Here is a 57,671-nt window from a genome sequence, read left to right as displayed (position 1 = left end):
ACCTGGTAGTATTTATGCCGCATTCGGTAGCAAAGCCGATTTGTTTCATCAAACATTAATTCATTATGCTCAAACATCAACAGATGTACTTAATGAGCAATTAGCCCAACATGACCACGCTTGGGATGGGTTAAAGCAGTATCTTCGCGGCTTAATTGTGCCGTGTAGTGCACAAGTACCCAGTGAATTATGCATGGTGATGCGCACGCTTGCAGAACTTGATGAATCGCATCAAGAAACGCTCGATATCGCAAAAAACCTACTCACTCAGGTTGAAAACCGTTTTGCGAATATTGTTGAGCAAGCGCAACAGCAAGGTGATTTGTCGGCAGAATTTGATAAACAAAAAATTGCTAAAAAACTCCAGGTTCACATTATTGGCTTACGTTCGTATTTAAAAGCCACTGGCGATACCGACACGGTCAGCCAACAACTTGAAGAGTTTTTTACTCAATTAGAAACACAATAAAAAAAGCGCCTCAGGCGCTTTTTTTTCATCTATAACCACGCCTACAGCCTAAAATGCATTTATAAAGCTGACGCTAAATTGGTCAATGTTTTTATATTCAATACTGACTTCTGTCGCCATCGGCACGTTAACCACTCCGCAATAGGAACCGGTAATAATCGCCTGCCCTGCACTGAGTTTTACGCCCTTTTGTGCTAAGTAGTTAATCATCCAATACACAGGTAATTGCGGCAATTCACACGGATGCTTACCGTTAAAAGACTGCTGTTGATTATTTGCAGTTACCACAACATCAACATGGCTTGCTTGATAAGCGACCGATTTAGGAATTTGTGGGCCAATATACACACCCTGGTTACTTAAACCGTCAGCCAATTTTTGCAAATAGCTTGGTTGACTGTCGCGGCTAAAACGATTTTGAATTAACTCTAATGCCATATGCGTCGCATTGATAGCACTGTCAATCTCTTGATGACTATAGTGTCGATAAGGCTCAATATCCTCGCCTAAGATGAAAGCAATTTCTGGCTCAATAAGTGCTAAAGCCTGCTCATCTTTTATCGTTGGGATAATGCTACACTGTTGACCCCGCTCAGCGGCTTGTAAAATCGGTGCCACAATAAGTTGATCGTTTGCTTGCGGAACAAGGCATTTCCAGCCGGAAATATGACCATTTAACTCAGCCATTTTTTGTTGAACAGTGATGGCCTGGTCAATATTTTGTGCAGTAAAAGCGCCAAAATGGGCGTTTGGGTTGACGTTATTTCGTTGTGCAAATAAGTGTTTAGCAAGTTCAGTAAGGTGTGTGTTGTCGGTCACGGCAGCATCATCATAAAATAAAAAACCTACATTAACGGGTTTGATTAACTTTTTCTAGCGGCAAATAAAAACCGTTGGCGGTAAGCCAACGGTTCTGTATTCATTTTAATATTATTAATCTGAATTGAGGTTAAGTTACTTGCGGGTTGCGCGTAACATCCATGCGGTTTTTTCATGGATAACCATACGATCAGACACAAGTGATGCAGTTGACTCATCATCAGCAGCTTGGGCTAACTTAAGTACTTCGCGTGACGTTCTTACCACTTGCTCATGGCCTTTTATCAGTAACTCAACCATCTCTCCAGAAGAAGGTACACCTTCAACCTCTTTAATTGAACTCAAACGAGCAAACTCTTTATAAGTCCCAGGCGCAGCAACATCTAGAGTACGAATGCGTTCGGCAATATCATCTACTGCGGTCGCAAGCTCAGTGTAATGCTCTTCAAACATCAGGTGTAATTCGCGGAACTGTACACCGGTAACGTTCCAATGGAAGTTATGAGTTTGCAAATAAAGTGTGTATGAATCGGCCAATAAACTTTTTAGGCCTTCTGCGATTTTAAGACGGTCATCTTTTTTGATACCAATATCGATCTCTGTCATGTTAACTCCTTATTTTGATGAATTAATCAACAAGACAATACAACGCATACTGCAAGCGAAATAGTGATCTCTGTCGCCTTTAGCGCAATATTGTCTAAATCTGCTTATTTATACTTCACTGTGTCGATAATAGATCATCTAAAAATCAAAAAAACGGTTAAATTTACAATTTTTAATCTATTTTTGTGAGATCGTGCGGATTAATGTGTTTGTCGATAATAACTCGACTTGTTTGAGTTCATCGGCAGTTAATGCGCCATAATCTCTTGGATAAGGCCAGCCATAGCCCCACCTAAATTGAGTAGGCAAGTACGGTGTACCGCCCACCCTCACCCCAGCTAACATCAATAAGGCAATTTGTGGCTGGCCGACTTTAGCAACACATACTCGCAACGCTTTATCTGAAGCCAGTCGCTCATCAAACGTGCCGCCTTTCCAGTAATCAAAGTCGTGTTTTTGACAGCAACCAAGCCATAATTCACCCTGTTCAAAGGTGCCATCAGGAAATACACTGCAACCGTCGCTGGTAAACGGCGCTAAAGTGTTAGCGCGCGCAAAGTGAATTGGGAACATCAAGACGAACATAGAAAGTAACAATACACTTAGACGATAATGCATTACGCTTGGCACCCTACAGAAATGAATAACCCCTTGATGATGCCACAGTAACCATGACTCTCATATAAAACTATCCATTATTTGTCGTCGATAACGACCTAACTACGATGCGTTTAGTTAATGCCTAAGGTTTTACCAAACCAGCGCTGGTAAGGTTGATAAATATCGTAGGCCCAATTAAACACACCGGTATAAATAAAGAAAAACAATAACACGCCACCTTCCAGCATCAAGGTATCGATAAGGTTTAAACTTAAATACCAGGATACCAATGGCAGGGTTACCACTAACAAGCCGCCTTCAAAACCCGTAGCATGAACGATACGAGTTGATAAATTACGCGTCACTCTGTCACTGCCAAATAATTTGTCGAACCAGATGTTGTAGACATAGTTCCACATAACAGCAAGAAGTGACAAACCAATACTGACCACCAACATATCTGTAGTGCTCTTCTCCATTAATACTGCACTCACAGGGACAATGATGGCTGCAGCCAATACTTCAAAAGACACTGCGTGAAATATTCTCTCTTTTGTTTGCATACTGAACTCCATTATTGATGACGTTTGAGCTATTCTCATCCAATATAAGGATACTTAATAGTTAGATACTATCTGGAAAAGCGATATGTATAGCATTGATCAACTTGAGGCGTTTGAAGCGACAGCAAAAACTGGCTCGTTTTCAGCGGCGGCGCGTTCACTTAATAAAGCGCAATCTGTGGTGAGCCAACATGTCATCAACCTTGAAATAGACTGCAATGCTGCGTTATTTGACCGCAGCGGCCGTTACCCGCTATTAACACAGGCAGGTGAAAAGCTTTTATCTCATGCGCAAGTGTTATTAGCGCAACATCAACGCTTACGTTCTTGCGCCCAACATCTTGATAAACCGTTTATTTCTGAGCTCACCATTGGTTTAGATGAAGGCATTCCCTTTCATAAACTCTCCAGTATGGTTAATCAACTAGAAATCGACTTTCCCAATACCACACTGGAATTTTTTACCGCATCGAGTATTGATATTGTCGACTTGATTGACACAGATAGAGCCGTAACAGGAATTATTTTTAGTGAGTTGTCACTGCCTTCTCACATTGATTATGAATCCATTGGTTCGATTAAGTTTGATATTTATGTTGCGAGCGCTCACCCGCTAGCTCAACAACAAGTCAATAATCTGGCCAACCTTAAGCTGCATAGGCAATTGCTAATGCGCTCGCGTAATAACAAATCGAGTGACTTTCAACTCGCCTTAAGCCCAGACATTTGGTACGCAGACAACTATTATGTGTTACTTGAACTGACATTACAGGGCAATGGTTGGTGTTTACTGCCCAATCATATTGCCAATGAATATGTTAACAATGGCCAACTGGTATTATTGCCCAGCGAGTTTAACGATATGGGCTGGCATGCCAATGTTGATGTGATTCAGCATCATCGCTATAGCCTGGAGCCAATGTTTAAGCAATTTAGGCATTCGTTAAGGCAATTATTGACGCCATAAACAATGCGCATAAAAAAACACAGGCAGCTAAAAACGGTCTGTGTTTTATAAAATGCAGTACACAACTCATTGGCGATTAAAAACCAAATTTACCGTTACTGTTTTTCCAGTCCGTTTGAGCCGGAATGGTTTCAATGGTGTCCCAATGTTCCACAATCATGTTATTTTCAACACGGAACAAATCATAAAATGCCACATGTTGCTGCATGAATGTGCCTTCGCTAATCGACAACACAAAGTTACCTTCGCCAAGTATTTTATGGTTGTTTTTTACTACCATTGGCATGTCCATTTTAGTGAGCTCGCCTAAGGCTTTGCCTAGGCCACTTAAGCCGTCGCCAATATTCGGGTTATGCTGAATATAATCGGTATCTTCGCTACCAATAAATTGACCTATTTTGGCCATATCACCTTTGATCAAAATGGTGTTTACAAAATCGGCCACTAAGGTTTTATTTTGCTCGGTTTTGTCCAAATCCGTCACTGCTGTTGCACCGTCAAACTGGCTATGACCACTTGGATTTGCAGCGGCGATGGTTTGTAGGTTATCCCAATGTTCAACAATTTTACCGTCTTCAAAGCGGAAAATATCAAAGCCTGCTTTTGGGCCAAAAAAGTTATATTCGGTGTGCGTAACCACAAAGTTACCGTCTTGGAATGCACGCTTAACCTGAGCTTTTGCGCTGCCTTTAGGTAACTGCTGTATTACCGCACCAAACCCAGCTAAGCCATCAGCAACCCCTAAGTTATGCTGAATGTATTTGCTAGGGTTGATATAACCAATCGGCGCTGGGTCGCCCGTTTCAATACTGCTGACTAACTCTACCACTTGTTGCTTATAGCTTATTTCAGCTTGTGATTTTTCGGTTGCGGCAACGCTGTTGCCAGACACTAAAGCTCCACCCAATAGTACACTCGTAACAAGTGCACTGATAATAGATTTACGCGCTGCTGAAATGCTGTTAACTGCGATGATTTTGTTAGTAATGGTATTCATGGATAAGTCCTCTGGTTTCAATGAGGACAGTTTATAAGGCTCACCAGTTTGTCAGTAGAGTGTAAATGAGCCTTAAAATGGTCAAAGTCGAACCTTTTAAGACAAATGGTGTTTTATAAATTGGCTTGGGGTCAGTTCGGTTTGATTTTTAAAGTATTTAACAAAGTTACTGCTGTCTTCAAAGCCAAAATCATTGGCTAATTGTTGAGTCGTGTTTTTGCTCACCACAAGGCGACGCTTTATTTCAACAATGGTGTAGGCATCTATCATCTGTTTGGCGGTTAAGCCTGTAGCCAGTTTGCAGATTTGATTGAGGGTTTTATAGGTTGTATGGATTTTGCCTGCATACCAATTAGCATCGCGCACTTGTTGTACATGCTGCTGCATTAAACTGAAAAAACGTGCCAACTTGCTACTTTGTTCAGCCGATAAATTGTCGTGGCTTAATGCCGGACGTAAACGATGCAATAACAAGGCTAAAGCCGAAAATAAATACATGACAATAAGCGGTTCTGAGGCCGGTGTGTTTATTTCAGTTTGAATTTGATCAATTAAAATATGACTGCGTGCATGGTGAGTGCTGTCTAACTGCAATATAGGGTTATGCTGCTGATTTAAATGTGTAGGCGTGTAGTTAGGTAAGCGCATATTGGCATGCACTTTATCTAAGAAAGCCTGGGTAAACAGTATTACCTTACCTTGAGGTTGCCCCGAAAAATCAAAGCTATGCACTTGTTCGCGCTGCACAAAAATCAATGAACCCGGCCCAAAGCGATAATGGTTAAAATCGACCATATGTTCGCCCTCACCAAGTTCAATATAAACCAGCATAAAAAATGACACGCGATGCGGGACTTGAGGATCATGTCCTATCATAGAGCGAGTATACAAATTAGACAGTTCAATGATCTCAAGTTCTGCCTGATTAGTTTTATGGTGATTAAAACCAATATTAGGAATGGCCATACAACACTCAACATTTCAATTAAACGACGTTTAGTTGGGTTATTTTACGCTTTATCCATTCTCGAAAACAATCATTAACACTGACAATAAACATAAACCGGTATTTATTATGGACATTTAAATCCATAATCATTGGTTCTAATGACTCTGTTTGTCCCCCGCTAAATTTGGATAATGGTGCCATCAACGGCGATAAGCACAACCTGTTGCCTTTAATTTTTTCATCAGTAAGAGAGTCCATTATGAAAGCCATTGCATATCAACAAAACTTACCGGTTAACGATCCATTATCGCTTCAAGATATTCAATTAGACACTCCTGTAGCAACAGGTCACGACATTTTAGTTGAGGTGAAAGCAATATCCGTAAACCCTGCCGACTTTAAAATTCGCCAAGGTATGCCAGCACCAGAAGGTGAATGGAAAATATTAGGCTTTGACGCAACTGGTATTGTTAAGTCTGTTGGTGACAATGTGAGTTTATTCAAGCCTGGTGACAAAGTGTGGTATGCCGGCGATATTAGCCGTGCAGGCAGCAATGCAGAATTTCAGTTAGTGGATGAGCGCATTGTGGGCCATATGCCGAAAACATTGTCTTTTGACGAAGCCGCTGCTTTGCCATTGACTGCTATTACCGCATGGGAGTTATTGTTTGACCGCCTTAACGTGGATAAAGACAATGCCAACAAAAATATTTTAGTGATTGGTGCTGCCGGTGGCGTTGGCTCTATTATGGTTCAGCTACTTAAAAAGCTGACCAAGCTGAACATTATTGCCACGGCATCACGCCCAGAAACCGTGTCATGGTTACAAGACTTAGGCGCTGATCATATTATTAATCATCGTTATAAATTGAGTGAACAGTTTGTCGAAAAACAGTTGCCATTAGTCAACTATGTGGTGAGTTTAAATAACACCTCTGAGCACATTGAAGAAATTGAAAAAGTGCTTAAGCCTCAAGGTCAATTTGCGTTAATTGATGACCCAGAAACCTTAAACGTAGTGCCATTTAAAATGAAGAGCATTTCTATACACTGGGAGCTCATGTTCACTCGCTCTTTGTTTAAGACCGATGACATGCAAGCACAATATCAACTGCTAAACGATGTTGCGACATTAATCGATAACGGCCAAATCAAAACCACGGTTGGCGAACATTATGGTGTGATTAATGCCGACAATTTACGTCGAGCCCACCAACGTCTAGAGACCCAGCAAGCTAAAGGTAAAATTGTTTTAGCGGGTTTTTAATGATGACGAACGGGTTTATCTGAAAAAATAATCGGAGTCTGACTCCTTTGAAGCACTCTTTATCATCGTTACGATCTCTAAAGTGCTTATCGATATCAACACTAGATTCAGCAACTATATTATAAATTTGGAGCATTGCATGTTAACGCAAATAATTAAATTTACCGTAAAGCCACAATATCAACAGCGCTTTAAAGATGCATTAATCACCAACAAGAATGGCACCCGTAAAGAAAAGGGTAATACTGATATGGCTATTTTTGTTGATAACACCAACCCGAATATTTTCTTTGCTTATGAACGTTGGCAAGATGCGACCGCATTTGAGTTTCATAAAAACCAACCTTATACCCAAGATTTTATTACGTTATTAGGTGACACATTAGACACTGCCCCACAAGTGTATAAAGTAAACGACACCAAGCCTTACCCGGTTGCGATGACACCAGCCAATCCTGAAGATGATATATTTTCAATTTTCTTTATTTTCCCAATTCATTCTGAATTTCGCCAACCTCTCATGACACAGTTTGAAGACCATATTCAGCACACTCGTCAAGAAAATGGTAATTTATTATTTGACCTTTACACCGTTCAAGATGATGACAACACCTTAGTAGTTTATGAGCATTGGCGTAAAGAGTCTGATGTATGGGATATTCATTTCAATCAACCTTACGCCAAAATTACTGGGGCAATAATGGAACAAGCCGTTGTAGGTGATATGCAACAATATATGAATTTTGTCAGTGAAATAACCGAATAATAGGAGATCTTTAATGAGTGCATTTTTTATCATTAATTATGATGTTGTAGATCAGAACTTGTACGCAAAATACAATCCAGGTTCAAATGCAATTACAGCAAGTACTGTTGCCAAACATGGTGGTACCATTCTTGCTGCAAGCGACTCTGGAATTGATATTATCGGTCAACAAGGCCAAATAAAAGTGATCATCCAATTTCCAAATTCTCAAGCGGCAAAGGTGTGGTTAGACGACCCTGAATACGCCCCCGCTAAAGCTATTCGTTTAGCCGCTACTGATAATATTAATCAATATATTGTCGACGGTTTAGCGCAGTAATTGTAATATTTATCCATTACTTGAACCTTTGTAAAGCTGCTGATAATCAGGTATGTGCGATAACCAAAAAGGTGGCGTGCCAATATAGTTTTGCACCGCCTTTATAAACTCACTGACCAATAACGTTTGTTTACGATGTGGATACACAGCATAAATGCCGGTATCCATTGTCGACAAACTATAGTCAGTTAACAACGGCATTAAATTGAATTCCGCAATCGGCTTTTCTAAGTTAAATAAATCAATCAAGGTATAGCCCAAACCATCTGCCACCGCGGCAATCATCGAACTGACATCACTGACTTTTAAATTACCTTGCATCTTATAGTTTTTAAACTGCTCACCATGAGGTTGCATACTTAATCGCATCACATCTATGGACGATTCACCATTGCTATAAATAACCGCTGGCAGGGTTATCAGCTGTTCTGGCGTGGTTGGCATACCATAACGCTCAATAAAATCTTTGGAGGCCACTATTGCAAAGTGAGTTTTGGCGATTTTTTTGGCAATTAAATTCGACTCCGCTAAGTGTCCCATCCTAAAAGCCACATCAAAATGATCTGAAATAATATCGGCTTTACGGTCATCTAAAGACAGCGTCACTTTGACATGAGGATAACGTTTCATAAACTGACTAATCACCGGCTGCAAATAATGTTGACCAAAAAAGATGGACGAGGTTATTCGAATAATCCCTTTAGGTTCAGACTGGTACGAGTCAGCAATGTTTTGAATATCATCTAAGGTATTTTGTAAAATATGCGCTTGGGTGAGAATTTCTTCTCCCGCTGAGGTTAACGCAAATGAACGTGTAGAGCGATTAAGCAGCTGCACACCGAGTGTCGACTCGAGTTTTTTAATTTGTTTCGACAATGCCGAATTATCCATGTCGTGCAACAATGCCGCCTTGGCAAACGATCCCTGTTGTACAACATCAACAAATAACCCAAGCTGATTAGTCAAAGACATAATAAATTCCTTAAAAATAAAAGCTGTTAACGCCGATTTTACACTTGGTCCCAGGATGGCGGCGTTGAGTAATATTGGCTAACAAACTCAATAAAACAGGCCACTTTAGGCACTAAATATTGCCGATTTGCATACATCATATACAAACAGACAGGCTTAGGTTAATAACCTTGTAAAATACGGACTAATTTACCTTCGGCTAACGCTTTACCTGCAATAAACGTTGGTTGAATGACAATACCGCCGCCTAATATCCGTATTGACCAGCAACCAACCATTATTGGCAATTAAATTGTCATTAAAATCAACAGCATGATGCATGTTGTCAAACCCTAAAAATAGCATTGCATCATCAGAAAATACATACTTCATATAGTGATGATGCTGTAATTCAGTCGGGGCTTTAGGTAGGCCACGTGCAACAAGATAATCTAGTGAAGCCATAATCGCGATATTGATTGGCGCCACTTTTTTACAAATGTATGACGAGTCAGCCAATTGCTCAATACTCAAGCTAACAAAATACACCACGACGTTGAGTATGAATTGCTAACACTTGATGCTTATTCATTTTCTTAAGCGATTAGGAATATATTAATTCAAAAGCACCTGAATATTAAGAGACCTTAGTATCATTAAACAACTGTATTAATAATACTAATTGGATTTTATGAACAAAAAACACACAATCAAATTACAATTATTCAAAGCTGATGGATCTCTTGCATAAATCAGCATAAACTCAAAAAATGTTGCTCAATACTACTGTCCTACATCACTAAATCATGCTTTTTGAGTTTTGTTTAAAAGCTCACGTAACCTCGTAAAATTTCGCTTATATTACTTTATCAAATGAGTTATCTTGTAACATAGCGTACACATATAGAGACAAAGTCATTGATATATTTGATGTTGATTAATAGCCTCAAGGAACCGATCTATGCTGATTGAACATGACATTACTGACGTACAAGTTGGGATGTATGTGGTCGAGATCACCGAGCCTAAAGATACATTTACACTGACTAAGCCAGGCGTGCTTAAAAGTGAACGTGTTATTGAGGCATTAAAACGTAAATCGGTTACTAAATTATTAATTGATACGAGTAAAGCTGTAATCATTGACGAACAAACTCAGCCAGAAGTCAGCCGACCAACGGTTAAGCAACCTCAACAAGTATCACCCGCACGCCCAATAACCAAACCTAATTTCTTTAATCAAGAAATCGTTAGAGCGCGCCAGGTATTTAACGAATCAAAAGATATTCAAAAAAAGCTGTTTCATAATGCGCAACATGGTTTGCCATTAGACATGGATCCGGTACAAAAAATTACCACTGAATCAACCGACCTGATTTTTAACAACCCCAACGCCCTGTCGTGCGTGATTAACATCCGCAATAAAGACGAATATTTATTGGAGCATTCGGTATCAGTATCAGTATTGATGACCATGTTTGCGGTGTATAAAAAAATCGACAAGGACATTGTTAATCAATTAGCGGTTGGCGCATTTTTGCATGATGTGGGTAAAATCATGATCCCTGACCGGATTTTAAATAAACCCGATAGACTGACTGAAGATGAGTTCCATATTATGAAGACTCATGCCAGTTATTCGATTGAGATCATGAAAAGCACACCGGGGATCAGTCCATTAAGTCTAGAAGTCGCTAGCTTACATCATGAAAAACTCAACGGTGAAGGCTATCCTTTTGGCGTCCCTGCTGAAAAAATTACCATATATGGCAGAATGATCAGTATTTGCGACATTTTCGATGCGCTGACATCACACCGTTGCTATAAAGAAGGTTATGCTCAGGTTAAAGCCTTTAGCATATTGCGAGCCTTGGCAGACAAAAATGAACTCGACAAAGATTTAGTCGACGAATTTATCCGCTGTATGGGGGTTTACCCTGTCGGCGCAGTGGTGCAGTTAGAATCCAACAGATTGGCCATTGTACAAGGTCACAACACTAAAGATCCTATCCGCCCATTAGTCAAACCCTTTTATCATTTAAAGCCGGATCACTTTGAAGTTGGCCAGAAAATTGACCTGGCGACTGTCACCGACGATTTAATTGTCAAGTGCGTTCGAGCTGACGATTACAATCTCAATATGGAACAAATTATTGAGTTTCTGGCCCACGAGGGTTAAGTTTTTTTAGGCCAAATAAATAGCGCATCAGGTTAAAAGGTTTTATGACCCAATAACACAGTGCTACACAAATAATAAAGGCGCTAACAAGTAAACTGAGCGATTTAATCATTATTCCCGCCTGCCACTGCACGATATAAAACGCCAACATCACAATGACAGTTTGATGCAAAATATAAAATGGGTAAATGAGTTCATTGGTTTGCTGTAGCCAGGTTGGTGTTCTGTTAATGTACGCACTGGCAAACCCTACCATGGTTAATAAACCCGACCATGACACCATGGTGCACACCCACCACCAAATTTGCCACCGAGCCGTTAATGACAAATACGGGCTTAAGTCTGGCGAATAATAATATGCATAAAAGAGTAACGTGCTAATGAGTAGACTGATTAAGTAGGTGCGACGATGCAAAGCTAATGTTTGCCAAACCTGTCCGCTGTATATAAAGCTCATGCCTGCTAAAAAGAAAAACAGATAAAATAAACTCAATGATAGGTTTTCAATATGATGGCTGTCATCAGGCATTAAGTATTTTGCCAACCCTCTCACTATGACCAACACCAGCCCTAACGATAATAATCCATAAGGCGACTGACTCAGGCGTTCAAGCCATTTAAGCCACACAGTCCCCGTTGCGCCATCTAAAAAGCATTTAAACGGTATAGCCAGTAACATAAATATCAGCAGAAATTCGATAAACCATAAATGATTGTTATCAAACGACCACATAAGTTGGCTATAAGCCGATAACAATGACTCATAATCGGCGATATTTTCGAAATAGTTTTGCGGCGGTACAATCAATATCATCCCCACCAATAATGGTATAAATAACCGATGAAATTTACTGATCATAAATGACTTTGCAGACATTTTTTGCAGTAATAATAAACTACCTGCCCCTGCAATAAAAAATAACGCTTGCAGCCTAAGCTGTTCAAAATAAACCATAATATCGTCAAGCACTGTGCTGGACTCATTATTCATAACATGCCAGCCATCACCATTGAATGGCATAAAGACATGATGCAAAAAAACAGCGAAAATTAATATCACCCGTAACCAATCAAGCTCAGAATAACGTCTAATTTGGGGTAAAACCTTGTCCATAATCAATGCCTTCCTCTGGCTTATTCGTGTAATTATTGCCGTGATAGTATGCCGATAACCATCGGCAATAAGGCTATTTTAGGGCATAAGTAGCATACAGCAACATCACCCCAGTTTTTATTAGGCCATACTTTTTGCAATGCTTGGTTGATTAGCGATGACTAGCGCCACAAAGGCATCGACCGTGGCGCTGTGATTGGTTGACTTGACATGCAACTGCGTCGCAATGGATTTGTGCGCATCAGTAAGCGTTAAAAAATGGCAACCTTGGCTGTATAATTTACTAATACAATACGGCGCGATGGCGACGCCTAAGCCTGCGGCCACCTCGGTTAATAAGGTTTGCATATGCCGAGGCTGACTCACGATATTGGCTGAAAACCCTGCTTGTTTACACAACATAATAGTGTCATCAAACAAGCCGACGGCTTCATCTCGATGGAATACAATTAATTTTTGTTGCTGTAACTGGCTCAATGCGATTTGAGTGTATCGTGCTAAAGGATGATGTGCTCCCACAACGGCCACAAGCTTGTCGATATAGATATCTTTACTGCTAAACTCATCTTGAATACCTGCAGGTAATGGCCGAGAAAAACCCACATCAATACTATTTTGTTTAAATGCTTCTATTTGTTCTGTCGCGGTCATCTCAAATAAGCTGACATGCACATCTGGGTATAACTGCGAGTAACTGCGAATAAGATCCGCCATAAAACTTAAGCAGGCAGAACTTAAATAGGCAATGTTTAATTCACCCACCTGCCCTTGCTCTGCTCGCTTTACCTGGCTTTTTGCTTTTTCTGCCAAGGCAATAATCTGTTTGGCATCATGCAGTAACTGCTCGCCTGCTGTCGTTATCATCACTTCACGCGAGTTACGAATAAACAACAATACTCCAAGTTCATCTTCCAGCATCGCAATATGCCGGCTAATGGCGGGTTGCACAGTATTGAGCTCGCGCGCCGCGCCAGAAAAACTTTGATGTGCTGCCACGCTGATAAAGCTATTAAGCAATTTAATATCCACACCACACCCCTATGCGTTTTTACTATAGATTCCATCAAATAATAACATTTTTGTTATGGCTTATTTGTGATTATTCTACAACCAATAAGATTACAAGCGTTAAGAGGAAAATACGATGCAAAGCTTACAACAGCAAACAGAAGCAAAAGTCGCAGAAGGAAGACAAAAGAACCCTGCCTTTATGCAAAAGGTTGACGAGATAATTGCCCAGTCAAAATCGTTTCAACAAGGTAGCGACGCCTTAAAACTGGGGCAAAACGCACCTACGTTTTCACTTCCCAATGCAAATGGCCAAGCCGTTTCACTGGCCAATTTATTGCAAAAAGGCCCGGTTGTAGTGACATTTTATCGAGGCAGTTGGTGCCCTTATTGCAATTTACAACTGCGCGCATTGCAAGCACGCTTGAGTGATATTAATGCCCTCGGTGCCCAGCTTGTTGCTATTAGCCCTCAAATCCCTGACGGGTCAATGACCCAAGATGAAATCAGCAATATGGATTTTGAGGTGTTGTCAGATCAAGACGCAAAAGTTGCGGCGCAATTTGGCGTTGCGTGGCAAGTCCCAGCGTTTCTGAGTGAGCATATGCGCGTGGATCGCAAACTCGATTTAGAAACTATCAATAATGGTAACAGCAGTATATTGCCCATTCCGGCAACATTTGTCATTGACCATGAGGGTAAGATTGCTTGGCGTTTTGTCGATGTTGATTACCGTACCCGCTCAGAGCCAGACGACATTATCAACGCACTAAAAGCATTATCTTAACGCCCAGTCTTAATCAAACGACCTAGCACAAGACATTCATTCGCAAGGTCGTTTCTATCTAACCATTGATTGAATGGACCATTGTTCGACTATTTCACAGGTAATACCCATGTCTCATTTATCTAAATTGGGCAGTTATACGCTGCTGTGTATCGCTAGCCTCACCATTATGGTTGGCGCCCTTGTTGCGCCCGGATTAATCAGTATATCCAATGCCTTGGGCATCAATGAATATGCGGTATGGTTGGTGACATTTCCGGCATTAGGCGCGGTAATATTTGCCCCACTCGCAGGTAAATCAATTGATAAATTTGGCGCTTATCGCTCACTTATCATCGGTTTGATACTGTATGGCGCCTTAGGCTTTGCCGTATATTGGCTACAAGGCCCCTGGTTTGTATTGTCTAACCGTATTTTATTAGGCGGCATTACGGCCGTGGTGATGGCAAGCAGTACGGTATTGATCTCGCAGTGGTATGTAGGTAATGAACGCCTGAGCATGATTGCCAAGCAAGGCATGGCGATTGAACTTGGCGGGGTTTTATTTTTGTTTTTGGGCGGCAAACTGGCCAGCTTATATTGGGCTTATCCGTTAAGTCTATACTTAGTTGCTTGGTTATTTTTACTGATGCTGTTGCTATTTGTGCCACGAAAATCCCCCTCTCTCAGCGATGAAACACAAGGCAATGCCCCGCAGGCTCAACAAGGCTTGTCACTTAAGCAAGTGTATCTATTTGCCACATTGGCAATGGTGGTATTTTTTACCGCCATTGTTCAATTGCCAAATAGCATGGCACAACAAGGCTTTAACGAGGCAGTTGTAGGCAATGTATTAGCATTTATCTCATTGGTTGCCGTTGTTGCAGCGCATTTTATGCCAAAAGTGGTCAAATACATGAGCACAACGTATTTACTCGCGGTTGCATTTGCAGCTTATGCCCTAGCCCATATTGTTTTTGCCAATGCCGATGGCATGCCATTGTTATTGGTGGGAGCAGTATTTGCGGGAGTTGGCTTTGGTTTTAGCATTCCTTTACTTAACCATATGACAGTAGAGAAAAGTGCAGCCAATGTTAGAGGTAAAAATTTATCCTATTTTACCATGGCAGTGTTTGGCGGGCAGTTTATTACCTCTTTTGTTGAGTTTATTCCTGGTGGAGTCGCGACGAGTTTTTATAGCAGCATGTTATTAGCCAGCCTAGTCACGCTGGCATTAGTTATCATGCAATACAGCAACAATAAACGCATTAATCAGTTCACAACGGGCAATACATAAACAATGTGCGGCAGCCGTTTTGCTTGTAATCATCTTAAATTAGCGCTTTGACGCGTGCCAGTTGCGACTGAAACAACACGCTATCTTGATGCGACACGATATCGCTTTGGGCTACCCCTAAAGCGACTAATCGACAGGCTTCATCGGCTTCAAAGTGATAACCCAACGAATGGCGATTATCGGCATATGAGTCAACTAAATCATCGAGATGATATAAATGACACTCTGATGCTCTAAATGCATCTGGAATAACGATGTAGCCTTTATCGCCAATTAAATAGGCATTATTACTTAATCGACATTGAAATGAACTTGCGAGACTTACCGCAACATGTTCACTTTTACCGATAATAATCACATCATCTTCAACACCCGTTTCACATAGCTGGGCTTGCACATATAAATCATCGATATCGGCGGCTAAAAAGTAGTCAGCAATAGCTAACGGGTAAATGCCCATATCAAGTAAACAACCACCAGCCAATTGTGGATTATATTCACGGCCATTTGGGCTGAAAGGAATGGGATAACCAAAGTCGACTTTGACATGTTTAAGCTGGCCGATTTTACCGTCATCGAGCCACTGCTTGGCTTGCTTCATTGCCGGTAAAAAATAGGTCCATAAGGCTTCCATTAACAGTAACCCCTTTTGTTGTGCCAATTGGCACAACTGTTGGCACTCTTCAACTGACACTGTCATTGGTTTTTCGCACAATACATGCTTACCCGCCATTAAGGCATCATAAGCTTGTTTAAAGTGAAAGTTATGTGGGGTGGCGATATACACAATATCAACATTAGGATCGTCAAATAACGCTTGGTAACCCTGGTATGATTTATCGGCCCCATATTGTTTTGCAAACGTATCGGCATCCGCTTGCTGACGAGCGGCAACGGCATATAAATGGCTTTGTGGTGAGAAAACCAGATCCTGACAAAATAACGCAGCTATTCGCCCTGCACTCACAATGCCCCAGTTTATTTTTTTCATGAACACTCCATTTCAATGTCGGTTAATCCGCGTTACGTTAATGTCGAAATAAGCTTCATATTAGCACGTCGCAATATAATGGCTGTACATGACCACCATAGGCGGAGCAACATCATTAAGCATCGACGACAAAGTCGGTAACTTTATGCCCGGTAAAGAAGTCGATTTTGTGGTGTTAGACTGGGCCGCTACCGATTTACAACAGCTGCGCTTTAGCTATTCAAGTGGCATTGAAGACAAACTGTTTGCGCTTATTATGCTTGGTGATGACCGTAACATCTTTGAAACTTTAGTTGTAGGTAAGTCGGTGTACCAACGCGATACGCTTAACCCTAGATAAAGATTAATATGCATAAATGACAACAACTTACCTTGTTGTCATTTTATGCGTTAGCGCACAAAAATTAACCACACTTATGTTATGGTTACTATCAGATGTTAATTTTAGGGGTGCTAATATGCAAACTCTCGCCAAAGAATACATCACGTCACTGTTACCTGAGCGCCCTAATAATAGCCATAAAGCGACCTTTGGCCATGTGCTGAATATTGCAGGTTCAATGCACTACCGCGGCGCTGCGTATTTATCGAGTCTATCAGCACTAAGAGCAGGCGCAGGTTACGTGACACTGGCCAGCAGCCCTGGTGTTTGTCAGAGCGTAAGCGCATTAACGCCCAACATTGTCATGCGGCCATTACCGACTCGTCCCGTTATTTACGCCGAACTCAGTCCGCAAATGACTGATTCTGTGTCTATCGAATTACAATCAATTGATACTGAATCTATTGATGAAAAAGCCGTAGTACAGTTACATGATTTATTAGAGAAAGCCTCGGTTATCACGGTCGGCAGTGGTCTCAGTATTGGCCAAAGTAAAGATGAGTTTAACGCCTCTACAGCACAGTTAAGCGCAATGGCAATTGCTGAGGGCAATCATGGGTTTTTCTTTGCCTTGCTCAGCGAACTGCAAAATCGCCCCCAAAGTATGGTATTTGACGCTGATGCGCTCAATTTTATCAGCCATTTATTACACCATTCACAACGAAAACCACAAACATCGTTTAGGTTGCCTAAAAACAGTATTATTACTCCGCATCCTAAAGAGTTAGCACGCTTACTTAATATTGACGTTGAAGTCATTCAAGCCGATCGCACTCATTACGCGACATTAGCCGCAAAACAGTTACACGCTATCGTGGTATTAAAAGGTCATAATAGCGTGATAAGCGACGGTGAATACGCCTTTATTAATCCCACGGGTAATAATGCCCTCGCGAAAGCGGGCAGCGGCGATGTGTTAACTGGCATTATTGGCGGATTTTGTGCTCAAGGCCTTAGCCCATTAAATGCAGCTTGTCTTGGGGTATATTTGCATGGTTTAAGCGGTGATTTAGCCGCACAAGCTTTAAGCGAATATTCGGTGCTTGCCAGTGACTTACTTGAGTATATCACGCAAGCCATTAAGCAAATTGAAGCAATTACGCCCGTAAATTAATAACTATTTAGCCCCTGCCATTAATAACCCCTGAGTGACAGGCAGACTCACCTGGGCATTAGTTGATGATGACAATAACTTTTTCCATCTCTGTTCGGCGTTAAGTGAGCAACAACTCGGTGGCGATGAATTTAGAATTAACGAGCCTTTAGAAGTATATTCAAGTGACTCATGACTATAAGGCACTCGCTTGGACGCTGAAGATATGTCATTAGCCAGTGTTGAGTTAATGTGTCAGTACCTAGGTTTTGTCTCTATGGCTGAATGGATTAAAACCGATATCCACGACCCCACTCGTGGAACCTACTATTGTCAAGGCGGATATTACCAAATGACTTACCCACTGTCGGGGAAAAATCGTCATTATAAAAATGGAAAATTAGCCACCATTAAAGCCGAACATGGCTGGGAACTTACCTGGCGGATGAGTCAGTTTGAATTAGAACAGGAAAACCGTAAGGCTCAAACATTTGTCGTTGGGGTAAACTATTTAGTCAATCAAGATTTAATGTTTAAAGCTAACTTTATACGAGCAAAACGTCGAGACGAAAGTGTGGCAGAAGGTTATGACAATGCATTTTCGTTTCGTGCGCAATACAGTTTTTAATGCGCTAAAGCTTGAATAACATGCGTTTTTTGTTGCCGCATGTTGCCATTATCATGATTGTCTGCGAGCACGCGTAGACTTAATAATGCCAAGCCAAAATGCGATTTCAAGCAGTACGCCCATAGTAATAAACGCCACGGCACCTGTTGCACTGCCAACAGAATAGCAAACCAGGGCTAAGCAAACTAATGCCCCCAATAATAAGTATTTTATGACGTTACTCATATTCACCCCTCATCACGTTATCCATTACCGTTAAGCTTTCTCAAGGTTTAGCTTATCAGAGAGTGAATCTTATACGGATTAACTTTGATTAATCTATTATGACTAAACGCTATATTCAGCCACTGTCGTCGCGTACCCCTTACCGTGATCCGCGGACACTTGGATGACACAAATTGCTCATTTATGACACGCCACATTGGGTTAATAATACAATGATTAACACATAATCATTTTAGAACGGAACAAAATAGATTTAGCACTAACTAATATCATATAGAGCAAATACATAAGCCTAAACTCACAAAAGGTTAAATTTGTTAAATAAGCTTTAATTATGTTAGATTAAATCATCTTAATTGCATTTTTAGCGTATTTTTTAAGCTGAAATATTAAGGCGACAAAAAGTCGATTTGATTAGCAACAAACCAACTAGTTTGAACTCTAATAATTTACACCGCGCAATTTCACAATAATTCTAACCTTTGGCACGGAGCTCTATATGAAAAACATATTATTAATTGGTGGATTACTGCTCAGCAGCACCGCCTTTCAAGCCGCAGCAGAAGAACAATGCGGTACCGTTACCATTGCCGACATGAATTGGAGCTCTGCTTCATTAATTGCCAATGTTGACCGCTTTATCTTAGAGCATGGATATGGTTGCGAAGCCAGACTCACACCAGGTGACACCATGCCAACCAGTACCTCTATGGTCGAAAAGGGTCAGCCCGATATTGCGCCAGAAATCTGGTGGAATAATGTAAAAGAATTAATGGAGCGTGGTATTAGCGAAAAACGCCTAGCCGTTGCCGGTCATTCATTAGCTAATGGTGGCGAAGAAGGATTTTGGGTGCCTAAATACATGGTCGATAAAGACCCAAGCCTAAAAACGATTGAAGGCATTATTGCTAATGCTTCACTGTTTACTAACCCAGAAGATCCGGAGCGCAGTGCCTTTTATGGTTGCCCTGCAGGATGGGGTTGCCAAATCACCGCCACCAATCAATATCGCGCCTTAAAACTTGATGCTGCAGGGTTCGATTTAATTAACCCTGGTTCTGGTGCTGGGTTATCGGGTTCTATTGCCCATGCTTATCAGCGTCAACAGCCTTGGTTTGGTTATTACTGGGCTCCTACAGCTATTTTGGGTAAATATGACATGGTAAAAGTCGAATTTGCTAACGAAAGCGATATCGAGCACTTCCGTAACTGTATTTCAAAAGAAAACTGTGCAGAACCAAAAGCCACCATGTATCCAGCGGCATTAGTGCAAACAGTCACAACTGCAGACTTTGCTAAAAAGTCTACGTTTGCATTTAGCTACCTTGGCAAACGTTCATTTACCAATGCTCAAATGAACCAACTGTTGGCGTGGATGGAAGAAAACCAGGCGGACGGTCAGATAGCTGCAGAAGAGTTTATGATTAACCATAAAGACATTTGGAGCCAATGGGTTCCTGCAGATGTTGCGGCTAAAATTGATTCTGCTGTATCAAACTTGTAATGAACAACTATGCGAGGCTTGCAGCTTAACAGTTGTTTCGGCCTCGCTTTTTAGCCCCTTCTTGACTTACCCCGATAAAAATAACAGAGGTAGTAATGGCTGACTTTTCTTGGTTCAGCAAATTTCCGAAGTTGGATCGCTCAACTTTGCTTGAAATTCGCAAGTATTTGGACAGTGCCTTTCTGGACTTTTCGCGTGAGTATGGCGACAGCATTGAAGCTTTTTTTGATCCCCTACTCGATTTTCTTATTTGGTTTGAAAAACTGTTAGTCCAATCCCCTTGGTGGGCAGTATTACTGTGTATTACAGGCCTAGTTTATGCGGTTAGCCGTTCATGGAAATTATCGTTAAGTGTTGTAGTCTCGTTTTTACTCATAGGCTACCTAGGCATGTGGGAAGACACCATGCGCACCCTCAGTATAATCACTGTGTGTACAATCTTAGCCATTGTACTTGGGGTCCCCATAGGTATTTTAATGGCTCGCAGTAATCGTACTCAGTCAATCGTTACCCCTGTACTCGACATTATGCAAACCATGCCAGCATTTGTTTACTTAATCCCTGTAGTGATGTTATTGGGTATTGGTAAAGTTCCTGGGGTTATCGCGGTAGTAATTTATGCAATTCCGCCAGTAATTCGTTTAACCAATTTAGGCATTCGCCTAGTAGACAAAGAAGTACTTGAAGCCGCAACAGCTTATGGTGCCAACCCAATGCAGCGCTTGCTAGGAGTGCAATTACCTCTTGCCTCACCCACCATTATGGCCGGTATCAACCAAACCATTATGATGGCATTAGGTATGGTGGTTATCGCTTCAATGATTGGTGTTAATGGTTTAGGTCAACCTGTACTGAAATCAATTACTAACCAGTATTTCACGCTGGGACTTTTCAACGGTTTAGCGATTGTTGCTCTGGCCATTATTTTTGACCGGGTTTCACAGTCATACGCTAAACGTTCGATGAAACATATACAGGGTGAAAATCATGACTAACGGATCAGCAGCACAACCATTTATTCAAATTAAAGATCTGTATAAGGTCTTTGGTAAAAAATCAACCAGTGTCATGCCGATGGTTAAAGAAGGCTTGTCTAAAGACGACATCCTGGCAAAAACCGGACATACCGTTGGCCTTAAAGCCATTGATCTTGATATCGATAAAGGTGAGATCTTTGTCATTATGGGGCTGTCGGGATCAGGTAAATCCACATTAATCCGCCACTTTAACCGCTTGATTGAGCCTACCGAAGGGCAAATCCTGGTTGAAGGCATTGATGTAATGAAACTCAACATCAAAGAGTTAGAGCAGTTTCGTCGTAATAAAATGGCCATGGTATTTCAACGCTTTGGTTTAATGCCTCATAAAAATGTCCTTGAAAATGTCGCTTACGGTTTGAGCGTGCAAGGCGTCGACAAACCCACTCGAAATGCTAAAGCCACTAAATGGCTCGAAACCGTTGGTCTAGCCGGCTATGAGGCGCAATACCCATTGCAACTTTCAGGTGGACAGCAACAGCGCGTCGGCTTAGCAAGAGCATTGTGTACTGATGCTGAAATCTTGCTAATGGATGAAGCGTTTTCGGCCTTAGACCCGCTGATCCGCAGTGAAATGCAAGAGCAGCTCATTGAACTACAAAAAGACTTACATAAAACCATTATTTTTATTACCCATGATTTAGATGAAGCGCTACGTATTGGTGACCGTATTGCAATCCTTAAAGACGGTAACCTAGTGCAAGTCGGTAAACCGGTTGATATTTTGCTTAACCCAGCAGACGACTATGTTGAAGCGTTTGTAAAAGATGTTAACCGACCTCGAGCTCTGACCGTTGAAACCGTAATGAAGCCACCTGCTTATCGGTTAACGGCTGACACCATTGGCGATGCGCTCAAACAAATGAAACGCATTCCAGATAACTACGCCTATTACGTTAATGATGACGGGTTTCAGGGTGTAGTGTGTCAAGACGCATTAGAAGATGCGGTAAAACTGGATAAAGAAACATCGATGGATGATTTTGAGCTAGAAGATCTACCGCCAATTTCACCAGATGCGTTACTTGAAGGCATTATCCCAGCCACGATGGCGTCTGACTTCCCTATTCCAGTGGTTGACGCTGAGGGCGATTTGCAAGGACAAGTTTCTCGAGAGCATTTAGCTGAAGTGTTATCTGATTTTTACAATGAAGAAACTGATGAAACTGAAAGTGAAAAAGTTGCAGCAGTGACCGAGAATAACGAATCAAAATCACAGCCATCTAAAAAGCAACCTAAACAAGACTCAGAAGATACGCATGCAAAATCATAATTTTTATTGAGTGAGTAATAAAAAAGCTATTGCTCTTCAATGGCTTTTTTATTTTTATCAGTCAGTCATTTTTGCTAATCAAGTCGTCAGCAATGAAATAAAGTCATTTATCGCCATCGGTTTATGAAAATAATAACCTTGAAACTCGTTACAGCCCATGTTGCTTAAGGTGGTCACTTCAGCCGCAGTTTCTACCCCTTCGGCAATTAAACCTAATTTAAAGGTTCTGGCAATCAGCATGGTAGCCTCAACAATGGCGCGACTATCCTCACGCTTATCAATGAGTGACACAAAGCTCTTATCGATTTTAATTTTATCCACGGGTAAATGTTTAAGGTAACTTAACGATGAATAACCGGTACCAAAGTCATCAATAGAAAGCTCAAAACCAATTTGTTTTAGCGCGTCAATTTTGGTTACGGCCAATTGAATATCTTCTAACATGGCGCTTTCGGTTAATTCAAGTTCAATGTCGCTAACCTTAATTTTATGTTTGCTGATTAACGCACTGACCCGCTGGATAAACTCTGGTTGATAAAACTGTTTAGCGCTGACATTAATAGCCACTTTGATTTGTTTTTTCAATGGCTGGTGTTGCAACGTTGTAATGCAGACACACGCTTGTTCAAAAATCCATTCACCTAGCGGAATAATAAAACCAGACTTTTCAGCAATCGCAATAAATTCATCGGGCGGGATAAAGCCTAGCTCAGCATGTTGCCAACGGATAAGTAACTCGGCGCCAATAATTTCGCCATGTTGATTAACTTGAGGCTGCGCTACCATAAAAAAGTCATTTTGAGCTAAGGCTGTACGCATATCGGCATCCAGTAAATAACGGCGCCGAATTTGTTTTTCCATATCTTGTTGGTAAAACACCGAGCTGGTCCCTGTCGAGACTTTCGCCTTTGACATCGCCAGGTCGCCCTGCATATACACGGTATATGCATCGCGACTAATCGCAGAAAAGTAGGTCACACCAATGCTGGCATTAACATCAATACTGCGATTACCAATCAAATAATGCTCATCAAAACATTGATGAACATTAAGCAGCAGCGCATCAAGATATGGCTGCTCCATCAGTTGATTTGGGCACACAATCACAAATGCATTACCTGAAAAACGGCCTAAAACTTCCCCTTGAATACAAATACCTTGTAATCGCTGTGTCAGTAAGCAAAGTATGTCATCACCCACTTGATGCCCAAGCGAATCATTAATATCTCGAAAGTTGTCTAAATCAATATAAAGTAATGCACCAGAGTTATTATGCTGGCCACATAATTGGATTTGTTGGTTAAGCACATTAATTAACCGCGTGCGGTTTGGTAAACCGGTCAACTCATCATGAAATGCAATATAGGTTAGTTGTTGCTCGGCTTGTTTTCGTTTTTCAACTTCATTTACCACTTGGGAGTGTTGCAAAGAAGCACGACATGCATGAAACAAATCTTTAACGGCGGGGGTTATGGCGTTAATCACCTGAGGCGGCAATGGGCTTTCATTACGCTCAAGGATAAAAATAGCCTGTTTTGATAAAGTAAAAAGCTGATAAAAAGTACCATTATGCTCAATGAATTGAGTCTCTACTTGCTCTGTTTCTGGTTGAGCTAATACTTGATTAAAAATAGTATTAATGGCGCTAATCTGCTCTGGATAACATGCTGCAATGCTAGGCATACTCACCCGGCCCCAATCACTATGACTGACTTCGCTGTCGCTAAATAAATCGCCTGCCACCAGTGTTGGCATATACAAATAAGCCGCTTTTACCGACAAACGGCGAATGCAAGTCTCCATATAACGACGACACAGCGACCTTAAGTCATCATTTGCATTGAGGCTGCGAGTAATTTCATACTGGATTGAAACCAACTCTAATGTGGCTAAATTGATAGAGGAATTTGGCAATTTACAAGCCCCCCAGCACTATTGTTTTATTTAAAAACTGAATAGCACCCTGGCGAGTATTTTTAATTTCACCAATGGATAATACCCCGGTAAGTATCTTATCTTGTTGTAATTGTTCACAAATGGCATCTAACTCTAATTGATAGTCATCACCTAAATAGAGCGCCCGCGAAATACAGTCAATTAACACAACAAAACGCATTTGGTCTGCCGTAGCAGGCAACAATTTTTGTGAAAACAGCTTTCCTGCATCACTTGCCGCTGCAATTAAAACATCCTTGGTGGCATTGAGAATATACACCAAACTGTTTTCAGCAACGTTACCCACGCACACAAGGCTATTACCTTTAACCGCAATAATATCTCTAACTAAATACTCTTCATTTAATTGTTTTAAACCAAAAGGATAACTGCGTAAATACTGCCCTATCTCATCTTGGGCGATCTTGACGCCACTGACGGTTGAAATGGCATCACTGAACACTGCTGCCGCAGGTTGATAATTTAAACTATGAATGAGGTTTGCATTGGCTTCGGTGACTAAATATGGTCCAGCGACTTGAGGCAGGTCGTGTTTGCCCTCAACTTGCAGTTTAAAAGAATTAGAATAACAAAAAAGAATTGCTGCATTGCGATAACAGCCTTGCTCATTGGCAATACACATATTAAAAGGATTATTAAGATCGCCAACACCCGCGCCAATTAAAATTCTGTCACTTCCTAAATTTTCATATACTGTGGCAATAAATGGTTCAACAGCATGGCTTAAACCATCTACAAAAATACCTGCAGAACCCAAAGTACCATTGGTCGCCACAAACTGTTGTAACTGTTGGCACAATACCTCGTGGCTGGCACCAATATCGGGAATAAGCAGACTGGTGATGGGCCCTTTAAATCCCAGTATCAGTATGCCGCTATAACTGTAGTGTTGACCAAACACCACACCAGGAATAACACAGGCATTTAAGGAGACGGGCGTTGCAGCGGCTATCGCGGGCATTGATTCAATGCATATTGATGACTGACTGCCAATGATCACCAAAATATATTGTGCATTTTTGCTGACAGTTTGGGCTATCAACGCAACAACATCATCCTTTGTTGCCTCATCTAAAAATTCAATGTTAGTAAATATGGCTGTCATTATTTATTTGAAATTCCCTATCATCAAATGGCTTAATAATCATAGCTTATATTATAAGCATGCCTATACCACATATGGCTAACTGTGGTTAAAGTCACACTAAGCCATTATAAATATTGGATAAAAACTACTTTTATTAGTGTGTTGCACCATAAAATCTTGCACCATCCTGGTCCAAGATATTGAAAAGGTTGACCGACTAATAAAAGCGACAACCTCCCTACCAACCACAAACATTAATCACTTAGCCTAACAAGGTTTCTAAGCATTGTTCTTTAATGCCATAAAACGCTTTAATGTCAGCAATTTGCTTTAAAATTGCGCTATTATCACGTGGTTGCTTACGTTTTTGCGCTAAAATCATTTTGTTTTTGCTGGTGTGCTCGAGTGAAATAAACTCAAATACCTGGGTGTCGTAACCGTGTGCTTCAAGTAAGAGTGCGCGTAAGCCATCGGTGACCATTTCGGCTTCTTGACCTAAATGAATACCATGTTGCAATAATGGTGCAAGCAGCTGTGGGCTTTGCATTTGTGGGCGAATTTGTTTGTGACAACATGGCGAACACATAATAATTTCAGCTCCAGTGCGGATCCCCATATGCAGCGCATAATCAGTCGCAATATCACACGCATGCAAGGCAATCATGATGTTAATGCCTTGAGCTTTAAAGTGCTGTACATCGCCCTGTTCAAACTTAATCCCGGTTAACGCTAGCTTTGCCGCAGTTTGATTGCATAAATCAACTAACCCCTGGCGTAACTCGACTCCTGTTACCTGGGTGTTCACCTGCAACTTATCAATAAAATAGTCATGCACGGCAAAGGTTAAATAGGCCTTACCCGAACCAAAATCAGCAATGTGCACTTCATTTTTATCGGCTAAGCCAGTGTTATCGATGGCCCGCGATAATACTTCAATAAATTTATTAATTTGTTTCCACTTACGCGACATTGACGGAATAATCTCGCCTTTTGCATCGGTAATACCTAGCTCGCGTAAGTAAGGACGGTCTTGTTCAACAAAGCGATTTTTGGCCCGATTGTGTGACAATGTGTCATCGGTGCTAGTTTGCTTGTCGTTGGTTTTTGGCGCATTTTTATTGCGGTATTTATTGATTAACACTTTGCCTTTTTTACTGATACTCAACTGCACTTCCCACTCATGAGTGATTAAATGTGCACTTTGAAAGTCCCGCCCTAACCATTGTAGGAAAAGGCTGCTGGCATCTGTTTGCTCAACATTTTTAGTAATGTGATTGGTGCGATATTCATATAAACAAGATGCAAGACGTTGACCCTTAAGCTCTACGCTGCGTACAGCAATACGATTAAGCTCTTTATCGTCGCCACGGTATTTAGAAAACACTAAACGTTGTAATGTGTTGTTTTTTAACGCGTTAGCGCATTCTTGTACAAAGCCATTTAGCTCGAGGGGAGTTACGTTTGACATTAAAATCTCGTTTACATTAAAAAATTTAAAACGGCATGCCACAAATGCTCCTAGAGCATCACTAGCGGCTTATTCTGATAGCCTATTCTACACCATATCGCAGATACTACTCCCCTATTGATTTGGATTAATGCATTTTAGCTCAAGTGACTAGTTCCGATAATCAGAAGAAATAAGATAGGTCTTAACTTAAATAGATGAGCCTAATGGCCGATATCTACCACTTCAAACTCTATGGCTTGCAGAATTTCCTCTTCAACGATGATGACAAACTGATACGCACCTGGAAAGAAGCGCTTTTTATCTTCAAATAAAATAGCTTCATAGTCTGAATTGCTAGGAGGCTTAATGAGCCAGTAACCATCAACTGCAAATTCTTCATAAGTCTGTGTTGTATTATTAAACTTAAAAATATAGTAACCCAATGAATAACTTGATTTTTCTAAATTTTCAACTCTAGCCCCAAATTGATTAAGAGGTATGCCATCTTTTGATAATATTTTGAGGTTAGGATTAATTGCATAAGCACCATCTGCTTCAATGATGAGACCAAACTCAACTTTAAAGTTATTCTCTACCTGCGGTTTTGGCATGGTTGTACAGGCAGATAAGAATAAAATAAATAAACACACAATAAATTTATTCATAAATCCCTTTAAGTAAACAATCGAACAATAATGAATGTCGCGATCAAAAAGTATGTGACATAACTATGCAACCTAACGTGCTTTGAATCTATACTGCTTGCAAAATCTAAAGATTGCCATACCGACGCTTTGAAACATAAATACGCACTCATTAATTGAGTATATCGGGAAGATTAAGCCAATAGATTGCGCAATATAATCATGATGAAAAGACCCGCTTGAAAAGAGTATGCTAACTGACATTGAGTAAATTTAGCACCGTCAAATTTATCTATCGAACCACGAAAATAAATGTGGCCTCGCCTTAAACTGTTAACTAACTGATATTCTAAAAAGATTAGCAGACACACTAGCCCCAAATATGTCAAGAACTGACTCTCAGGGCCTGTTGAAATAATCGCGACATTTCTGAGAAACAGCATCGTCACTATCATGCCTAAAAAATGGCCTATCACAATCGTAAACATCTATTTTCCTCTACAACATCGACAAGCCAAATTGTGTCGCTGATGGCAATTGACCGCGGCATGACTACTGTAAATATCAGCCAGTTATGGTTATAAAAAATCCACAGTGTCCAAATGACCTCCTATGTCGATAAACAATAACTCAAGAGGCTCGAGCTCAAATGCACTCGCTTAAGCATGCTTAACAGAGATAAAGAGTTCTACTTCATTTTCATTGATATAGTGTTCAAAGTCTGTTGTATAAGCCCTTGTCAGTTGACAAGTATCATTATCAAAATATTCCCAAACCTCGCCCCATAAATCGATAATGGCTTGAGGCATTTCTCCTGTACCTTTAAACACCAAATACTCACCAGATTGAATCTGAAATGACGCAAGATCTCCAACTGTTAGTTTGTCTGAACATGCTACAACATCAAAGCTCCCCATGTGATCTGACTCATAATGGGTATAAAGACCGAATACATTTGAGCCTTGAGTGAGGCTTGCAGCTAACTGTTCATAAAACTGTTGCCAAAGCGCACCAATTTTGGCTGTAGAGGGTGACATTTCAGATAAGTTATCTGTCCGTATCGAGATGCCTTTCACATCCATATTGTCGAGATTAACGATATTCATTTTTTCGTCCTTGAGACAGTATTTAACTCTGTTGTATTGGGGTGCTTTATGACGCCACTTGTTTGCAGGGCTTTATTGATGCAGGTACCTGTGAAATAAATATGTTTATTCGGTGATTGAATAAAATAACTCAAGCAACTCAAAAACCGCATTTAGTCGTTGTTAACCTAAAGTAATCTACACATTAAATCAATGATGTAGTCGTTGGAAATAAAGGCATTCATGGTTAATATCAGGATTTGAAGGACAACAAGACAATATCAGCCAAGCGAAACCTCAAGCACAACGCATTCTTGCACAGCAAATGACACGCTTTGTTCATGGTGATGAAGGCTTAGCCAGTGCAGAGCGGAGCACCCAAGCGCTATTTAGCGGTAATGTACAACAACTCAGCTTAAATGAGCTCAAGCAACTTGAGTTAGATGGATTACCCAGCATACAAAGTCCCAAGATGATTTGGTCGCATTATTGGTGCTATCAGGTTTAGCAAAATCAAATAGAATTGCCCTCTTCAATTTTCGCCTTAAATGTACAACTACGATTCTGATTTTAATGTTCTGCTGTTCGTCTGTTTTTCACCAGAGAAAACATCACTCATAAAGTAAAAGTCACTATATCACCCCAAATGAGCACTATAGTATCTTCCCCAAACGGCTATTTCACTTGCTTGGCTCTGTACAATATTGTTAATGAAAAAAAATATAAATTTAAAATATAATATTTATTTTCAATGGATTACTAACAGCTTACAAAACCGAACTGTAACAGAACCGAGCCATACATTAATAACTCAAGTGTGTTGTTGTCGAAGCTAACACTTCTGGTTGAGGCGGATGCTGCGCTGCCATCCATTTAAACTGATCGACTTTATCACCGTGATGCGTCATACCAGTGATAAATGCGGGTTTAATACTCTGGTAATACAATTTAACGTCCACGGTCAGTTCGTTATCGGCCAAACCAGACCAATCTAATTGATAATGAACCACATCACTACCACTACCTTGTTCACTGTTTTCGCGGTTAAAGTCAGGATCTTGGTTCGCAGCACCAATGATTGCCACCTCTGAATTATAACGCTCACTTGATGTACTAAATCCTTCGGGAGGAATGCGATTGTCCTTAAGGTAATTCACGCCGTGCAGCAAAACATAGGTTACGTGTTGGTTACTGTCGGCCATCACCGATTCATATACCGGGATCTGTTGACTCGAAGTAACAGTATCTATGTGATGCGAATAGCATGCATCATTGTTGTCGGCGATATTGCTTGCCAGCACACAGTCATCGCTTGCTTGAAAAGCATCAACTGCAATAGCGCCGAATGCAGACGGAACGCCCGAACTGAATAAAATATTATCTTGTGGATCAGAAACGGTGACAGAAAGCCAAACACGACGACTCGGAAAACTCGTTGGTAGTTTATGGCCGCTGTGGTTTACCACTTTAACATCAAATGTGAGCTCGCTATTTTGCACATCGACTGACGTTAATTCGACACTTGCGGCATGACTCGTTAGAAATTTGCGGTTTCTCGCAATCACATCGTCAAATCCCGTCTCTGACGTTGAATTGGCAATACCCAATTGTTCATCATAATCTCGCAATAGCTGTGGCAAAGAAGTATTACCGCCTAAAAACTGGTGTTGAGAATACTCAGTTCTTACAGGCCAATTGGCATTTGCGTTGCCATTTGCCGTGGTCGCAATCTGAGTTTCATAGTCTGTGATTTGCGGCATATGACAAGTCTGGCATTGCTTATCTTCATCATTGCCTTCATTAAACGTACTGTTTAACCATTCGGTGTAGGGAGCTTGTTCTACAAGGGTGGTACTCAATAATTGGTCATTGTTAATGTCTATTGAAGGCGCTTTTAAGTTATGACAAACGGCGCACAAACTAGACCCTTGCATATGAGCGCCACCTTTCACTTCATATTGAGTATTATTTCGCATTGCTCCGCGAACAACGTCATCATAAGGCCCGTAGATAGATAGCAGTTCTGTATTAATGGTGACTTTCTCTGCAACCGTCGGTGACACGGTCACAGGGTCGATTTGATGACATAAGGTACAACTCACCCCTTCACGAGCGGTCATATTCAATTGAGCAACATCCATACCATAACAACCATCTGTGCGAACGCAGTTGTCCAAAGTTAAATTGGTCTCGGTAAGGTGGGCGGTATAATGTGCCATGGGGGCGTGGCAACTGAGGCATTTATCTTCTATCGTGCCTTTAAGATCTGGAAAATGAAGGGTTTCTTCCTCAACAACAGCTAAGTAGTACGGATCATTAAGTGCGTGCGCCATTGCATCATGCTGCCAGCCTGCATAAGGGCTAATATCTTTACCTGTCGCCGTTTGTGGCAGCCTTAATACGCCACTACTATCATTTGCACCTTGATGGCAATTTCCACACGATGATGCCGGAGCAAAGGCACCGTTTACATCCCATGCAGCATCAAATTCTATACGTTCAGGAAAGTCATAATCATCATTGGCAATAATCGAAATCAAACTGATGCTTGAGGAAATGGTTGCGCCAGATGCTGCAAAAATCTCAAGAGAAAAACGCTCTAGCGGCTCATTAATTAAATCATCAATCAACTGGACTGAAATTATTTTCTCTATTTCGCCGATATCAAATGTAATACTCTGTGTTGCAGCGACAAAGTCACTCTCAGCCAGTGCCGAATCGCTCAATAGGCGGTAATTAACAGTGACTGAGGTCGATGTTGCCGTTGACAAGGTTATTGCAACACCTATTGGCTCCTGTTGCTCCTCTACGGTTAACGTTGCAGGTACTGAAAGTGTCGGTAACGGTTCGTTGCTTGGGTCATTGGCCCCGGGATCAACGACCGCAGTATCATCAGCTGGTGAGCTGGTATCATCTCCCCCGTTACAAGCAAACAAAGTGAAACAACAACTCAACATCAGTAAAATATTACGACATAACGAAGAAAATCTAACGGTATACATAAATACCACCTTAAAACTTATACAAGTTTAATGGGGGAATGATGATGTGTCCGTTTAGTTAAAATAGCCGAGTGAGGTCGATATTTTTTTTAAAATCCTAATGTTAAGAAGCTAAATCTACAAACGCTCAATTTATAGGCTCTCTAACAGCGAAACCTCAATAGCATAATGATGTAACACACGGCCACCATTTACTCACTTAGCAACCTCATCGTAAAGCCAACCACATAAACTGACGAGATGAAAATGCAAAGCTTATTTTTTAACCATAATATACCCATTATTAGTGTGGGTATATGAATAATGTCCCTTTCAATAACCTAACTAAACTATGCCAATCAAAACCATACATGCCATTATTTGTACATTTCAACGGAATGAATAGCGCTAGGCAGTATCTTGATTTTTAACGAAATTGCGCTAAGAGAGTCACTATGTGTGTGTTTGCCTGCTTTTATTGCTAAGCGCACGACGATTTGACCGTTCACCGACATGCTAAGTCGATGAATGGTTAATTGATTTTACTTTGACGGCAAACGAGTCAAATACCCTGCATAAGCAAGTATGCTCGCCCATCTATATCACTGGCAGGAGGTTCAAATGTGTTATGTACTTTTATTCGCTATAAACCCAAAAACAGCTTGATTTAAGCATTGTTTGTTTTATTCAACATGGTTACTGACATGAACCCTAGAACAGGGAGTATCACCAATGTTAAAAATTGTGGGGCATCTAAAATAGCTGCCGATAAAATAGCCGTCGCCCACATAAGACTAATAGCTGTACTTTTTTTATTGCATATTTTCATAATCACCACCATCAAGAGTTGATTGAAGCAACTAACAACTTAACAGCTACTTTGTTTGTTGCAAACTTTAAGGTATTACTGTTAAAGCACATAACAGCTTATCAAAACCAAGCCATATATGGCCATGTTCTCATTTCAGTACCCCCATATCATGACTCATCATATGGGGGTTACATTTTTACTTGCACGAGCTTAATAAACTGATGAATATTATGTTTTAAAATGTCCAACCAACTCATTTAATTGACTACCTGAATTGGCCAATGAAGAGCTAATTGTTGCGGCTTTCTCTAAGTCATCATTCAATTCAAACACAATCTCTTGGATATGGGTCAGGTTAGTCGTGATATCTTCAGCCACAACACTCTGTTCTTCTGCAGCAGCTGCAGTTTGCATCCCCATATCATGAATGTCAGCAACCACTTTTTGGATGTCGGATAGTCGTGTTTGTATGACAGATGAGTCTTGGATTGTTTGTTCGCCGCGTTGTTGGCTAGTAGACATTGTGGTCACGGCGTCTTTAACACCCACTTGCAAATTAATCAGCATCTCATTAATTTCTTGGGTACTGGCTTGGGTTCTGCTTGCCAGAGTGCGGACTTCATCTGCAACAACCGCAAAGCCTCGCCCTTGCTCGCCCGCTCTAGCCGCTTCAATTGCAGCGTTCAGTGCCAAAAGATTAGTTTGTTCTGCAATACTACCAATAACATCAGTCACACTGGTAATGCGATCTGTTTGGTCACTTAATGATTTTATCGCATCAGAGGTGGTGTTCACCTCTGAAACAAGCTGATTAATACTTTCAATCGCTTTAAATACTTCTTGTTGAGCACTACTTATCTCATTATTAGCGGCGCTAATGGCAACTGACGTCGTATTGGTATTATTGGCAACTTCCTTCGCTGTTGCGGACATCTCAGTAATCGCCGACACCACTTTTTCGGTTTCTTGGCTATGCATATGCATGGTTTTCACAGAGTTACTGGTTTGTGAATCTAGGCTTTTAGCCGCTTGTTGTACTGCAACCGAGCTGTTTTTTACCTCAGCTATAAGAGGTTGTAACGTATCCATAAACTGATTGAATGCATCACCAAGCTCAGCAACTTCATCCTTACCTTGAGTTTGCAGGCGACCGGTTAAGTCACCATTACCATGCGCAATTTCTTTGAGCTTATCTAGCATTGAACTTAACGGGATAAGAGAGCGATTAACCACAATAATCACAATCACAGCGGTAATAACTAACCCCAAAATGGCAACCATAATAGCAAAACTCAAATCTTTCTCTAACAAGGTTTGCCGCTGTTCGATGTATTGAGCAACTTGCTTATCAACGTCATCAACATAAATGCCCGTGCCCAATACCCAATCCCATTTATCTAAGTACTCGGCATACCCCAGTTTTGGTGCCAGGGCATTAATGGAGGGTTTATTCCATGAAAAATTGAGGAATCCATCGCCCTTGGTTGCCGCGTCAATTAATCCGGCAATGACTGGCACCCCATTTTCATCTTTTAGACCGTATAAGTTTTTACCTTCTAACTCAGGTTTTATGGCGTGCAGAGTATTGAGCCCTGAGGAATCATAAGCAAAAAAATAGCCATCATCGGCAAAGCGCATATTTTTAAGGATGATCTTAGCCTGTTGTTTATTATTCCCATTCACATCGGCGTCATAAAGAGCTTTAATGGCGGTACGACCCAAACGCAAGTTGGCTTTCAGGAAAGTTTGATTTATTGCAACCAATTCCTCTTTATAATCAATTGCTTGGCATTCAAAATCTGAAGTGAGATTCAAATAAAAAGTGATAGTAACAAGTAAGGTTATAAGGAATAGTGGTAACATTGTTAATAGCAGTAGCTTCCCGCGACTTTTAAGGTTCATCTTTACTCTCCATTTAAAGAACTGCTAACTATATAGACTATATTTGACACTATTTCTGTAAATTTCTAATTTTAATCATATTTTAGTTATTTATTGATTTTTAGTCTTTTTACCCCCAGTGATTTACTGTTGTTTATGTGCAATGGTTTATCAATGTCTACGGCTGTATTGTCGGTTCGCGGAATGATGGGATTATAGGATTATGGGATTGTTGGATTATAGGATTATGGGATTGTCAGATTGCTGGATTGTCGGCTTACACTATTGGAAGTAATTTGGCAGGACATCTTTATCTATTGTTATCGTTTGCGAGGGTGCTGACGATTAAAATCAATTTATTTCCACCGTCCACTAGACCAGATAGAAAACAACAACCATATTCCCCCCGCTAGCGCACTTATAAACCCCAATATGCCAAATAATGTTGGACCGCCTTCAACTGTCATGACGATAGATGATCCAATAATCATCGCCGCAACCACATTTCCAATCGCCACCCTGCTAGCGGCTCGGTCAAGTTGATTTCCAAAGGTTTTTAACCGTGTTATATCAACATGGAACTGGAATCTTCCTCTACGTGCTGAACGTAACAATTGTTGTAAATCTTGCGGTAATCCAGTTAATAATTCTGTGGCGTCGACAATGGCTTGCCAACCTCTTTTGGCGATGGCATCGGGGGCGGTCCGCTCTAACATAAGCTGATGTAATAAAGGCTTTGCTTCAGACACCATATTAAACTCAGGGTCTAACTGCTGCGCAACACTTTCAAGTATTATCAAGGCTTTAATCAAAATAATGATATCAGGAGGTAAGCTAAGCCCATGCTCTCTGAGCAGTGACATCAGCTCTGTCAGCATCATGCCTAAATGGACGCTTTTTAATGACACACCGTGATATTTATCAATAAACTCTTCAACTTCAAAACTCAAATGTTGACAATTTAACGGAAGGTCGCCAGCCCAATCGAGCAACACTTCCACAACTCGAGGTGCATCTAACTCAACCATGCTATGTAACAATGTGACTACTTGATGACGGCGCTCAAAAGATAAGCGTCCCACCAAACCAAAATCAATAAAAGCAATGTGATTTTCTGGCAAATAAAAAATATTACCTTGATGAGGATCTGCATGATAAAAACCATCAATTAAAATCATTTTTAATGCCGCTTGTCCTCCATAATGGGCTAAGCGTTTTCTGTCTAAACCCGCCTGCTCCACTGCTGTAATATCTTGGCCAGGAATACCATCAATAAATTGTTGAACGTTGACACGCTCACTGCACCACTGCCAATACATTTTAGGGATAACAATATTAGGATCACCTTCAAAATTTTTGGCGATTCTTTCAGCGTTGCGGCACTCGGCTAATAAATCCAATTCCCGCCGCAAAGAATGGGTAAATTGACGAACGACTTCACGCGGTTTAAAACGGCGTAACGCGGTTGACTCAGACTCCATTAACTCAGCAATACGCGCAAGTAAACGCAAATCAGCTTCCATTGATGCTTGAATGCCCGGTCTGCGCACCTTAACAATCACCTCAGTACCATCTTGTAATCGAGCTCGATGAACTTGGGCAATAGATGCTGCGGCAAAAGGGGTTGGATCAAACTCGGCAAAAGCGTCGTGTGGACTACAACCTAAATCGTGTTGTAATTGTTCAATGATTAAATCAAATGGCACCGAAGGTACTTGATTTTGTAACTTTTTAAACTCAGTTGTCCATTCAGAAGAAAACAAATCTGAACGTGTCGCGAGGATCTGGCCGAGCTTAATAAAAGTGGGCCCCATTTCGGTCAATGCATTGCAAAACCTAACGGGAGATTCTAGATTGGTGATACCTGGAGTATGCTTCCAATTCAATGCTTTACCGGCATCGTTAACGATATTTGCCAAACCCAGTCTGCGCAGCACATCACCGAAACCATAACGGATCAAGACCGAAGCGAGTTCATTCAGTCGGCCAATATCTCGTGCAGTACTTAGCGTCTCCCACAGCATGGCTCACCTATCTATTTATGTTCGTTTTCTGAAGAGGTAGAGGTTATTTTTTTATCCAAGGTTTGTGCAATCGCCTCAAGAAAGCCTGCCGCCGCATATGCAAGGTTACTGGTGACTTTCGATGCAGAATCAACGCCAGCTGAAACCGTTTCGCTTAATCGTTCACTGAGTTGCTCATTTAACAGTTTAGCCGTTTCTGTTGCTTTTTGGCCAATGCCTGTGCCAGTTAAACGACCATGACGAACTAAATCATTGAGAGTTTCCGACACTGTCTCACTTGTCTCTTTAGCCACGTCTTTTAACGTCTCTAAATACATACTTTCAAAGTCATTAAGGTCTTTTATAGCGTGCTGCAAATCTTGTTTATTGAATGTTTTGACGTGGGAGCTGGCTTCTTCAATGGCTAATTTGGATGCTTCTGCGGCAGAGCATAATGCATCATCAAGACCCGCAACAGCATTTGCCAATTTGTTTCGACCATCAGGCCCATGAATAACAGCCCCTAAACCGGCTCCTTTGACCATGCGGTAAGTCACTTGAGTAATCTCATCAATATTTAACTTACCGTCACTCAATACGTTAAGGGTAATACGACGAACCTCTTCCCTAATATTATTATCAGCCTCAACCGCATCTTTGATGACATCTTCGAGAGGTTGATGATGACTTGTTTCACTTTTGACTGTACCCATCACTATTCTCCTACACAATTTAACACTGCTCGGAAAACCCACACAAGAATCGACTCGTTAATCAACTATGGTTAATTCAGTTTTTACTGTGTTGTTGAATTCTGAGTATTAAGTTATCACCCCTGCTGTTGATATTGACTCACGGCTTGCATGGCTTCAATACCATAAACCATAGCGGGGCCACCACCCATCAGTATGGCTACTGACACGGTTTCAACAATTTCTTCTTTACTAGCACCTGCCTGCAAAGCGTCATGTACATGAAAGGCTATACACCCTTCGCATCTAACCGTGATCGCTATACCAAGGGCTATAAGCTCTTTGGTTTTACTGTCCAATGCTCCAGGAGCAATAGATGCCTTATGCAGTTCAGAAAACCCTTTCATGGTCTGAGGAATAGCCACCCCGAGTTTATCCATCCAGGTACTGAGTTCTTTATAACGTTCAGGAAAGTTTGTCATAAGATTGTCTCATGTTGTGTTAGCACAGAACTCATCAGCTAACTAACCGTTAAATAAAATAACACTCACATAATAAATCTAAGTCAAATATTTCCATAAAACCTTGACGCACCTCAATAACCCAATGGATAGCGAACAATAAATAAACAATGATTTTATCAAAAGCGGCAACCTCGCACAGTGATAGCCATTCGTGCCTTCCATGTTATCGATAGTCTGTCTTGGTCAGGGGAGCTTTGGTTTATTGTTAACAATAAAGGTAAATTAAGCCTCAAGTTTGTTCGATATTGAACGCTGTTTTACTGCAAAATATTCAATAACACGATAAATCCCCATGTTGCGTTATTTACTCGTATAATATCAACATCGCTATAAACAAAGTTTCAGTCATCACACATTAACAGGTCTATTCATGACAGCCGAAGTACTCGAAATTCAGAGCTTTATTGCTCAGTATGCTCCCTTTGATCAGCTTCCAGAACAAGTCTTAATTGACGTTGCCAAAAGTGTTGAGATCTCTTATTTCCGTACTGATAGTATGATTGTTAACTTTAATGACAGGATTACTGAACTTTATATGATCCGCAGTGGTGTCGTAGAGTTATATCGTCGTAAAGGTGAGCTCTATAATCGTCTTGATCAGGGGCAATTATTTGGCCAAATGGGCTTATTGACCAATAATAAAGTGCGCTTCCCGGCCAAAGCGGTAAAAGATACCCTTGTATACTGCATTCCAGAATCGGTGTTCAATGACTTATGTGAAAACTATGACGATTTTGCAGATTTTGTTGAGGCAGAGGATACCACTCGCTTAAAACAAGCAGTAAAGGGCAAAACCGTTGATGCTAATGCACTTACCACCTCTAAAGTCAAAACGTTACTCACTAGAGAGCCTGTTGTTCTGCCTTGTAATAGCACCATCCAAGCCGTTGCCAAGATAATGACCGAAGAGAATATTTCGGCGGTATTAATTAATGACCCAGATATAGAAGATCAACAAGACAGTAATTTTGTGGGGATTATTACCGAACATGATCTCTGCGCAAAGGTTATTGCTGCGGGGGTTAATGTAGACAGTCCTATTTCACAAGTCATGTCGATCGGTTTAATTTCACTGGATCATAACGCATACATCTTTGAAGCTATGCTACTGATGCTTCGCAATAAAATTGATCATCTGCCTATTCTTAAAAATAAAATCCCCATAGGCCTGATTGAAGTAGCCGATATTATCCGTTACGAGTCGCAAAATAGTTTGTTATTTGTCAGCAGTATCTTTCAGCAGAAAAGTTGCGAAGATTTAGTGTTGTTATCTTCGCAGTTAAAAAGTTGTTTTGTGCGCATGGTGAATGAAGATGCCAACTCACATATGGTCGGACGGGCAATGTCTGAAATCGGCCGTAACTTTAAGCAGCGACTATTAGAACTTGCAGAAGAAAAATTTGGCCCACCACCGATTCCATATTGCTTTTTAGCGCTGGGGTCAATGGCTCGCGATGAGCAACTGATGGTAACCGATCAAGACAATGCCATTATTTTGGATAATAGTTATAAAGCCGCAGTGCACGGTGAGTATTTTGCAAAGTTAGCCGACTTTGTATGTGATGGGTTAGCCGCTTGCGGTTACAGTTATTGCACTGGCGATATTATGGCCAGTAATCCAGAGTACCGTAAAACTCGCTCAGAATGGGAAGCATGTTTTGGTGATTGGATAGAAAAACCAAACCCGCAAGCCTTGTTAAATTGCTCTATATTTTTCGATCTAACCGGGGTTTATGGTCGGGTTAAATGGGCTGAACAATTAAATGCATTTATCTTGAACAAAGCCAAGAAAAACAATCGCTTTTTAGCTTGTCTGGCGCACAACGCACTTAACCGCACCCCACCGCTGGGATTTTTTAAAGACTTTGTGATGGAAAAAGATGGTCGTCATAACAACTCCATCAATTTAAAACGTCGTGGCACGGCGCCATTAGCCGACTTGATCCGAGTACATGCCCTAGCTATCGGCTCACAATCGCAAAACTCATTTGAACGCTTAGAAGATATTATCGACGCGGGTATTTTACCCAATTCAAAGGGTGAAGATTTACAACACGCAATGGAGCTTATCTCGTTGGTACGCCTGCGTCACCAATCATCCGATATTGAATCAGGGATTGAACCTGATAATAATATTGAACCAGAAAATATGTCTGATTTTGAACGTCGTAATCTTAAAGATGCATTTTTAGTGTTAAGTAATGCGCAGAACTTTTTGAAATATCGCTACAGTTCTAACAAACGTTAAAGGCTAACTCATGACTCATTTCAGTAAATCGGAGATTTTAAACTGGCAAGCCTTTCTCGAATTAAAAATGCAAAACAGTAAAGATCGACGCTTGTTTGATTTTTACCATGCTGGCACTTATCACAATGAAACACCATTAAGTGAAATTGACTTTGTGGCGCTAGACTTTGAAACTACCGGCTTAGACTCAGAGCAAAATAGCATCATTAGCATTGGTTTAGTGCCCTTTACGTTACAGCGTATTTTTTGCCGTAAAGCAAAACAGTGGTATCTCAATCCACAAGACAAGCTGCAAGAAAACTCCATTATTATTCACGGCATCACCCACTCAGATTTACAAGATGCTCCTGATATATTATTGATTTTAGGACAACTTTTAGATCAACTGGCAGGTAAAGTGGTCGTGGTACATTATCGACATATTGAGCGTGATTTTCTTAATCACACGTTACGCTTATTAATCAATGAAGGAATTGTTTTTCCGGTAATAGATACCATGCAAATTGAAGCCAATTTGCACCGAGCGAAATCTCAGGGTTTATTGAATTTCTTTAAACCAAAGCGTCCACATTCAATTCGGTTAGCGAATAGTCGTGAACGTTATAACTTACCCGCTTACGCGCCTCACGATGCATTAACCGATGCGATTGCCACGGCAGAATTACTGCAGGCACAAATTAAGTATCACTTTAGTCCAGATACTGCGATCAAAAAATTATGGGTTTAATGTTAACCTAAATCCAATGCATAAAAAAAAGCCGGTGAATGAATCATCGGCTTTTTTACAAATATAAAAATTATCTTTTATTATGTTTTTCGGTACGCATTCCCATTATCAAACTAACGCACATTAGCAATAAGATAATAGTAAACGGAAGTCCCGTAGAAATAGCTCCAGCTTGTAATGCCTCAACCGCCTGAGTACCACCGACCCAAAGTAATACTGCAGCAATGGCCCCTTCTATCACAGCCCAAAAAATACGTTGTGGGATCGGAGCATCAATTTTACCGCCAGCAGTAATACTGTCGATAACTAAAGAGCCCGAATCAGAAGACGTAATAAAGAAAACCAAAACCAATATCACGGCCAACATTGATAACAGATTACCTAAAGGTAACGCATCAAACATCTCGAACATCGCCAGTGGAACGGCAGTTAAGCCCTTATCACCTAAGATCCCTACTTTATCAATAACTTGTTCAATGGCAACACCACCAAATACAGACATCCATAAAATAGTCACCACAGTAGGTACGATCAATACAGTGGCAAGGAACTCACGAACTGTACGACCGCGAGAAATACGAGCAATAAACATGCCTACAAATGGTGACCATGAAATCCACCAAGCCCAATAGAAGACGGTCCAGCCATGCATCCAAGCTTCATCTTCTCGACCAATTGGGTTACTTAGCGGGATAATATTCTTAATATAACCCATTACCGTTGTAGGTATTGTCCCCATTGATATAGCGAAAGTCACCAGTGCAACGAAAACAAGTAAGGCAAAAGCAAGAAACATATTAATGTTACTGATGACTTTTACACCGCCTTCAAGCCCACGCACTACCGAAATCACTGCAAGCAAAGTGACACCTGTAATAATCGTAATTTGTAAAGTAAGCGAACCTTCAATACCAAACACATGTTGGAATCCACCAGCGGCTTGTTGAGCACCTAAACCTAATGACGTTGCAAGACCAAATAATGTGGCTAATACGGCGAAAATATCAATGATATGCCCAGGCCAGCCCCATGTACGATCACCCAAAATTGGATAAAAAGCCGAACGAATTGAAAGTGGCAACCCTTTGTTAAAAGCAAAGAAAGCCATAGACAAGGCAACCACACCATAAATTGACCAAGGGTGTAATCCCCAGTGGAACATGGTTGCACCCAGTGCTAGTTCAGCAGCCTCTGGCGTATTAGCTGCCACATTCAACGGTGTTTCATACCAACCAGTGTAATAGGCTAAGGGCTCTGCAACCCCCCAAAACATCAAACCAATTCCCATACCTGCAGCGAACAGCATCGCAATCCAAGAAAGCCTTGAATAATCTGCTTTTGCACCATCTCCGCCTAAGCGGATCTTACCAAAAGGAGAAACGATTAATGCTAAGCAAAAAACCACAAAAATATTTGCCGACCACATAAATACACTGTCAAATGTACCAATAATTTGCCATTTTAAACCGTCTAAAAACTCTTTTGATGTAGCCGGGTCAATGACTAATATAGCAATTAAAAAAGCAAGAATTAAACCTGCACTAATCCCAAAGACGGCGTTGTGTATATCAAAACCCCATTTTTGGATGTTATCTTGTCCGACAGTATAATCGGTATTATCTATACTGTACTTGTCCTTATTCATCATCATAAAACCTCTTTTTAGAACGACCTGACACTCAAAAAGTGAAGGTCGATATAATTTCCTGGTGGGATTTTAGCAAAAACAACTGATAATTTCAGATTTAATTAAGGTTAAGACTTATTTAAACAGCTGATTTATTGTAGTAATAAATCACAATTCACTCTGGCCTGTTGCCCTTTGCTGGTTAATTTTATATAAGTTAAAACGTGTAAATAGAGGTTATCGATTATTGCCTAATCGTTATAGAATCAAGGCTTAAACCTAGAGCCATCGACAATCTTCAAGATATTGAGTGTCATGAGCGACTGTCACGATAAGAATCGCCTAAGCTTTAAATCGACTTAATTGCTGTTTTAACCTATGTACTTCATGCTCGAGTTGGTCTCTTTCATCGAGTAATTGTAAAATTAAACCAATACCACTCCAGTCGAGCGCCAAATCACGTTGAATGCGCGTGGCTTTTTTAACTTGATGTAAATTCTCAACACTAAATTGCCATTGCTCTATTACCTCGCCCTGCTGCGGAATCGCAATGCTGTGCTCGACAAGCTCAAGTAATAATGCCGAGCTAATGTCGCTGCACTCACACAATTCGTCACTACTCAACCAACAATCTTGTTCGCTTATATTAATCTGCAGCATCGCTATTTACTCCAACTGGCACGAGGGTCGAATGTATTTTTTTCAGCTAATTCAGTCCACAAATGGTTACTTGTCACGTCTGATACTGTCGGCACCACGATTTTAAGCACGGCAAATAAGTCGCCCTGTTCTTTTTTACTCAATAACCCTTTACCTTTTATGCGTAATCGCTGCCCAGATTGACTATTCGCTGGAATACTCAATTGAATATGCCCGGTTAAGGTAGGCAGTTTAACCTTGGTACCTAATACCGCTTCCCAGGGCGCCACTGGCACCACAATAGTCAAGTTTCGACCATCAACATCAAATAAAGGATGCGGCGCATAACGAATTTTTAAATACAAATCGCCATTATCGGCTTTGGTTTGCCCAGGTCCGCCTTGGCCTTTTAGGCGAATACGTTCACCATTACTCACACCGGCAGGAATGTTCACTTTTAAGGATTTAGGATGTTCAACAACATGACCATGAGCATCGCGTTGTTGCAGGGTAAACGAGACTGGCTTAAGGGTATCGGTCAATGTTTCTTCTAGAAACATCGGAAAATCCATTTCGATATCCTGGCCTTTAGCGTGGTGAGATTGACGACCATGATGTTGTTGGTTAGGGTCAAAACCTGAATGCCGAGCCCCAAAAATTGAATTAAAGAAATCAGCAAATTCTTGATCGCTCTGAGGGTCGCTTTCCTGTTGTCCCCAATGTTGACCAGCACTGGCGCCAGCTTGACCTGCGTAGTTGTGTTGTGACCTATTGAGATGATGATGACGTACTTCATCATATTCAGCACGCTTTTTAGCATTGCTCAATATTGCATAAGCTTCACCAATTTCTTTAAATTTTGCCTCGGCATCATCATGCTTACTGACATCGGGGTGATATTTTACCGCCAGCTTTTTATAAGCAGCTTTTACCGCTTTAACATCCGCTTGCGGATCGATGCCCAACACCGTGTAATAGTCTTTAAAATTCATTTTATCCCCTAACAAAAACAGGTTTGCAATGGAGGGTTAATACTAATAAGTTTAGGCTCACAAAGAAGCTATACGCTTGATCTTGATCAACTCTATTACAGTATATTTTGTTTAATTAATAAGCATTAATGAATTAAAAATAACCGCTTACAAAAACAATTTCTGGAATATTGGCTCATCAATGTCGCTATCGATGCTTATTGTGTCTCACCAGGCTTTGGCACATCATGTTTGTTCACTTTTTGCTCCACTGCAATCTCTTTGGCCCACTCATGCTCAGACACACCCGCGTCAATACCTTGTTGTTGGATACTTTGCGACGGAGTAAACGACAGTCTAGTCAATAAAGGAAAATGATCCGAACCAATTGAAGGTAAACGTTGAATGTGTTGCAAGGTAAAATGCTGGCTGTGAAATAAGTGATCTAATGGCCAGCGCATAAATGAGTAACCAGCATGAAAAGTGTTAAATGCCCCACGGCCGACACGCGGATCAAGCAGTCCACTCATCTTACGAAAAAGTCGAGTCGTAGCAGACCAGGCGACATCATTAAGATCGCCGGTAACAATCACAGGTTGGTCACTGTCTGCAACACTTCGAGCCACTATGATTAATTCAGCATCTCGCTCTGCCGACTCCATATTTTCAGTTGGGCTTGGCGGTGCGGGATGGAGAAAATGCATCCGAACCTTGTCTGTGGTACGTAAGGTTAATGTGGCGTGTATTGATGGCACATCCTTCTCAACCAAATAACATATTTGTTGTTCGCATAAAGGCAATCGAGAATAAACGTGCATACCATAGAGGTTATCAAGAGGACATTTAATGCTGTAAGGCATGTCGGTTTCTAATACCTTAAGCTTGTCTTGCCACCATTGGTCTGATTCAAGTGTGACCAGCACATCGGGCTTGTGCTCGTTGACTAATTGGATCAATGCGTCAGCATTACGATTGGGCGTGAGTACATTAGCGGTGATAATACTGATTTGCTTATCGGCATCACATTCAGTGGACGTTTTAACCTCTTTGGGAAATAAAAAAGTATAAGGGAATATCCAGCTAAATTGCCAAATTAAACACAAGGTGATGGTCACCGCTAATAGCTGCGTACTTAGCAGGTGAATATCGAGAAAAACAACATCGGCAATCAATAGCATAGTGGCTAATATCGACAATTGTAATCGGGGAAAATCCATACTCCTGACAATCCAGTGCGGATGCCGCGAAAGAGGCACTAAAGTTGCCAATAACATTAACACAGTAAAAAATGTCAATATCGTAAACATAAATACCTAGTGTTGTATGGTTAATACCAATCCTTATTACCACATTATTGAAATAGAGAGCTACATACAAGCATAAAAAAAGGGCTTATCAATGATGTACTTGATAAGCCCCCTTTCACAGTTGAGTCGTTAAGTTGATTGCTTACGATTTAACTGCGGCTTTTTTACCTCAGTAAACATGCCGAGCACTAAACTAATACAAGCAAGTATTAAAATAATAGCAAACGGAAGTGCTGCGATAATAGTCACCGACTGAAGTGCTTTAATAGAGTCAGTGCCGCCAATCCACAACATCACCATCGCGATTACCGCAGAGATAACCGCCCACACTATCTTTTGCTTCATCGGTAACTCCAGCTTACCGCCAGCGGTCATGCTATCGACCACGATGGAGCCTGAATCTAAGGTTGTCACAAAGAACACGATAATCAATATAACCGCAATAATGGACAAAATATCACCCATTGGATATGCATCAAGCATATAGAACAAGGTCAAAGAAACGTCGGTAATACCTTGCTCTGTTCCTAGCTGGCCAACCTTATCAATGATTTGTTGAATCGCGATACCGCCAAAAAATGACATCCAAGCCGTCGTCACTAAAGTAGGGATAATCAACACACATGCCAAAAACTCACGTACGGTACGGCCACGCGAAATTCGCGCAACAAACATACCAAAGAAAGGCGCATACGCTATCCACCAGGCCCAGTAGAATACTGTCCAACCGTGTAACCAGGTAGTGTCTTCACGGCCTGAGTTCTGGCTCAGTGGTATGATGTTTTTGACGTAACCGACAACACCGGTTACCAATGAATCAAGCACAGTCGTGAAATTAAGAATGCTGATAAAACCAAGGAATACAAAGGCAATAATCATGTTGATGTTACTCAACAATTTAACCCCGCCATCCATGCCACGCACCACTGAGAGAATAGCAAGCCCCATAATGACCAGAATAATCGTCAGCTGCAGATAAATACTATTTTCAAAACCAAACACATGGCTTATTCCACTGGCCGCTTGAGAACCACCTAACCCCAGTGATGTTGCAAGACCAAACAAAATAACCAGTACAGCCATAATGTCGATGACATCACCGGTTTTGCCCCAGACTTTATCACCTAATATAGGATAGAAAACCGAACGCATTGAAAGCGGTAAGCCCTTGTTATACACAAAATATGCCAATGACAGCGCGGTCATGCCGTAGATAGCCCAAGCATGAAAACCCCAGTGGAACACAGAGGCACCAAGCGCTAATTCACGGGCTTCAGGTGTAAATGGTGCAACGTCGAGTGGGGTGCCAAACCAATCTGTATAGAACGCTGTTGGCTCTGCCACGCCCCAGAAAATAAGGCCAATGCCCATACCTGCGGCAAATAGCATGGATACCCAAGATATTGTCGAGTAATCCGTTGTGGCGTTATCACCGCCCAAGCGGATTTTACCTAATGGAGAAAAAGCAATCCCAATGGCAAAAATGAGCATAATGTTCGCAGTCCACATGAACACGAAGTCAAAGTGAGATAAAGCAGCGCCCTTCACTGAATCAATGGCAGCTTTGGCATCAGCGGGGGAAAAAACCAGCAGAGCCATAATAAATAAAATAGATAAACCGACGGAAACACTAAAAACGGTGTTGTGGACATCCATGCCCCACTTGAAAATATTGTCTTGACCAACCTGATAATCAGTTGATTCTATACTGTATTTTTTTGACTTAAATTTCATAATTAACAGGTTTACCTATTCGAATAACGAATAATAAGACCCACTCCATTTTTTTGATTGTTACTGATTATGGATAATAAAATACAACGGGGTATATATCATGATGTATGCAGCGGTTTTATTTACATTAAAGGGCAAACCCTTGTCGTGTAGATAGTTGGCTCAACAGATACGCGCGGAGTATACGATATTAGGTGCCCTGCTCATATAAAAAACAAATACATTGATCTAGTAACAGGGTCTGAGTCAATCTTTATGAAAAAGATCGCCTAATTTGCCACAACACTTGGTATTAGGTTTTATGCAATACCAATCCGCGTGAATAAGTGATGACTCAGCGAAAGTGTAAAAGGGCTTAAACAAGGCGCATGACTTAATGGTTTAGCGCAAAATGTGAGTCATTCAAAAAATAATGACAATCGCCAGTGATGTGACTATTACTCCCTTGAAGTGAACACTGCCTATGCGGGGTTGATTTTCGGTTTGAGTAAACCAATGCCAAAAGCCGCCATTGCCACTGCAATGATGGCATTGAAATAGTTAAAAAAGGCATAGGGCGCATAATCAAGTACGTCCACCCCGAGTGTAGCAGTATAAAAAGCGCCTGCCGTGGTCCACGGAATAAGCCCTGTAGTCATAGTCGCCCCTTCTTCCACTGAGCGCGAAAGCATGGCTGTGTCTAATTTTTGTTGTTCATATTTAGGCTTAAACAGTTGGCAACTGAGAATAATCGAAATATAGGCTTCACCCATGGCAATGTTACCTAAAAAGCCCGTCATAATCGTCGTAGCTATAAGGGTAGTGGTGCGTTGGACTCTTTTGATGATACCGGCTAATAGTGCGGTGAGAAATCCCCCCCCGTGCAGAATGCCGCCTAAGGCGATAGCCATTAACGCCAGCAATAAAGTCCAGCTCATGCTGCTAATGCCACCGCGACCAAGCAAAGCATCCACATTGGCGATACCCGTTGATGCGGGCATATTGTCCCATAGCGCATTAAGCACAGTGACCGCACTCTCTCCCTGATAAAAAATAGCGATGAGCACGGCAAGTATAATGCTGCATGACATTGTCACTTCGGCGGGTACTTTTTTAATGCTCAATAGCGCAAGCAAAATCAATGGCAATAATGTAATCAGTGGCGTAAGGCTGTAAACATTGGCAAGTGCCGTTTGAATTGAGGTGACTTCTGTTACATGTAGATTTTGCTCACCATAGTTAAATCCGATCACTAAAAATACGATAAATGTGAGTATAAAAGTTGGTGTTGTGGTGAACAACATGGCATAAATGTGTCGATAAATATTGGTGCCAGCACTCATGGCAGCGAGATTGGTCGTATCTGAAATCGGTGACATTTTATCACCAAAAGTGGCCCCGCAAACAATCATACCGGCAACTAAAGGTAGTGGGATATTCATGGCTGAGCCTATGCCAATAAAAACCACGCCTAACGTGCCGACGGTGCCCCAGGATGTTCCGGTTGCGACCGACATCAAGGCGCACAGTAATAAACCAACAGCCAAAAACAAACTCGGGCTCAACCAGCTAAGACCATAATAAATCAGTGTAGCGATGGTGCCACTGTGCATAAAACTGGCAATCACCATACCTATTAATATAAATATATAGATGGCAGGCATCGCTTTACTTAGCGAGTGAGTCATTAACTCACGTATGTGTATATAACCATAGCCAAGACTAAAAGCATTAAGTCCTATCCACAATAAACACAAAAACATCAGTATATGCAGGCTGATCCCAAGACCCAAAAGGCCTCCAGCAATAATGATAATTATCACGCTAAAACAGATAAGAGACTGCAAAAAGCTAGGGTTACGAGGTACATTAGGAGTGATTACAGACATTCGCACACAGTATGGTCACCATTGGGATAAAGCTGAGTATATCAGTACAAATGATGGGGTAAACGATTAACAAACCTGATATTTCAATTTAAATAGATCGTTTTTTATCACTCGCAGTGCAACTGGCGCCAAAATCATTGTAAAAAATTGATTTTTAAGGTTAACAATGCGCCAGCTTGACTTAAAATCGTGCATGAATTTCCTGAGTTTATATTACCATCAACGATAATATTGATAGACACTTTTATTGTTTATTATGGCTACATGTGCAAAACGAAATGACGATAAGGGGAGAACAAATGACTACAAACCATACTGGTACTTTATTATCACCATGGTTTCAATATTTTGAATACCCGTTGCTTGCGGACGTTTGACAAGCCCACTGGCTGACTTAATCGCTTCTAATGCACTTCTATCCAAACTGTCATCGCCAGAAGAGGATAACACCTTTAAGTGAGAAAACGTCCCATCTGCTGAAATGTGTAAACCAATACTCACGTTACCTACCAGTCCAAGACGTTCGACAATCTTCTGGGCTAACTTTTTAACTTCTATCACTTCTCTAACTTGATGTAAATACAGTTTAATTGCCCACTGAGTTCGGCTTACGCCCAAGGGCAAAGAGTTAACGATTTGATGGTGATCTTTCACATGAGTGCTATCAGCTTGTTGTGCAACTAACCTTAACAACTCTTTCGCAATTTGAATATCCGCTGCTGTCATCTCACCAATATTGACGGCCAATGTATTTGGAATGATTTCAATCGGAAAAACCATATTACTTTCTTCAAACACCAATTCATCAACATCTGGCATGCTCATTTGCTGCATAGAGCCCTCCATCTGCCATGGTGAGCTATAGAGTAATATGGCGTGAATAATACATGACATGATCAAACACAAAATCACCGGGTTCATATCAGTGGGTTTATTGGTCATTGATAACTTCGGTCTCCGCTGCTGTTTCAGTACTAATCACCAGGTTATATAACCCTATTTGACGTACTGTATCCATCACGAACACAAGCGTGTCTACTGTTGCATGTTTGTCCATATTCAGAACAATTAACCGTCTAGACTTCACTTTTTTTTGAGCCATTAACAACAGCTTTTTCAGCGCTGTTTTTTCAATATCAATACCGTTAAATTGTAATTGGTCCTCTGCAGTAATTGATACCATCCAATACTGTTGTGTAACTGTTTCGCTAGTTTTAACCGCCGGTAAATCCAAAACCAGGCCTTGTTGTACATGAGACCTTAACAAGAAAAAAATCAATAAAATAAAAATCACATCGACTAAAGGCATGACATTTATCCCAACTGGTGGGGTTGAGTTGTGCTGATTGAGTCTGATCATTTGCTATCTCGATTTTTGTCGATCGTCGCTGTATTTTTAGCGTTTTTTGCAGATCTAATGTTACTAAGCTGATCCGCTAAAATATTCGCCGTGGTTTGCAATTGGTGAATGATATTCTCGATATGACGATTAAAAAAATGATAAAACAGCACCACAGGTATCGCTATCGTCATCCCTGCGGCCGTTGTCAGCAAAGCTTGCCAGATCCCATCGGCTAACATTCCAGGGTTAGCCGCGCCTTGCATTTGAGCCAATTTTGAAAATACATCTATCATTCCAAATACTGTGCCGAGCAACCCCATAAGCGGTGTAACAGAACCAATAGTGGACAAAATGCTAAGACGCTCTTTTAGTCTAAACAGTATCGAATTACCTTCTAATTCAGCCGCCTTATTTTGTGAACCTTCGTCCTGTTGATTAAGCATTGCAAGATAGATAGATTTTTGTGCCGATGATTGTTGTTTCAACATTTCCTTTGCCGATTTAATATCTCCTTTTTTGACCAAATCTTGAAGCTTGTCAAACTGCTCTTGGGGAAATTGAGCATAACGAATAAAGATCACATAAAACCGCTCAAGTACTACCCCAAGAGCAACTACTGAACATAAGAGTATGGGATACATCATCCATCCTCCACGTGTTAGCCACTCCATGTTTGTGCCTCCCCATTCAGTTAAACGACCGCAAGTTGTGTCAATTGTAATTGGACTTGAGTCAAATCATGGCCAATTGCAACAAGAAATTGTTCTTCCAACATTGAGCTATCAAAGTCATTTATTTGATAGTCTCCAGCCACATACTGAACTAAAACAGGGCGTTCTGACTCGAGTGTCACGATGCCTTTTAGTCGAAAAACATTACTTGGCAAAGTGTCGAGCACATCAATGAGATCGCCGCGACGCACAGCACGGTCAAATGGGATCTTGATACTCGTCAATTGGTCATGATGATGTTTTCTAGGCATATTGGGTTCCTCCGAGTGTTGATTATCTACACGAGTTTTGTCACTCGTTTCAGAACCGTCAGAAAAGATCACTCGTGGGTTCACATAGCCTTGAGTTGTGGGGTAAATCTTCGCATGGGGGTTGCGCTTGGTGAGATCAGTCATAATGCCTTGTAAAATAGCCTCACTCACTTTATCAATTTTATTTACAATGATGATATCTGCGGCATGGATTTGATCGGCAATCACATCATACTGTTCAATAGCTCGATATTGACCAGCATCGACCACGATAGTGACTGAGTCAAAACGCACAATTTCAGATAATGGTACTAAGTCTTCCCGTAAATACAGTGGATTGGTTGCACCACTTGTTTCAAGCACAATGACATCAGGCTGAAAACGAGAAATGATTTGACCCAGTGCAGTACGCAACTCACCCGCTAGCGAACAACATACGGTACCCTCATTCAATTCAGTTATAGAATAAGACTGATCCATCAGTTTACCGTCAAGACTCACTTGGCCCATTTCATTTTGCAACACTGCCACAAAGCGGCCTCTTTGCACTTCATGTTCAAGATAATGTTGTAAAAAGCTGGTTTTCCCCGAGCCGAGAAAGCCACTAATAACGTAGAGTGGCGGTCTTTCTTCTATCCCCATCATACGTTTATCGTAGGCCTTTAAATCATTAATTTTATGTGCATTCCACCAAAACACATCGCGCATTATTGAGGGGTAAGGCTGGCCTTCTTGCCACTGTAGTGATGATTTTATCGGTGTGTCTAAGTTAAAGTTGTGACTAAAATCAGTCATGCTTATCTCGCCATAACCTAAACTTAATGTAAGATCATCGACAAAATGAGTGGGTTGCCGCTTTAAGCCATCAACACCAAAACAATAAGAATGACCCATATGACGTTCACGTATTAATTGACTTGGCGACTGTTGCAAGCTAAAGGTTGCTGTTGCCGCTATTACTTTAAATAGACCATAAACAATCACAAACGATGGCAGATTTTGATCAAGTTCATCGGGAGCGAGTAAATATTCGGTCGTGGCTGAAGTAGGATTAACAATTCCATCTTTGGAAGTTATTTTATGCCTTGATGGCGCCTGAACAGATAGAACGATCGCCGATTCTGCATCATTGATAGCAAGCAATATGTTTCCTACGTCAAACAATGCTGCCATTTCAGGGTAATCAAGAAACTCACGACAATGTTCCCGATAATTGTCTTGCTGGGTGTAATAAACGGCTGCCATCGAGAAACGTTCGACTAACGATTCATCTGGGTCAGGGAAATAACAAACGCGAAAGGTTGCTTGAGACCAATGATTGTTTATTTCGGTATTGGCCAAACAAAGCCCAAATACTCCTTGAAAACCTTTGATCTTAAGCGTCCAACAATGGTGATATCTCGTTGAAGGCACCATACCTCGCCAGCCAATCGTAAAACGAACAATAGGCACAAACTGAATAAGGCTTAAAAAATGCTGCAACAACTCACCGATATCATTAGCCGGATGCTCCACCATCACACCCGGTTTAATGTGACTCAAGTTTATCTTCATGATTGACTAGCTCCCGTAAACAAAGCGGTTAACAGGGTGATTTCAAATATTTAAAACCTAAACGGGCGCTCTAAACTCAATCGTATCGCCATTACCTAAATAGGCTTTATCTTTTGAACGGAATCTCGCTGTCCCTTCAACAACCGGATAACCTGTTTCGATAAACTTCTTCGCCGTGACAATACCGGTACAGTGATTACAACCAATTTTCTCAAAACCATATTTACCAAGAGAAATGACTAAATCATCATATTTGGGGTCCCAATCCTCAAAAGGTGAAATATGCAAACCACCGTACAAACCATATAAAGTATCTTTCTCATATTTAAGTTCTCTATAAGCGGCTTCAGCAAATTTGATAATCCCTTGATGACAACAGCCTGTAATGCTGACCAAGCCTAAATCTTTCACATTCACAAATATGTCTTGCTCACCAAAAACGCGACAAATAATCGGTACGTCAAATTTAAAGCTCGCTACACCAGGCATAATTTTATTTAATCCATTACCAATCTCGGTCAATTGACCTTTATGCCCGCTATCCTTAATATATTGTTTTCCTTCAGGATAAAAAGTATCTGGGATCATAATAGGTATATTAGGATTGTATTTCATCGTTACAGGCAAGCCCCAAAAATGGTCAAAGTGCTCATGCGTCACAAACAGCATTTCAATCTCATTATTAGCCAACATTTTGTCGATACCTTCACGCTTGTAGGACTCTTCCATCCATTTGTAACTCCAGCCCGTATCAAACAAAATTTTATGTATTTCACCCTCCATATCTTCAATTTCTACAAGGCAAGAAAATCCACCAGGATTGTCGGTATGCACACAATTTTGCTCTATTAATGCCCAAGCCTCATCGAGACGATCAGGTAATAAATGTTTAATTTTATTAATACCTGCTTCATATGAACCTTTAGCAAGACCTTGGCCATCACCAAACGGTGGCCAGTTCAAACTATATTGATTCACCAATAAGCCACCCGCTTTTTTGATATCAGAGATTAGCAGACCATTATCAAACCAACTCGTTTCTGAAATATTAGTGACTTTTACACTTTTACAAACACCAATATCTGCCTGCTTTCGTGCGATTTTAGGAAACAGTTGATTTCGCCAGGGTGAATATGAATAGAATCCTGCAGCGGCAAACACCCCAACACCAACACCCGTTACAGTACCTCGGACAAAATCGCGTCTAGAAATTCCTTTGTCTTTAATTGTCATGATGATTACCTCAAATTTTGGTTTATTCACTGTAAATAGTTAGCCAATCACCTAACGCAGGTAAGGCATAAATTAAGAGGAAGTACAAACCAACACCGACAATGACACCAATCACAAGACTAACGCCAAAAGTAGGGCTCCACTTCACTTCAGATCGGGCTTTGTCTGTCGCAACCGCTGTTTTACTCACAGACTCTTGTTTCATTGACCAACCAGGCCAACCATCCATAAACCAGAAGTTAATCAGCATCATACAAATAAACCAGATAGTGGGGATCATCGGGAATTGCTGAGGATGTGAAAAACCTTTTTGAACACCTAAAAATAAATGCGCGGTTTTATAATACAACCAATAAAGGGCAACGGCGGCCACGATAGAAATGATGGTCCGAATAAAAGCATTAACAGGAGTACTAAAACGATTAACTGCATTATTGTGAAAAATATTTATCCATAAGGCAGGCAGCATCCAAAAAATAGCCATTTCACCCACGTGCAGCCAACGCCAATCAGGAGCAAAATCACGCCTAGTACCACGGATAGCTTCCCCCCAAATAAGTTCTTGACCAAAATAAAGTAATGCAGCAAGTGCCAAAGAAATTAAAATGATCCCGAAAAATGCACTTAAACGACGTAGCGTATCATTGCGGATTAAACAAAATGGATACCGCTCCCAAATGGTTTCATATATCCAAACCACAACGGTACAACACATGATCCAACCGATTGAAAAGTTACCTGAAACCGTATCAGCAAAATTTTCCCACCAAGGTGGAGCAATTGACGTGAAATACTGCCAAGGATAATAAAGAATCCCCATATGTGGATGCATCGTAACGAAAAAAATCAGCGTGCTTAAAAAGAACGTTATGATCCAAATAGAAAAACCTCTGGCTGGTTGAGTCATATTTTGCCAAGGTGCTTCCTCAGCGGCCACAACCCATGCAGGGCTCAACCACGACGCTATCGCAGCGAACATCACAATCGCTTGTGATGAATATTCCCAAGCATAAAAGTCCGTTATACCAATTTTTTGTAATTCTTCAGGACTAAAATAAGCCATAGACAAATGACCAAGAAAACCATTGAATAATCCTTTGATTAACACCATAAGAATTAACCAGGTAAATGCTGTAAGAATAATACCTTTTACCACCGGATGTGTTTTAACTAGCCACGCTCTTTTGAATGGCCAAAAAGCAAAAATATAAGCCACCCAAATCAGTGTCACTAATAGCCAACGGCTATACATATAGCCTACATAGGGTGTATACATACGCATCAACCCACGAGGATCCATGAAGATCCACCACGATGCATAAAACAATATCGAAATTAATAATAAGTTGACTAACGCGGGTATCGGCCCACGCCAACGAGGCACTAACACTCTTTTGTCTAGGTAGCCAGTACCAAAATCCGCTTTAATTTCATTGGTATCCATAGTTTGCTCCTTGCAAAAATGTTACCCCTAATGATTCTAATTTTGTTGCTGTACAAATATTGAATGCAACAATGCACGCTCATCTGCAGGATCTGTATTGGGTGATGCAAAATATGCTTTCAATTTTTCATCCAGCAATGGTCGCGCTTCAGCAAGAAACGGATAACAGCTCTCAAATGAAGTGAAATAAAGGTCAGCTTGATATGATGTGATTTCGTCCGGGTCTGATGTGACAGCTTCAGACGAAACACGGTTTAAAAATTGACGTCGAGAATGATTCATTGTCGCCTCCGTACTCCACATCGGCGCTATAGCCTAGTCGATATGGTATCTGGTCACTAAACTGTCGCTTGAAATGTCATTCCAACAAAGACAAACACCAGTCATTTAGTTGTTTAAAACTAAAGGCTTCAAGTGCTTTAACATTAGGTTTAGGTCAAGGCCGTCCATCTCAGAAAAGCTGTTTGAGCCATAATTAATACAACCTATAGTTAGATTATCAACAATTGAAAAAGTGTAATATTGGGAGATACCACAGTAGAATGTGGCCAATACGTATAAAATGTTTGCACCCTACCCTTTCACCGCTGATTATCATCATGAGGCTAGCGGTATTGTCAAAAAGAGCATTGGTTAACACGTTACACAGAAGGCTCAATTGTTGTTATATCACTCATATTGAGGCATATATCGGTTTTTAATAGATGAATAGACAGATAGTACATCAGCTTCATGATTAAACTGCCACATCATCACCCTAATAAAATTTAATCTCACTTTTTCATTTTTCTGTGACAACCATCACTAGACATAATGGGTAAACAAGCAGAATCTGATTGATAAAGCAGCAACTTCATCCTGATTAGCTGATATCAAAGGATCTTATTTATGCAGATCTCTCAGATATATGACCCCAAACAAACAAGCAATGTACAACCCACTCAAAACTCAAATCATGTTCCATATCGACGAGATAGCAATCACCTGAGCGATAATATACCTCTATGGGCACCTTGTTCTGCGTTTACTAGAGCAATGCTAGATACTATTGAAGATGGAATTTTAATCTGTAGGCAAGGCGGGCATATTGAATGGTGTAACCATATGATTTCAGAGTTATTAGGTTATGATCGGCTTAACCTAATGAATAAAAATGTTAGCACGCTAGTCACAACCTCCAAACTCAATATGCAAAACATCACTCAATCATTGGTTCATTGCAATCATTCCGTAGAGCAAGTTTTAGAACTTAATGTAAAGCATCAAACAGGTACTTATATCCCAGTCAAATTCACGATGCGAAAAATTGTCGAAAATGACAATTTTGTCCTTATATTAAAGGATTTAAGGCAACAAAAAAAAGCAGAAGAAGCATTACGCACAGAGCATGAAAAATTAAAAATCACCATCGAGCATGCTCCGATGGGCATTGTTACCTACCCCCCCAATCAATGCATACTCAGCGCAAATAAAGCATTCAGCCAAATTACGGGTTATCAAACAAATGAGTTATTTGAACTCACAATAGATCAAATTATTCATCCCGATGATATAAAAGAAAGAACAAACTTAATAGAAAATGCGCTCCAGCAAGAATTACCAAGAGCGACCCACCGTTATCGGTATATCCATAAGAATGGGGATATTTTATATGTACAAGTCGTTTTTGGATTTACTCATGATGCCAATGGGCAAGTCGACTTAATCATTGCCGAAGTGCAAGATCTCACGCCACAACTTAAGGCAGAAGCTCAAGCCAATTTAAATTTGATGCAACTAGCCCACGCTTCTCGCTTAAGTACTCTAGGTGAAATGGTGGCCGGAATAGCCCATGAACTCAATCAACCACTCACAGCAATATCTCTTTTTTCTCAAGCTGGTAAACGATTATTTGATAATAACGATCTCGAAAAAATTGCAGATATTTTTGACAAACTGACTCTGCATTCTCAAAGAGCGGGTGGCATTATCCAACGAATGCAATCAATGGCGACACTTGAGCAAAATGACAGAAAAGCCACTTGCCCTAATGCTCTTTTAACTGACATTTGTACTGGTCAAGCCAAACTGGACACTTTTAATTGAGAATTTTCAAACTCTACAGGTGACAG

54 protein-coding genes (1 of these 54 running past the window's edge) are annotated in these 57,671 nt (G+C 40.9%); 19 read left to right on the top strand and 35 right to left on the bottom strand.

Annotated elements, in window-relative coordinates:
• Nucleotides 1-469, top strand: the 3' portion of a protein-coding gene (locus IEY42_RS04140; RefSeq protein WP_188924079.1) for a TetR/AcrR family transcriptional regulator. Its footprint begins 119 nt before the window's first position; only the last 469 of its 588 coding nucleotides appear in the window; its start codon lies off the left edge, out of view; it ends in the stop codon at nt 467-469.
• A 48-nt stretch (nt 470-517) separates the two neighbouring features.
• On the opposite strand, the gene IEY42_RS04135 is transcribed toward IEY42_RS04140, so the two are convergent.
• From IEY42_RS04135 to IEY42_RS04120, 4 genes are all read right to left on the bottom strand, one after another.
• Nucleotides 518-1,288 (bottom strand): fumarylacetoacetate hydrolase family protein, encoded by a 771-nt coding sequence (locus IEY42_RS04135; protein ID WP_188924078.1) that lies wholly within the window; start codon nt 1,286-1,288, stop codon nt 518-520.
• 135 nt (nt 1,289-1,423) lie between these two features.
• A complete protein-coding gene (locus tag IEY42_RS04130; RefSeq protein ID WP_188924077.1) occupies nt 1,424-1,894 on the bottom strand; it encodes a Dps family protein in 471 nt (156 codons plus the stop codon).
• Nucleotides 1,895-2,071: 177 nt separating this feature from the next.
• On the bottom strand, nt 2,072-2,479 hold the full coding sequence (locus IEY42_RS04125; protein ID WP_188924128.1) for a phospholipase A2 family protein: 408 nt from the start codon (nt 2,477-2,479) through the stop codon (nt 2,072-2,074).
• A gap of 146 nt (nt 2,480-2,625) precedes the next feature.
• Entirely contained in the window at nt 2,626-3,057 is a 432-nt protein-coding gene (locus IEY42_RS04120) for a PACE efflux transporter (RefSeq protein ID WP_188924076.1), read from the bottom strand.
• Nucleotides 3,058-3,142: 85 nt separating this feature from the next.
• Between IEY42_RS04120 and IEY42_RS04115 the strand changes: the two genes are divergently transcribed.
• Entirely contained in the window at nt 3,143-4,024 is an 882-nt protein-coding gene (locus IEY42_RS04115) for a LysR family transcriptional regulator (protein ID WP_188924075.1), read from the top strand.
• Between the two features lie 76 nt (nt 4,025-4,100).
• Here IEY42_RS04115 and IEY42_RS04110 read toward each other — a convergent pair whose 3' ends face one another.
• Entirely contained in the window at nt 4,101-5,021 is a 921-nt protein-coding gene (locus IEY42_RS04110) for a nuclear transport factor 2 family protein (protein ID WP_188924074.1), read from the bottom strand.
• Nucleotides 5,022-5,117: 96 nt separating this feature from the next.
• Nucleotides 5,118-5,987: an AraC family transcriptional regulator gene (locus IEY42_RS04105; protein ID WP_188924073.1), complete on the bottom strand. Its 870-nt coding sequence runs from the start codon at nt 5,985-5,987 to the stop codon at nt 5,118-5,120.
• Nucleotides 5,988-6,229: 242 nt separating this feature from the next.
• Between IEY42_RS04105 and IEY42_RS04100 the strand changes: the two genes are divergently transcribed.
• The 3 genes from IEY42_RS04100 to IEY42_RS04090 all read left to right on the top strand — a co-directional run bounded on the left by IEY42_RS04100 (nt 6,230) and on the right by IEY42_RS04090 (nt 8,322).
• Entirely contained in the window at nt 6,230-7,237 is a 1,008-nt protein-coding gene (locus IEY42_RS04100; RefSeq protein ID WP_188924072.1) for a zinc-binding alcohol dehydrogenase family protein, read from the top strand.
• Nucleotides 7,238-7,376: 139 nt separating this feature from the next.
• Nucleotides 7,377-8,003 carry a putative quinol monooxygenase gene (locus tag IEY42_RS04095; protein ID WP_188924071.1) on the top strand — a complete coding sequence of 209 codons (627 nt, stop codon included), beginning with the start codon at nt 7,377-7,379 and terminating at the stop codon, nt 8,001-8,003.
• 13 nt (nt 8,004-8,016) lie between these two features.
• The gene (locus tag IEY42_RS04090; RefSeq protein ID WP_188924070.1) at nt 8,017-8,322 is read left to right on the top strand and encodes a DUF1330 domain-containing protein; all 306 of its coding nucleotides are present in this window, start codon (nt 8,017-8,019) and stop codon (nt 8,320-8,322) included.
• 9 nt (nt 8,323-8,331) lie between these two features.
• Here IEY42_RS04090 and IEY42_RS04085 read toward each other — a convergent pair whose 3' ends face one another.
• Both IEY42_RS04085 and IEY42_RS04080 read right to left on the bottom strand, forming a co-directional pair.
• Nucleotides 8,332-9,294, bottom strand: a complete 963-nt coding sequence (locus tag IEY42_RS04085; RefSeq protein ID WP_188924069.1) for a LysR family transcriptional regulator — start codon at nt 9,292-9,294, stop codon at nt 8,332-8,334.
• 207 nt (nt 9,295-9,501) lie between these two features.
• Entirely contained in the window at nt 9,502-9,807 is a 306-nt protein-coding gene (locus tag IEY42_RS04080) for a type 2 periplasmic-binding domain-containing protein (RefSeq protein ID WP_188924068.1), read from the bottom strand.
• 427 nt (nt 9,808-10,234) lie between these two features.
• Here IEY42_RS04080 and IEY42_RS04075 point away from each other — a divergent pair, with 427 nt between their 5' ends.
• Entirely contained in the window at nt 10,235-11,452 is a 1,218-nt protein-coding gene (locus IEY42_RS04075) for a cyclic di-GMP phosphodiesterase (RefSeq protein WP_188924067.1), read from the top strand.
• Here IEY42_RS04075 and IEY42_RS04070 read toward each other — a convergent pair.
• Both IEY42_RS04070 and IEY42_RS04065 read right to left on the bottom strand, forming a co-directional pair.
• On the bottom strand, nt 11,424-12,566 hold the full coding sequence (locus IEY42_RS04070; protein ID WP_188924066.1) for an acyltransferase family protein: 1,143 nt from the start codon (nt 12,564-12,566) through the stop codon (nt 11,424-11,426). The genes IEY42_RS04075 and IEY42_RS04070 overlap by 29 nt on opposite strands.
• A gap of 120 nt (nt 12,567-12,686) precedes the next feature.
• Nucleotides 12,687-13,595 carry a LysR family transcriptional regulator gene (locus tag IEY42_RS04065; protein WP_188924065.1) on the bottom strand — a complete coding sequence of 303 codons (909 nt, stop codon included), beginning with the start codon at nt 13,593-13,595 and terminating at the stop codon, nt 12,687-12,689.
• A 115-nt stretch (nt 13,596-13,710) separates the two neighbouring features.
• On the opposite strand from IEY42_RS04065, the gene IEY42_RS04060 reads away from it, so the two are divergent.
• Complete coding sequence (locus IEY42_RS04060) at nt 13,711-14,361, top strand: peroxiredoxin-like family protein (RefSeq protein ID WP_188924064.1); 651 nt, start codon at nt 13,711-13,713, stop codon at nt 14,359-14,361.
• A gap of 109 nt (nt 14,362-14,470) precedes the next feature.
• Nucleotides 14,471-15,637, top strand: coding sequence for an MFS transporter (locus IEY42_RS04055; protein WP_188924063.1), 1,167 nt, complete (start codon nt 14,471-14,473; stop codon nt 15,635-15,637).
• A gap of 34 nt (nt 15,638-15,671) precedes the next feature.
• Here IEY42_RS04055 and IEY42_RS04050 read toward each other — a convergent pair whose 3' ends face one another.
• Nucleotides 15,672-16,628: a Gfo/Idh/MocA family protein gene (locus IEY42_RS04050; RefSeq protein ID WP_188924062.1), complete on the bottom strand. Its 957-nt coding sequence runs from the start codon at nt 16,626-16,628 to the stop codon at nt 15,672-15,674.
• Nucleotides 16,629-16,716: 88 nt separating this feature from the next.
• Here IEY42_RS04050 and IEY42_RS04045 point away from each other — a divergent pair, with 88 nt between their 5' ends.
• From IEY42_RS04045 to IEY42_RS04030, 4 genes are all read left to right on the top strand, one after another.
• Nucleotides 16,717-16,968 (top strand): amidohydrolase family protein, encoded by a 252-nt coding sequence (locus IEY42_RS04045; RefSeq protein WP_188924061.1) that lies wholly within the window; start codon nt 16,717-16,719, stop codon nt 16,966-16,968.
• A gap of 118 nt (nt 16,969-17,086) precedes the next feature.
• The gene (locus tag IEY42_RS04040) at nt 17,087-18,124 is read left to right on the top strand and encodes an NAD(P)H-hydrate dehydratase (protein WP_188924060.1); all 1,038 of its coding nucleotides are present in this window, start codon (nt 17,087-17,089) and stop codon (nt 18,122-18,124) included.
• Nucleotides 18,125-18,158: 34 nt separating this feature from the next.
• Complete coding sequence (locus tag IEY42_RS04035; RefSeq protein ID WP_188924059.1) at nt 18,159-18,299, top strand: hypothetical protein; 141 nt, start codon at nt 18,159-18,161, stop codon at nt 18,297-18,299.
• 15 nt (nt 18,300-18,314) lie between these two features.
• Nucleotides 18,315-18,731 (top strand): porin, encoded by a 417-nt coding sequence (locus IEY42_RS04030; protein WP_188924058.1) that lies wholly within the window; start codon nt 18,315-18,317, stop codon nt 18,729-18,731.
• Nucleotides 18,732-18,782: 51 nt separating this feature from the next.
• On the opposite strand, the gene IEY42_RS04025 is transcribed toward IEY42_RS04030, so the two are convergent.
• Nucleotides 18,783-18,956: a hypothetical protein gene (locus IEY42_RS04025; RefSeq protein ID WP_188924057.1), complete on the bottom strand. Its 174-nt coding sequence runs from the start codon at nt 18,954-18,956 to the stop codon at nt 18,783-18,785.
• A 499-nt stretch (nt 18,957-19,455) separates the two neighbouring features.
• Between IEY42_RS04025 and IEY42_RS04020 the strand changes: the two genes are divergently transcribed.
• The 3 genes from IEY42_RS04020 (at nt 19,456) to IEY42_RS04010 (ending at nt 22,770) form a co-directional block, all read left to right on the top strand.
• Nucleotides 19,456-20,460, top strand: coding sequence for an ABC transporter substrate-binding protein (locus tag IEY42_RS04020; protein ID WP_188924056.1), 1,005 nt, complete (start codon nt 19,456-19,458; stop codon nt 20,458-20,460).
• A gap of 95 nt (nt 20,461-20,555) precedes the next feature.
• A complete protein-coding gene (locus IEY42_RS04015) occupies nt 20,556-21,455 on the top strand; it encodes an ABC transporter permease (RefSeq protein ID WP_188920639.1) in 900 nt (299 codons plus the stop codon).
• The gene (locus IEY42_RS04010) at nt 21,448-22,770 is read left to right on the top strand and encodes a quaternary amine ABC transporter ATP-binding protein (RefSeq protein WP_188924055.1); all 1,323 of its coding nucleotides are present in this window, start codon (nt 21,448-21,450) and stop codon (nt 22,768-22,770) included. Before IEY42_RS04015 ends, IEY42_RS04010 begins: the two co-directional genes overlap by 8 nt.
• 78 nt (nt 22,771-22,848) lie before the next feature.
• Here the strand turns inward: IEY42_RS04010 and IEY42_RS04005 are convergent, their stop codons facing one another.
• The 5 genes from IEY42_RS04005 to IEY42_RS03985 form a co-directional block, all read right to left on the bottom strand.
• Entirely contained in the window at nt 22,849-24,684 is a 1,836-nt protein-coding gene (locus IEY42_RS04005) for a putative bifunctional diguanylate cyclase/phosphodiesterase (RefSeq protein WP_188924054.1), read from the bottom strand.
• A gap of 1 nt (nt 24,685) precedes the next feature.
• A complete protein-coding gene (locus IEY42_RS04000; RefSeq protein ID WP_188924053.1) occupies nt 24,686-25,831 on the bottom strand; it encodes an FIST signal transduction protein in 1,146 nt (381 codons plus the stop codon).
• A 244-nt stretch (nt 25,832-26,075) separates the two neighbouring features.
• Nucleotides 26,076-27,281: a class I SAM-dependent methyltransferase gene (locus IEY42_RS03995; protein WP_188924052.1), complete on the bottom strand. Its 1,206-nt coding sequence runs from the start codon at nt 27,279-27,281 to the stop codon at nt 26,076-26,078.
• A gap of 203 nt (nt 27,282-27,484) precedes the next feature.
• On the bottom strand, nt 27,485-27,928 hold the full coding sequence (locus tag IEY42_RS03990; protein WP_188924051.1) for a hypothetical protein: 444 nt from the start codon (nt 27,926-27,928) through the stop codon (nt 27,485-27,487).
• A 638-nt stretch (nt 27,929-28,566) separates the two neighbouring features.
• Entirely contained in the window at nt 28,567-29,013 is a 447-nt protein-coding gene (locus tag IEY42_RS03985) for a GyrI-like domain-containing protein (RefSeq protein WP_188924050.1), read from the bottom strand.
• 304 nt (nt 29,014-29,317) lie between these two features.
• Here IEY42_RS03985 and IEY42_RS03980 point away from each other — a divergent pair, with 304 nt between their 5' ends.
• Nucleotides 29,318-29,500 (top strand): hypothetical protein, encoded by a 183-nt coding sequence (locus IEY42_RS03980; protein WP_229779907.1) that lies wholly within the window; start codon nt 29,318-29,320, stop codon nt 29,498-29,500.
• A 295-nt stretch (nt 29,501-29,795) separates the two neighbouring features.
• Here the strand turns inward: IEY42_RS03980 and IEY42_RS03975 are convergent, their stop codons facing one another.
• The 5 genes from IEY42_RS03975 to IEY42_RS03955 form a co-directional block, all read right to left on the bottom strand.
• On the bottom strand, nt 29,796-31,994 hold the full coding sequence (locus IEY42_RS03975; protein WP_188924049.1) for a Calx-beta domain-containing protein: 2,199 nt from the start codon (nt 31,992-31,994) through the stop codon (nt 29,796-29,798).
• Between the two features lie 1,018 nt (nt 31,995-33,012).
• Nucleotides 33,013-34,686 (bottom strand): methyl-accepting chemotaxis protein, encoded by a 1,674-nt coding sequence (locus IEY42_RS03970; RefSeq protein ID WP_188924048.1) that lies wholly within the window; start codon nt 34,684-34,686, stop codon nt 33,013-33,015.
• A 335-nt stretch (nt 34,687-35,021) separates the two neighbouring features.
• Nucleotides 35,022-36,689 (bottom strand): ABC1 kinase family protein, encoded by a 1,668-nt coding sequence (locus IEY42_RS03965; protein WP_188924047.1) that lies wholly within the window; start codon nt 36,687-36,689, stop codon nt 35,022-35,024.
• An 11-nt stretch (nt 36,690-36,700) separates the two neighbouring features.
• Complete coding sequence (locus IEY42_RS03960; protein WP_188924046.1) at nt 36,701-37,381, bottom strand: DUF6781 family protein; 681 nt, start codon at nt 37,379-37,381, stop codon at nt 36,701-36,703.
• A 116-nt stretch (nt 37,382-37,497) separates the two neighbouring features.
• Nucleotides 37,498-37,842 carry a carboxymuconolactone decarboxylase family protein gene (locus IEY42_RS03955; protein WP_229779906.1) on the bottom strand — a complete coding sequence of 115 codons (345 nt, stop codon included), beginning with the start codon at nt 37,840-37,842 and terminating at the stop codon, nt 37,498-37,500.
• Between the two features lie 412 nt (nt 37,843-38,254).
• Between IEY42_RS03955 and IEY42_RS03950 the strand changes: the two genes are divergently transcribed.
• Nucleotides 38,255-40,132, top strand: coding sequence for a DUF294 nucleotidyltransferase-like domain-containing protein (locus IEY42_RS03950; protein WP_188924045.1), 1,878 nt, complete (start codon nt 38,255-38,257; stop codon nt 40,130-40,132).
• Nucleotides 40,133-40,142: 10 nt separating this feature from the next.
• Complete coding sequence (locus IEY42_RS03945) at nt 40,143-40,859, top strand: 3'-5' exonuclease (protein ID WP_188924044.1); 717 nt, start codon at nt 40,143-40,145, stop codon at nt 40,857-40,859.
• A gap of 70 nt (nt 40,860-40,929) precedes the next feature.
• Here the strand turns inward: IEY42_RS03945 and IEY42_RS03940 are convergent, their stop codons facing one another.
• The 13 genes from IEY42_RS03940 to IEY42_RS03880 all read right to left on the bottom strand — a co-directional run bounded on the left by IEY42_RS03940 (nt 40,930) and on the right by IEY42_RS03880 (nt 55,842).
• Nucleotides 40,930-42,510, bottom strand: a complete 1,581-nt coding sequence (locus tag IEY42_RS03940) for a BCCT family transporter (RefSeq protein WP_188924043.1) — start codon at nt 42,508-42,510, stop codon at nt 40,930-40,932.
• Nucleotides 42,511-42,828: 318 nt separating this feature from the next.
• Nucleotides 42,829-43,146: a chaperone modulator CbpM gene (locus IEY42_RS03935; RefSeq protein WP_188924042.1), complete on the bottom strand. Its 318-nt coding sequence runs from the start codon at nt 43,144-43,146 to the stop codon at nt 42,829-42,831.
• Between the two features lie 2 nt (nt 43,147-43,148).
• Entirely contained in the window at nt 43,149-44,117 is a 969-nt protein-coding gene (locus tag IEY42_RS03930) for a DnaJ C-terminal domain-containing protein (protein ID WP_188924041.1), read from the bottom strand.
• Nucleotides 44,118-44,314: 197 nt separating this feature from the next.
• Nucleotides 44,315-45,403 (bottom strand): endonuclease/exonuclease/phosphatase family protein, encoded by a 1,089-nt coding sequence (locus IEY42_RS03925; protein WP_188924040.1) that lies wholly within the window; start codon nt 45,401-45,403, stop codon nt 44,315-44,317.
• Between the two features lie 129 nt (nt 45,404-45,532).
• Complete coding sequence (locus tag IEY42_RS03920; RefSeq protein ID WP_188924039.1) at nt 45,533-47,137, bottom strand: BCCT family transporter; 1,605 nt, start codon at nt 47,135-47,137, stop codon at nt 45,533-45,535.
• A gap of 461 nt (nt 47,138-47,598) precedes the next feature.
• On the bottom strand, nt 47,599-49,005 hold the full coding sequence (nhaC, locus tag IEY42_RS03915) for a Na+/H+ antiporter NhaC (protein ID WP_188924038.1): 1,407 nt from the start codon (nt 49,003-49,005) through the stop codon (nt 47,599-47,601).
• Nucleotides 49,006-49,308: 303 nt separating this feature from the next.
• The gene (locus tag IEY42_RS03910) at nt 49,309-49,839 is read right to left on the bottom strand and encodes a TonB family protein (RefSeq protein ID WP_188924037.1); all 531 of its coding nucleotides are present in this window, start codon (nt 49,837-49,839) and stop codon (nt 49,309-49,311) included.
• Nucleotides 49,840-49,936: 97 nt separating this feature from the next.
• Nucleotides 49,937-50,365: an ExbD/TolR family protein gene (locus IEY42_RS03905; RefSeq protein WP_188924036.1), complete on the bottom strand. Its 429-nt coding sequence runs from the start codon at nt 50,363-50,365 to the stop codon at nt 49,937-49,939.
• On the bottom strand, nt 50,362-51,018 hold the full coding sequence (locus IEY42_RS03900) for a MotA/TolQ/ExbB proton channel family protein (RefSeq protein WP_188924035.1): 657 nt from the start codon (nt 51,016-51,018) through the stop codon (nt 50,362-50,364). Before IEY42_RS03900 ends, IEY42_RS03905 begins: the two co-directional genes overlap by 4 nt.
• A 20-nt stretch (nt 51,019-51,038) precedes the next feature.
• Nucleotides 51,039-52,883, bottom strand: coding sequence for a CobW family GTP-binding protein (locus IEY42_RS03895; RefSeq protein WP_188924034.1), 1,845 nt, complete (start codon nt 52,881-52,883; stop codon nt 51,039-51,041).
• Nucleotides 52,884-52,940: 57 nt separating this feature from the next.
• On the bottom strand, nt 52,941-54,116 hold the full coding sequence (locus IEY42_RS03890; RefSeq protein WP_188924033.1) for an MBL fold metallo-hydrolase: 1,176 nt from the start codon (nt 54,114-54,116) through the stop codon (nt 52,941-52,943).
• Between the two features lie 22 nt (nt 54,117-54,138).
• Complete coding sequence (locus IEY42_RS03885) at nt 54,139-55,560, bottom strand: hypothetical protein (protein ID WP_188924032.1); 1,422 nt, start codon at nt 55,558-55,560, stop codon at nt 54,139-54,141.
• A gap of 36 nt (nt 55,561-55,596) precedes the next feature.
• Nucleotides 55,597-55,842, bottom strand: coding sequence for a hypothetical protein (locus tag IEY42_RS03880; protein WP_188924031.1), 246 nt, complete (start codon nt 55,840-55,842; stop codon nt 55,597-55,599).
• A 606-nt stretch (nt 55,843-56,448) separates the two neighbouring features.
• Here IEY42_RS03880 and IEY42_RS03875 point away from each other — a divergent pair.
• A complete protein-coding gene (locus IEY42_RS03875; protein WP_188924030.1) occupies nt 56,449-57,645 on the top strand; it encodes a PAS domain-containing sensor histidine kinase in 1,197 nt (398 codons plus the stop codon).
• Nucleotides 57,646-57,671: the final 26 nt, after the last annotated feature.

Origin of the sequence: Shewanella algicola, assembly GCF_014648035.1 — a bacterium.
GTDB classification, from domain to species: Bacteria; Pseudomonadota; Gammaproteobacteria; order Enterobacterales; family Shewanellaceae; genus Shewanella; species Shewanella algicola.
This window is presented reverse-complemented; position numbering and strand designations above follow the sequence as displayed.

What these genes read in the sequence shown, in the direction of transcription:
- IEY42_RS04015 (WP_188920639.1), top strand. Translation starts at nt 20,556, where the DNA reads ATGGCTGACTTTTCTTGGTTCAGCAAATTTCCGAAGTTGGATCGCTCA.
- IEY42_RS04120 (WP_188924076.1), bottom strand. Translation starts at nt 3,057, where the DNA reads ATGCAAACAAAAGAGAGAATATTTCACGCAGTGTCTTTTGAAGTATTG.
- IEY42_RS03995 (WP_188924052.1), bottom strand. Translation starts at nt 27,281, where the DNA reads ATGTCAAACGTAACTCCCCTCGAGCTAAATGGCTTTGTACAAGAATGC.
- IEY42_RS03955 (WP_229779906.1), bottom strand. Translation starts at nt 37,842, where the DNA reads ATGACAAACTTTCCTGAACGTTATAAAGAACTCAGTACCTGGATGGAT.
- IEY42_RS03900 (WP_188924035.1), bottom strand. Translation starts at nt 51,018, where the DNA reads ATGGAGTGGCTAACACGTGGAGGATGGATGATGTATCCCATACTCTTA.
- IEY42_RS03890 (WP_188924033.1), bottom strand. Translation starts at nt 54,116, where the DNA reads ATGACAATTAAAGACAAAGGAATTTCTAGACGCGATTTTGTCCGAGGT.
- IEY42_RS03930 (WP_188924041.1), bottom strand. Translation starts at nt 44,117, where the DNA reads ATGAATTTTAAAGACTATTACACGGTGTTGGGCATCGATCCGCAAGCG.
- IEY42_RS03925 (WP_188924040.1), bottom strand. Translation starts at nt 45,403, where the DNA reads ATGTTTACGATATTGACATTTTTTACTGTGTTAATGTTATTGGCAACT.
- nhaC (WP_188924038.1), bottom strand. Translation starts at nt 49,005, where the DNA reads ATGTCTGTAATCACTCCTAATGTACCTCGTAACCCTAGCTTTTTGCAG.
- IEY42_RS04000 (WP_188924053.1), bottom strand. Translation starts at nt 25,831, where the DNA reads ATGACAGCCATATTTACTAACATTGAATTTTTAGATGAGGCAACAAAG.
- IEY42_RS03880 (WP_188924031.1), bottom strand. Translation starts at nt 55,842, where the DNA reads ATGAATCATTCTCGACGTCAATTTTTAAACCGTGTTTCGTCTGAAGCT.
- IEY42_RS04130 (WP_188924077.1), bottom strand. Translation starts at nt 1,894, where the DNA reads ATGACAGAGATCGATATTGGTATCAAAAAAGATGACCGTCTTAAAATC.
- IEY42_RS03935 (WP_188924042.1), bottom strand. Translation starts at nt 43,146, where the DNA reads ATGCTGCAGATTAATATAAGCGAACAAGATTGTTGGTTGAGTAGTGAC.
- IEY42_RS03975 (WP_188924049.1), bottom strand. Translation starts at nt 31,994, where the DNA reads ATGTATACCGTTAGATTTTCTTCGTTATGTCGTAATATTTTACTGATG.
- IEY42_RS03965 (WP_188924047.1), bottom strand. Translation starts at nt 36,689, where the DNA reads ATGCTGTGGGAGACGCTAAGTACTGCACGAGATATTGGCCGACTGAAT.
- IEY42_RS04050 (WP_188924062.1), bottom strand. Translation starts at nt 16,628, where the DNA reads ATGAAAAAAATAAACTGGGGCATTGTGAGTGCAGGGCGAATAGCTGCG.
- IEY42_RS03940 (WP_188924043.1), bottom strand. Translation starts at nt 42,510, where the DNA reads ATGATGATGAATAAGGACAAGTACAGTATAGATAATACCGATTATACT.
- IEY42_RS04040 (WP_188924060.1), top strand. Translation starts at nt 17,087, where the DNA reads ATGCAAACTCTCGCCAAAGAATACATCACGTCACTGTTACCTGAGCGC.
- IEY42_RS03950 (WP_188924045.1), top strand. Translation starts at nt 38,255, where the DNA reads ATGACAGCCGAAGTACTCGAAATTCAGAGCTTTATTGCTCAGTATGCT.
- IEY42_RS04100 (WP_188924072.1), top strand. Translation starts at nt 6,230, where the DNA reads ATGAAAGCCATTGCATATCAACAAAACTTACCGGTTAACGATCCATTA.
- IEY42_RS04055 (WP_188924063.1), top strand. Translation starts at nt 14,471, where the DNA reads ATGTCTCATTTATCTAAATTGGGCAGTTATACGCTGCTGTGTATCGCT.
- IEY42_RS04020 (WP_188924056.1), top strand. Translation starts at nt 19,456, where the DNA reads ATGAAAAACATATTATTAATTGGTGGATTACTGCTCAGCAGCACCGCC.
- IEY42_RS04110 (WP_188924074.1), bottom strand. Translation starts at nt 5,021, where the DNA reads ATGAATACCATTACTAACAAAATCATCGCAGTTAACAGCATTTCAGCA.
- IEY42_RS04085 (WP_188924069.1), bottom strand. Translation starts at nt 9,294, where the DNA reads ATGTCTTTGACTAATCAGCTTGGGTTATTTGTTGATGTTGTACAACAG.
- IEY42_RS04090 (WP_188924070.1), top strand. Translation starts at nt 8,017, where the DNA reads ATGAGTGCATTTTTTATCATTAATTATGATGTTGTAGATCAGAACTTG.
- IEY42_RS03985 (WP_188924050.1), bottom strand. Translation starts at nt 29,013, where the DNA reads ATGAATATCGTTAATCTCGACAATATGGATGTGAAAGGCATCTCGATA.
- IEY42_RS04070 (WP_188924066.1), bottom strand. Translation starts at nt 12,566, where the DNA reads ATGGACAAGGTTTTACCCCAAATTAGACGTTATTCTGAGCTTGATTGG.
- IEY42_RS04010 (WP_188924055.1), top strand. Translation starts at nt 21,448, where the DNA reads ATGACTAACGGATCAGCAGCACAACCATTTATTCAAATTAAAGATCTG.
- IEY42_RS04025 (WP_188924057.1), bottom strand. Translation starts at nt 18,956, where the DNA reads ATGAGTAACGTCATAAAATACTTATTATTGGGGGCATTAGTTTGCTTA.
- IEY42_RS04125 (WP_188924128.1), bottom strand. Translation starts at nt 2,479, where the DNA reads ATGTTCGTCTTGATGTTCCCAATTCACTTTGCGCGCGCTAACACTTTA.
- IEY42_RS03920 (WP_188924039.1), bottom strand. Translation starts at nt 47,137, where the DNA reads ATGAAATTTAAGTCAAAAAAATACAGTATAGAATCAACTGATTATCAG.
- IEY42_RS04095 (WP_188924071.1), top strand. Translation starts at nt 7,377, where the DNA reads ATGTTAACGCAAATAATTAAATTTACCGTAAAGCCACAATATCAACAG.
- IEY42_RS04105 (WP_188924073.1), bottom strand. Translation starts at nt 5,987, where the DNA reads ATGGCCATTCCTAATATTGGTTTTAATCACCATAAAACTAATCAGGCA.
- IEY42_RS03945 (WP_188924044.1), top strand. Translation starts at nt 40,143, where the DNA reads ATGACTCATTTCAGTAAATCGGAGATTTTAAACTGGCAAGCCTTTCTC.
- IEY42_RS03885 (WP_188924032.1), bottom strand. Translation starts at nt 55,560, where the DNA reads ATGGATACCAATGAAATTAAAGCGGATTTTGGTACTGGCTACCTAGAC.
- IEY42_RS03875 (WP_188924030.1), top strand. Translation starts at nt 56,449, where the DNA reads ATGCAGATCTCTCAGATATATGACCCCAAACAAACAAGCAATGTACAA.
- IEY42_RS03960 (WP_188924046.1), bottom strand. Translation starts at nt 37,381, where the DNA reads ATGGGTACAGTCAAAAGTGAAACAAGTCATCATCAACCTCTCGAAGAT.
- IEY42_RS03910 (WP_188924037.1), bottom strand. Translation starts at nt 49,839, where the DNA reads ATGCAGCAAATGAGCATGCCAGATGTTGATGAATTGGTGTTTGAAGAA.
- IEY42_RS03980 (WP_229779907.1), top strand. Translation starts at nt 29,318, where the DNA reads ATGACACGCTTTGTTCATGGTGATGAAGGCTTAGCCAGTGCAGAGCGG.
- IEY42_RS03895 (WP_188924034.1), bottom strand. Translation starts at nt 52,883, where the DNA reads ATGAAGATAAACTTGAGTCACATTAAACCGGGTGTGATGGTGGAGCAT.
- IEY42_RS04060 (WP_188924064.1), top strand. Translation starts at nt 13,711, where the DNA reads ATGCAAAGCTTACAACAGCAAACAGAAGCAAAAGTCGCAGAAGGAAGA.
- IEY42_RS03905 (WP_188924036.1), bottom strand. Translation starts at nt 50,365, where the DNA reads ATGATCAGACTCAATCAGCACAACTCAACCCCACCAGTTGGGATAAAT.
- IEY42_RS04075 (WP_188924067.1), top strand. Translation starts at nt 10,235, where the DNA reads ATGCTGATTGAACATGACATTACTGACGTACAAGTTGGGATGTATGTG.
- IEY42_RS04045 (WP_188924061.1), top strand. Translation starts at nt 16,717, where the DNA reads ATGACCACCATAGGCGGAGCAACATCATTAAGCATCGACGACAAAGTC.
- IEY42_RS04115 (WP_188924075.1), top strand. Translation starts at nt 3,143, where the DNA reads ATGTATAGCATTGATCAACTTGAGGCGTTTGAAGCGACAGCAAAAACT.
- IEY42_RS03990 (WP_188924051.1), bottom strand. Translation starts at nt 27,928, where the DNA reads ATGAATAAATTTATTGTGTGTTTATTTATTTTATTCTTATCTGCCTGT.
- IEY42_RS03970 (WP_188924048.1), bottom strand. Translation starts at nt 34,686, where the DNA reads ATGAACCTTAAAAGTCGCGGGAAGCTACTGCTATTAACAATGTTACCA.